Here is a 57,671-nt window from a genome sequence, read left to right as displayed (position 1 = left end):
ATTCCAGACACAGGGTTTCTATTGACATGTACATTGACAGGAGACATAAAAATCGAAACCTGAATTCTACGGTCTTTCAAGTACTCAGTTTCTTCCGTTTCTTCAATAACTACCACTTTTCCATCAGCAGGGCATAATACAACCCCCTCGTCGATTGTTATGGTTTTGTTAGGGCTTCTGAAAAATTGAACAATGGTTATCAGCAAAAATGCTGAAACAATATAAATGATCCATTTCACAGCACTGCCGGCATCATAATAATGTGCAATGGCGTTTATTATAAAAATAAATAATACTACTAATGCTAAACTGGTATAGCCTTCCTTGTGAAATTTCATAAATAAATATTTGTGCAAATATAATTATTCTGTATAAATGTCCTATGGTTCATTCTTCCTACCGATATTCAAGCTATGGAATTGTATCTTTCCGGACTCATCAGACGATACTTTTCCCTTTACAGTGATCTCATCTTCAATATATTCGCCATTTGCAAATGAAGGGATATATCTTTCTACAGAATTCAAGACCATTCTGAAGGGTCTACTTATTTCCTTCGGAACATCATCAATAATCTCCAATTTTGAGGGATTCCCATCCTTGCTCACCTGAATCTTATATTCAAAATTATCTTCAATGGGACTCCTTAATTCAAAAGAATTGAAAGGTTGGGTCAGAAAATCAGATAAATAGCTGTTATAGCCAGCAATCTCATCATAATTACAAGCTTTCGATATGAATTTTTCTGCCCTAAAGAAATTCTCAACGGGGAGCAAACTGAAAATTGGCGAAGAATACTCGGTTTCATTGATTATATCATAGCCAGATTTGAATACCCCTCTATAATAAGCCTCTTCCGCAACCAAATCCGATAGTTTGTCTGCCGTATAATAAATCTGCCATATTCCATCGGGAACGCCATCCCTTAATTTCCCTTTATGTTTCACAAAAGGATAGCCATAAGGATTATAGCCTTGGAAAGGAACATTGAATTCAAACCTTCCATTTCCTTCATCAACAACTTTTCTGCCGCGAGTATCAATGAATTCCTTGATTTTTACATAATCGGAAGCAAATTCAACTACCATCATCAATTCCCCATCGGGATAATAATAGTTCCAATTACCTTGAGGCCTGTCATCTACAAAAGTGGTTTCCCATTTAATGGAGCGATTGGGATGATAAGCCTTGAAATAGCCCGATTTTTTCCCATCCACATAAGATCCTTCAAGAATGGGTCTGCCATCAAGATCAAAATCTGTAAACGAACCGATATACTTACTGCTTGCCGGGTCAAAACTTGCTACCCTTTCAATGCTCTTGAATTCACAGTCCCTATCAACCAGATAATAATTGCTGTCAAAATAAAAGCGCACCAGGTTCTCTCCCGATTTTTCAAAAAAAACAGGGTTCCGGTCCTGACCAAACGTGTTCAGGAAAAATACCATCAAGAAAAAAATACCGCTCAGTACTTTCATTGCGTCTAATGTGCTTCCAACCAATTTTTCCCTTCACCAATCTCTATTTCAATCGGAACCTGCATTTCAATGGCGTTTTTCATCCTGTTTTCGATGATCGCTTTAAATTCATCAATTTCATGGTTAGGGACATCGAACACAAGTTCATCATGCACCTGCATGATCATTTTGCCTTCCAATCCTTTTTCTGCGATATCCTTTTGGATATTGATCATCGCGATTTTGATCAAATCTGCAGCCGATCCTTGGATAGGGGCATTAATGGCATTTCGTTCCGCAAAACCTCTCACGGTCATGTTCGCAGAATTGATGTCTCTTAAATAACGCCTTCTTTTCAATATAGTTTCCACATACCCGTTTTCCTTGGCAAATTCAATCACCTCGCCCATATATTTGCGGATACCGGTATATTGGGTAAAGTACTGATCAATGATTTCCGCAGCTTCTTTACGGCTAATCCCCAAGTTTTGTGACAGTCCAAATGCAGATTGTCCATAGATAATCCCAAAGTTGACCGCCTTTGCATTCCTTCTCATGTCAGAATTAACTTCATCCAACGATACAGAGTACACCCTGGCAGCAGTAGCCTTGTGAATATCGAGTCCTTGTTTAAAGGCCTCCAACATATTTACATCTTGACTTAATTCAGCCATAATCCTGAGCTCAATCTGAGAATAATCGGCAGAAAGCAAGGTCCAGTTCTCATTTCGACTGATAAATGCTTTTCTTACCCCTCTTCCTCTTTCCGTACGGATTGGGATATTCTGCAAATTAGGATTGGTTGAACTTAACCTACCTGTTGCCGCTACAGCCTGATTATAGGAGGTGTGGATTAAACCTGTATTCGGATTGATCAAATTAGGAAGGGCATCGACATATGTAGATTTTAGCTTTTGAAGCTGTCTGAAATCTAAGATATCTTGAACGATATCGGATTTATTTGCCAATGCCAATAATACATCTTCTCCAGTTTTATATTGACCAGTTTTTGTTTTTTTCGCTTTCGGATCCAATTGAAGTTTATCAAATAATACTTCACCTAATTGCTTTGGAGAGGCAATATTAAAGGTAACTCCAGCTTTTTCATAAATCTGTTGTTCCAATACCTTAACATCCCTTTCAATTTCTGTAGAGAACTGATGCAAAGTATCTACATCGATCTTTACCCCATTCCTTTCTACTTCTGCCAATACCTTTAATAAAGGGAATTCAACTTTTTGTGCTAAATCCAGGGTAGAGGTTTCTTCAAGTAATGGAGCAAGCTTATTTTTTAATTGCAAAGTGATGTCTGCATCTTCAGAAGCGTATTCTTTGACCAATTCCACATCCACATCACGCATATTACCTTGGTTTTTACCTTTAGTACCAATCAATTCAGTAATAGAAACCGGCGTATAGTTTAAGTAGGTCTCCGATAGGTAATCCATGTTATGTCTTGTATCGGGATCAATTAGGTAATGAGCGAGCATGGTATCAAAAAACTCACCTTTCACATCCACTCCATACCTAGATAGAAGCAGAATGTCATACTTCAGGTTTTGGCCAATTTTTTTAATGTTTTCATTTTCAAATAATCCTTTGAATATATCAACGGTTTTCTGAGCCTCTGCTTGATCAGCACTAACCGGAATATAATACCCTTCAAATGCCTTTGTGCTAAATGATATCCCAACCAATTCTGCTTGAAGAGCATCTAAACCAGTTGTTTCTGTATCAAAACAGAAAGATTCCTCCTTTGATAATTGCAGAGCCAGTTCTCTTTGTTTTTCTTCGCTATCCAGCAATGTATACTGATGTGCAGTATTTTGAAGATTAGTGAAAACAGGAGCTTCAGCAGTATCCGATGGGAGATTATTCTTTGAGCCCGCTAAGTTGGCATCATCATGAACAGCAAATAGGTCCATCTGTCCGGCTTTCGAATTTGGATTTTCAATCATGCTGAAATCATCTCCAAAAACTCTTTTCCCAAGAGTCCTGAATTCCAACTCCACAAATAAAGGTTCTAAAACTTCTTTATTAGGTTTCTCCAATTCCAATGCTTTTTCATCAAACTCAACCGGAACATCCAGCAATATCGTAGCAAGTTTTTTAGAGATCAAGCCCTGTTCAGCGTGGTTTTCTACATTTTCTTTCAGTTTACCCTTCAGCTTATCCGTATTCTGAATCAGGTTTTCGATGGATCCGAATTCCTGGATTAGCTTTTTCGCAGTTTTCTCTCCGATACCCGGAATACCAGGGATATTATCCACGGCATCCCCCCAAAGACCAAGAATATCGATCACCTCATGGACATTGTTGATTTCCCATTTCTCCAAGATCTCCGCAACGCCTAATGTTTCAGCGCCATTGCCCATCCGGGCAGGTTTATAGATGAAAATGTTTTCAGATACCAATTGACCGAAATCTTTGTCCGGAGTCATACAATAGACCGTATAGTCCATCTTTTCACCTTTTTTTGCCAAGGTTCCAATAATGTCATCCGCCTCAAAACCATCCATGGTAATGATTGGAATGTTAAATCCTTCGATTAGGCGGAAAATATATGGGATGGAAGCTGCAAGATCCTCAGGCATTTTTTCACGTTGAGCCTTATAAGCCTCAAATTCCAAATGTCTGTTGGTAGGTGCTGCTGTATCGAATACAACAGCGATATGACTAGGTTTCTGATTATTTAAAACATCGAGCAAGGTATTGGTAAAACCCATGATTGCTCCTGTATTTAGTCCGTATGATGTAATGCGGGGTGTTTTACTGAGTGCGAAGTATGCACGGTAAATCAATGCCATCCCGTCTAAAAGAAATAACTTTTTCAAATTCTTCGTTTTTTTACCTGTATAACAAAGTTAACAAATTCAAATAGACGCAAAGATTAATTATTTTTTTCCATTTTTGCGGGGATTGCTTGTATTTTTAATAAATATGGAAAATTGATATGCGCGGACTTGTAACAAAATCTACCGGTAGTTGGTACCAAGTTTTGGGTGATGATGGAAATAGATATGAATGTCGGATAAAGGGAATATTCAGAACTCAGGGCATAAAGACAACTAATCCCATTGCTGTGGGGGATAGGGTGGAGTTTGAAATTGAACAAGGCCAACAAAGCGCTGTTATTACTAAGCTTGAACCTAGGAAGAATTATATTATCCGTAGGTCTGTCAACCTTTCCAAGCAAACCCAGATTATTGGTGCAAACCTAGATCTAGCACTTTTAGTTGTTACATTGGCCTCCCCGCCGACGTCGACCGGTTTTATTGATCGATTCCTGGTTACTGCGGAAGCCTATGGTATTCCAGCAGCACTTGTCTTCAATAAATTAGACCTTTTTTCTGAGGAAGGGTTGGAGATCCTTGCAGAATACATCGCCATATATGAAAACCTTGGCTACCCTTGTTTCACTGTTTCAGCCCTAGAAAGGGAGAACATTGAAACCCTGAATGAAGTCCTAAAGGATAAGATTACCCTGATTTCAGGACACTCAGGTGTGGGTAAATCAACTTTGATCAATGCCATTATCCCCGGATCTGACCTCAAAACAGGAAATATCTCGGATTGGTCTGACAAAGGAAAACATACCACAACCTTTGCAGAAATGATCGACCTTCCTTTCAGTGGTAAACTGATCGATACTCCCGGTATTCGTGAGCTAGGAATTGTAGATATCGAACCCCAAGAACTATCCCATTATTTCCCTGAAATGAGGAACCTGCTCAATCAATGTAAATTCCATAATTGTAGACATATCAATGAACCGGGATGCGCCGTTTTGGATGCTCTGGAAAATGGGGAGATTGAACCCTCACGGTATGATAGCTACTTGAGTATCTACAATAATGAAAACAATAGAAATTAATTCCTTCAAAATATTTCAAAAGAATTGTAGTTATTTTGTTCTTTTTCAGTTAGTTGTTTTAATTCTCTTTAAATATTTTGTCCAGTAAATAAACATATTGGCTATATTGTTGTTAGGAATTAACACAAGCTGGGGATAAACCGTTTTTTTGAATTTTATGAAACCTATTTGGAAATGGATTATTGGGATTTTAGCCTTCTTGATTTTGGCTATTTTGGGGATTGGCTGGTATTATAGCCGAAACTGGAAACCTATTGTTGAAACGAAACTGAAAGAAACCGTTTCTAAGGCTACTGACGGTCTGTATTCATTAAAATACGATGATTTAGATCTTAACGTTGCCCTAGGGAATGTCACCCTTAAAAATGCAGAATTGATTCCTGATTCTGCTGTCTATCGCCAAATGGTCCTCTCAAAAGAGGCACCAAATAGCCGCTATCATATTAAACTGGCTGCCTTGAAAGTCCGTAGGTTCAATATCTGGGATGTCATCAAGAACAGAAAACTATACATCAAGGAAATCAATTTTGATTCACCTGATATCCATATGATATCCGAACGCCACGCCTATAATGATACCATTCAGCCAAAACAGTCGAAGACGCTTTATGATAATATCAAAGATGTCTTTAGTTCCATCAATGTTCGTGACATCAACATAGATAACGTAAAATTTAAGTTCTCGAAAATCGAAGAGGGCAAGTCAAGCGATATCCTTCTAGATAGTATCGGGATTAAGGTGCATGATGTTTTGGTGGATCAAGCTTCAATCCATGATACCACCCGCCTGTTCTACACCAAGATGGTTGAAGTAGAGGTGCCAAAGTTCGAGTACGAACTTTCAAACGGTATTTACAAAGCCAAGTTTGACCACCTGATCATGAATACCCGTGACCAAAACGTCTTGTTGACCAAGGTAGAGTATGCTCCAAAAATGAGTAAAGCGGCGTATTTCAAAGCCCGAAATGAGAACATTACCATGGCTGTTATGAAATTTGATACTTTGCGGTTTGAGAAATTAGACTTCAAGGAGCTGATTGATAACCAACAAACCATTTCCCAGCACGTACAGATAAAAAATGGTTCCGTTTCATTATATAATGATAAGAGATATCCCAAGAAAAGCAGTTCAAAGATAGGGAAGTCTCCCCAACAGCAACTGATGAAAGTGAAACAGCTTATCCGGATCGATACCGTTTTCGTGGATAATGTAGATGTGCTGTACGGTGAGCATTCTGCGAAATACAATAAAGAGGGGATAATTACCTTTAACCATGCGAAAGGAACATTGACGAATGTCACCAATGACAGTACATTGTTGGCAAAGGATAAGTTCATGCGTGCGGATTTACAGGCCAGGATCATGAATGCAGGGCTGCTTAAGATCCAGTTTGGATTCGATATGCTTAGCAAGGACGGCTTCCACACCTATAAAGGCTCTTTAGGCAGGATGCAAGCCCCTGCTTTCAATAAAATTTTGACACCATTGCTAAATGCTGAAATAGCATCAGGAAATATCAGAAGCATCAGTTTTAATTTTCAGGCGAACGACTATAGAAACTGGGGAGATTTTAGATTCGATTACGACCATCTAAAATTAAACCTGATGAATGCCATAGATCCAGGGATGAGCAAAACAAAAAAAGGAGTCCTATCCTTTGTTGTCAATAATATCCTGATCAATGATAGTAACCCGGATGCCAATGAAAAATACCATATTGGCAAGGTAAATTATAAACGTGTTCCAGAACACACCTTCTTCAAAACCCTTTGGCAAAGTCTCTTGGATGGTATCAAGCAATGTGCGGGTATCAGCAAAGAAAGAGAGGCAAAACTGCTTGGTGCAGCTGAAAAAGGAAAAGATGTCGTAGATGAAACTAAAGGTGTAATCAAGCGTACAGGTAATTTCTTCAAAGGAATTTTCAAAAAGAAAGACAAAGAAAAAGAAGAAGAGAAAAATTAGTTTCACGTGAAAGCTTTTTTTAATCAGGCGCTCATTAATGAATGATATTGCTATGTTTGTAACTTGATGGATTCGATATTTAGCTTCCTAAAATATATATTTCGTTATAAAAAGAAAACCGTAGATCAGATCGTTTTCTATGTCAGTTTGATCAGTGCCGCAACGATGGTTGTTCATGTGGGTTATATTACCGACCCTGAAGTTGCAAAGTTGACCGATAATGCAGTTGTGGCGTTATACTATGGACTTTTCCTCTTTGAAATCATTCGAACGGCCTCATCCATATTAGTTGCTCGACGGATCAATGTCTCCCATTACACGGGGGTCATGGTCAGCGCCTACTTTCTTCTGATCACCATTTCCCGATTAACAGGAGGGATCTTGTCCACGTTCGCAAAAGATGAATGGCTATATCTTGGAATTGCCATTATCTTCCTCTCAGAACTATCCAAGAACAGTCTTTTCTTTGATAATTTCTATTTCAATCCTACCATATTGTTTGTCATCAGTTTCTTGGGATTGATTATTCTAGGTGCATTTCTACTGATGCTGCCAAGAACTACTTTGGAAGCTCCATTAAGCTTTGTCGATGCCTTTTTTATGGCAACCAGTGCCGTTTGTATCACTGGACTTTCCACCACCGATATTTCTACCAACTTTTCCCTTTTTGGACAATCCGTTATCATGGCATTGATCCAAGTCGGCGGTCTGGGGATTATGACCTTTACGGGGTTCTTCGGTTATTTCTTTTCAGGGGGGTTTTCCTTTAAGAATCAATTGATGTTTGGGGAGATTTTGGGAGAAAACAAACTGAATTCCGTAATCTCCACTTTACTGACCATCATCTTTATAACACTGCTTTTTGAATTGATGGGAGCGGTCATGATTTTTGCGTCCCTAGAGGCTAAATACTTTGATTCCGTGGGAGAGATGATCTTCTTTTCCTGTTTCCATGCTATCTCAGGATTCTGTAATGCCGGTTTTACCATTATTAAAGATGGAGTGACCAGCGATGAATACCGTTTCAATTATAACTTCCAGTTAGCGGTTGCATCCATGTTTATTTTGGGAGGGTTCGGCTTTGGTACCATATTTAATCTATATACCTGGGTCCAAGAGAAAGTGAAATCCATGGTTCGTAGGCTGATACTAAAGAAAAACTATCGATATAAACCACAGGTTTTTTCGTTCAATTCCAGGTTTATTGTAGTCTGTAATGTTACTGTTATCATCCTTGCTACAATATCATTCTTTGTTCTGGAACAAAATCACAGCCTGATGGCTGACAAATCCTCATTTGGAAGATGGGTGACCTCAATTTTCATGGCCAATTCCACCCGATCTGCAGGATTTAATAGTGTGGACCTTAACTTTATCAATATTCCCACTTTGATCATGTTCGTGACCCTGATGTGGATCGGGGTTTCTCCAGGATCAACAGGAGGTGGGGTAAAAGTAACCACCATAGCAATCGCATTGATGAATATTGTTGCTCTTGCCAAGGGTAAGGAATCTATTGAAATATATAAACGGAAAATCGCATCAGAATCTGTCAATAAGGCATTCGCCATTATCTTGCTATCGGTTCTGACCATCACATTGAGTTTTATTCTTTTGAACTTTTCGGATCCAAACCAACAGATGATTCCTCTGTTGTTTGAATCTGTATCTGCATATACCACTTGTGGACTATCATTGGGGATTACCTCATCATTAACTGCAACTAGTAAAATCATTTTAATGTTTACCATGTTTGTAGGTAGGGTAGGGATGTTAACCCTATTGGTGGCATTCATCAAGAATACAAGGAACAAAAGCTATATTTATCCAACTGAAAAAGTATTGTTTTAAGAGTATGAAATATATAGTATTAGGATTAGGGCACTTTGGGAGATCTTTAGCCATCCACCTTACCGAGCTAGGTCATGAAGTCATTGCGGCTGATAAAAACATAAGCATTGTTGAACAGACCAAGGACCGAATTACGCATACTGTGTGTCTGGACAGTACCGACCGCGATGCGGTAAGTTCATTGCCTTTGCGGGAAAGTAATGCCGTGATCGTGGCGATAGGTGAAGAAGAGGGGGCAAGTCTGATGACAGTAGCCTTGTTGAAACAATTGAAAGTAAAAAGAATCATCGGGCGAGTTGTTTCAGACCTTCAGAAAACGGTATTGGAAGCCATGAACATTGATGAATATATCATGCCTGAGGAAGAAGCTGCGGAGCGACTGGCGATGCGCTTGGATAATATTGATATTGTAGACTCCTTCAAGATTTCTGAAAAATACAGCATAATCGAAACTAAAGTGCCCAGCAAATATGTAGGAATGACCCTAAAAGAAGCTGATCTGACCAATAAATACAAGGTCATTGTCCTTACGACGGTCCATGTAGAAAATGAAACCACAAAAGATGGTTCAACCCGGGTAAATAAGGAGGCTTCGGGAATTGCAAAATCCGACACCGTATTAATGGAAAACGATCTTCTCGTCCTGTTCGGAGAGCTGGCAAATATTAAAGATTTGATTCAGAAAGCCTAAATTAAACTTTAGCCTAGATCCTTCCCCTAGACAAAATTAATCAATCTAAGAAGCTGTCCAATCCGATAAGCTTCTCTTGTTTTATTTCAACTTTCTCATTTCTCTTATCTCAAATCTCACTTCTATTCTATATTTTTGGAGCTATATCATTAATAATCCTATTAATTACTAGATGAAAACTTGGTTTAAGGAAAATCAGAATCACTTAATCATTATAGGCATCTTCTTGCTTCTAGTGGTGTTTTATTTTACGCCCGTATGGCAAGGCAAAACCTTATTGCAAAGTGACGTGATGCAAGCTCGTGGTAGTCAGAAAGAAATTTTCGATTATAGAGAAAAAGACGGTACAACTCCATTATGGACGAATTCCATGTTCGGGGGAATGCCAACCTACCAGATTTGGTATGATCATGCCAATAATATCACTACCCATATCGGACCGGCTATCAGGGCAATATTCCCTCCGCCAGCAGATGTCTTGTTGATGTTCCTTTTGGGCGGTTATTTCCTGTTCGCCGTATTGCGAATGAAACCTTGGGTCGCCGCCATTGGTGCCGTCGCCCTTGCGTTTTCATCCTATAATATGATATATGTCGAAGCTGGGCACATCAATAAAGCCTATGCCATCGCCTATTTCGCACCGATCATCGGTTCTGTTATCCTCTGTTACCGCGGCAGTAAGTTTTGGGGCCCCAGTTTACTGGCCCTGTTCTTAGCGCTGGAACTAAGGGCAAACCACATTCAAATGACCTATTACCTCTTCCTTGCCTTATTGGTATTGGTAGGATTTGAATTATATTATGCTATCCGCGACAAAAAACTGAACAATTTCTTAAAAGCTACAGGTTTGCAGCTCGTTGGGGTGGTTGTCGCCATTTTGGTAAACGCCTCGGTGTTGTTCCCGACTTATGAATATAGCAAAGAGACCATCCGTGGCAAGGCCAATATCAGCAAAACAGATGATTCTGGTAAATCTGCTGCAGGTCTGGATAAGGAATATGCCTATGCTTGGAGCCAAGGTATTGGTGAAAATATTACCTTCTTGATTCCAAATGCCTATGGCGGCCGTTCTGGAGGTACATTAACAGCAGAGTCAAATACCATAAAAAGCTTGGAGAAATTTGGTGCTACCAAAGAAGAAGCTCTTCAATATGCAAACAGACTATTCCCTACCTATTGGGGTGAGAAGCAATTTACTTCTGGACCTTGGTATTTTGGTGCAGGAGTGATTTTCTTGTTTGTCCTAGCCCTATTTGTGGTAAGAGACCGATTAAAATGGTGGATTCTGGCAGCAACTGCCCTGACTCTTCTACTTTCTTTTGGTCGTCACTTACCATTTATTTCTGACCTGTTCTTTGACTACTTCCCAATGTACAACAAATTCAGGGCGGTAGAATCAATATTGGTAATTCCATCTGTTTTGATCCCGTTACTTGCAATCATGGGATTGAACGAGATTATTACCCGCGGAAATGAAATCAAAGACCTAGATAAAAAAGTATTGTATTCTGGAGGTGCCGTAGCCTTAATCTGTCTACTTATTGCTTTGATGCCAAGTCTGCTTTCTCTACGTACGTCAAACCATCAGGAATACATTGCTTCTCTGCAACAATTTATCCAGGATCCAAGTTTAGCCAGTGAATTAGCAAATTCATTGCTGAAAGATCGTGCAGATATGGCCTCAAATGATGCTTGGCGTTCTTTCTTTATAGTAGTCTTGACCTTAGCTTTCGTTTGGTTTTTCGTCAAGAAAAAACTTAATGCAGGGATCTTGATCGCTGCAGTAGCTGTTATTACGCTAGTGGATCTTTGGACAGTTGATAAGAGATACTTAAACACAGAATCTTTTGTAGATAAGGGCATCTATGAAAAACCAATTCCTGAAAGAGAAGTCGATCAATTGATCCATTTGGACAAAGACCTTTCTTATAGGGTATTTGATTTGACAACCAGTCCTTTCAATGATGCTAGTGCATCGTACTTCCATAAAAGTATCGGTGGTTATCATGCCGCTAAATTGATGCGTTTCCAAGAATTATTGGAACATCAGTTCAATGGGAACCTAAATGAAGATGTATTGGATATGTTGAATGTCCGTTATATCATTACAAAAGATCAGAGCAACAATTCGGATAGGATCCAACGCAGAAGTTCTGCTTTAGGAAATGCATGGTTTGTGAACAACATTAAATTTGTGAATAGCAACCAAGCGGAGATGGATGCTCTGGGAACCTTCGATCCTAAAAAAGAAGCAATTGTCAATGAAGGATTGAAAGGTCAGTTAGGTGATAAATCTATTGGTCAGCCGAATAACGCTGAAATCAAATTGACATCTTACCATCCAGATACATTGAAATATGAGTACTCAGCAGGGAACAATGTTTTTGCGGTATTCTCGGAGATTTACTATGACAAAGGATGGAAAGCTTACGTTGATGGCGAAGAAGTGCCAATCATCAGAACAGATTACCTGTTGAGAGGTTTATCGCTCCCGGGAGGAAACCACAAAGTGGAATTTGTTTTTGCACCAGATTCTATGCGAATCAGCAATATCATTTCATTGATCGCGTCGATAACCCTGGTTTTAGGTCTAGGATTCGCAATATGGTTGTCCATAAAACATAGAAAAGAAAAAGCTAAATAAATAGGCTTATACGTATAGAAAAAGGAGATTCTTGTCTAGAGAATCTCCTTTTTTATGTGTTTTGGTTGTTGTGCTCGACTACGACGGCTATCGAGCGAAGCCGGGATCCCGCTCAACCATCGGATGCTGTCGTGCTGTTCCATAGATCAAAGCCCAGGGTGATCCCCGAAGTCGACGGGAGAGAAAATACATCCTCCCCTAAAACAAAGTCAACTGTGGTTCAGTAACTCTAAAGGTCTTTCTATGGTGAGGTGTCAATCCCATTTTTAAGACGGCTTGTCTATGTTTTATGGTCGGATAACCTTTATTCTGCATCCAATCATACTCAGGATAATCATTCGCAATGTTTTCCATATACTCATCCCGATAGGTCTTCGCTAAGATAGAAGCTGCTGCAATGGACAGGTACTTGCCATCGCCCTTAACGATGCATGAATGGGGAACATTAGGATAAGGAATAAACTTATTGCCATCAATGATCAGGAAGCCGGGCTTCACGCCCAGCATATCCAAGGCTTTGTGCATGGCTAGGTAAGAAGCTTTATGGATATTGATTTTATCAATCTCTTCAGCCGACACACTCGCAACTGCATAAGCCATGGCTTCATTCTCGATGACAGGCCTTAATTCCATGCGCTTTTTCTCAGATAGCTTCTTTGAATCATTCAATACCGGATTACAGTAATCTGCCGGAAATATCACTGCCGCCGCAAATACCGGCCCCGCCAAACACCCACGCCCAGCCTCATCACATCCCGCCTCTATAAAATCCTGCTGAAAAGTCGATAGTAATGTAATTGAATTCATGCTGTAAAGGTAGTATTTAGTAATTAGTATTTAGTACTTAGATGGGGCCAACGCCGATAGATTAATCGTTTGGAAAACAAGAAAACAATGCCAAAATCATTGAAACCCTGACTGAAGATAGAGTCTAAATACTAAATTCTTTATACTAAATTCTCTCCAATTAAATGTAACAACTCCGTGATTAACCTCGTTTTACACTAATTTACACTTCTTGTGTTTTTCTTTGCTATGTATTCGGGAATATAATTTTTTTTCTTATACTGCTGGTAAATACAAGATTACTTGAATTGTATGAAAAGGAATATCATTATTGCCATTCTAATTTTTGCTAGTTCAACCCTGTTGGCGCAGAAGAAAAAAGACCGATATGCTATTTTACCCACTTTCCAAATCCAGGTCGACGGAGACCTCAAGGAATGGGAAAATCAGCTATCTGTGATAGGTCAAGATTCCAGCTGGAGTTTTGCTGTTACAAACGACGCTAACTATCTGTACACCGCAGTTCAAATCAAGAACCTTGCCTTGCAACAGGAAGCAGCTCGAAATGGTATCATCGTGAATATCAACCCTGAAGGAAAAAAGAAAGATGGGGCTATTTTAGTCTTTCCGATTCCAGACAGCGAGTCAGTCAGAGCCATGGTAAACGACGAAAACCTCCCGAATATGAATGTTCGCGAAGAGTTGATCAAGCGAAGCAGGGGTTATGGTGTGAAGGGTTTTGCTCGGATTGTAGATGGTAGGCTGTCATTCGATAACACGTATGGCGTGCTGGCATTAGCAAAATTGATGGACAATGATGTTTTGGTTTATGAATCAAAAATTCCGATTCAGGCAATTGGTATCAAGGATCTAAAAGGTCCAATTGCTATCCAAATCATGATTAACAATAGATTTACCATATTACAGAAAACTATCAAGAGCAGACCTGACCCCAGGGGATCGATGTACGGTCGATACAGCCCGACGGTTAAAAGTCCGTATAAGACCAATATTGATGCTTGGGTCTTAGGGACGCTGAACTAGAATTAGTTTAATTGATATATGGATAGATTATTGAAAGCCTTGTTATGCTTATGCTTCATGGCGATGGGAATTACCGTGTACGGTCAATCTGGCCGTATTGTATCTGGGATGCTTCGGGATACCGAATCAAGACCCATATCGGGGGCATCAGTGCGGTTGATGACTGCTACTGATACCATAGCAACCAGCTCCACCAATGCCGGTTTCTATACCTTTGAAAATGTTAAAGCCACAAAATTTAAGATCAGGGTGAGCAGCTTAGGTTTCTCTCCTTTTGAAAAGGAAGTGGATTTTCCTGCAGGGCAAGAGGAAATCCAAATCCCTAGTTTTGAATTGGCTGTCAATGAAAACCAAATCGAAGAAGTAGTTATCCAAGGTGTACTGACTGTGCAGGTTAAGGGCGATACGGTAGAATATTCTACCAAAGACCTCAAACTTCGTGAAGGATCGGTTGCTGAAGATGCCCTAAAGAAATTGCAGGGGGTAGAAGTTGACAAGGACGGGAATGTAACTGCACAGGGTGAAACCGTTACCAAAGTGAGGATCAACGGAAAAGACTTCTTCGGTGGAGACGTGAAAACCGCTACACAAAACCTTCCAGCTAATATTATCGAGAAAATTCAAGTCGTTGATGACTATGGTGACATGGCTAATGTGACCGGAAATAAATCAGGCGATTCGGAAAAGATCATCAATATCCAGATCGACCCTAAATACAATAAGGGATTTATGACCACGCTCCGTGCAGGATATGGTACGGACGATCGCTACCAAGCCACGGGTATGTGGATGGGGATGACCAATAAAACCCAAGTCTCCATATTAGGTAACCTTAACAACGTGAATGCTTCCCTGTTTGACTTCCGGACCATCGGTGGTGGAGCAAGGATGCGTCAAGGGGGTGGTGGGCGCCCAGGTGGTGGCGGCGGAATGTTTGGAGGCGCATCTGGTATAACCGATGTTGGGTCAATCGGGGTCAATATCCGTCATGATTTCTCTGAAACCTTGAAAGTATATGGTAGTTACTCTTATGGCAGGGATGACAATACAACCCTGACCAACAGTTTGACGAGCTATAACATGGGTTCAGATGGCGATAATCTGGAACAACGTTCAGACTCTACAGCTAATAATATAGTTTCAAGCCATCGTTTTGAAGCAAATTTAGAATGGAATATTTCGGATAAAGATTATATTAAACTTACTCCACAATTAGGTTTTTCTGGGACGAAATCAAATTCACATTCCGTAGGGAATTGGTTTGATTTTGTGAACGATAGGGAAACCAATGACAATAGGGTAGAAAGCGGAAACTTGGACGCGCCTAGGTTTGGGGTCAGTGGTCTATACAATAGAAAGTTAAGCGATAAAGGAAGGAACTTCTTCATGAACTTCAATTATGATAATGCCGCTACAACCCAAGATTATCAAGGTGTATTGGATCGCTTAATCGAAGATCCGAACAACGCCAATACAGCCATGGTGGAAATCTATGAACAAACTATCCGTGAAGTCAACAATAAAAGCTGGAATGCTGGGGCTAGTGTATCTTATCTAGAACCGATTTCCCAAAATGGAAAAATTGAGATCCAGTACGACTTCAATAAAAATAATTACGACAATAAACAGAATCAGGATGCCTTTGATGAAGAAGGAAACGCTTTGCCTAATTTAGACGATCGAATCCTTAATTATCATTATGATCAGGATTATTCCTTTACCACCCATAGAATCGGAGCAAATTATGCTTTTGAAAACGATAAGGTGAAATACTCCATCGGTGCTGCTGTTCAACCTTCTTTATTAAAAGGTACGACCTCAAGTAGTGATGACAATGCGATTATCGATCGATCTAACCTAAACTGGATGCCGATCGCAAGGTTTGAGTATAAATTCTCCAGACAAAAGAATTTGAGTGTCAATTATTCTGGCTCGTCGACGGAGCCCAATATCAATCAGATTCTTCCTTATGCAGTCGGAAATTCATCAACCAATGTAGTATATGGTAACCCGAACCTGAATCCTGAATTCAGACATAGAATGATGTTGAGGTACCGTGGTGGTGATTTCCAAAAAGGGAATACCTTCTTTGCCATGATTAATGGTAACTTGACTTCAGATAAGATCGTGAGCTTCGTAAAACGTGAAAACAACCCTACAGGTGGTGTGATTTCGGAGACTAGGTACCTGAATGAAGCCGATCCGGTTTATAACTTGAGTTCATTCTACCACTTCGGAAAATCTCTAAAGGAAAAAACCTATAACTTGATGTTGATGGGAAGTGTGAACTTCAACAAGAACATTGCCTATACGGCCAGAGAGTTGAGTGCCACCGAAGGGATGAAGAATATTACGAACAACTGGGTATTTATGCAAGGCCTGTTTTTCCGATACAATCCTTCTGAAAACTTTGAATTGAATCCAGGGGTAAGATATTCATATAACTATAGCAGAAGCTCCTTAGGCAATTTTAACAATAACGTTTCCTCTTGGACACCTACCGTGATCGGTTCGGTGAACATCACGCCAACCACAATTTTCGGTGCAGACCTTTCCAAGACATTCAATAACGGTTATGGACCATTGACAAATGCTAATCCATTTATCATCAACACCTATATTGAACAAAAACTATTGAAAGACCAACGCGGAACCATCCGTTTCCAAGCATTCGATTTATTGAATGAGCAAACCAACCTTTCAAGAACCGTTCAAGAAAACATGACCATCGACAGGCAAACAAACCGCCTTGGTCGTTACTTTATGCTAACATTCACCTTCAAACTCCAAAAATTCTCTGGCATAGCCCCAACCGACAACGACGGCATGCCTCCCGGAATGAGAAGGCCTAGGATGTAGTAAATTAGATTTGAGTATTGAGATATAAGATTTGAGAAAAGGGCTCAAAATCTTGTTTAAAGATTATTTCAAACATATAAGGTCAGTGATTTTCCCTGACCTTTTTTTGAACAAGATATTTATACCTCCTTGATTATTAATATATATTGATTTCCCATCTGCTTTTGCCGCTTTATCGTCCTCTCATATCTCACGTCTCACATCTCAATACTATTCCCTACCTTTGTCATTCAATTTTTCTATATGGATCATAAGATATTCCAACTTGATAACGGGTTGCGAGTTTTGTTTCAGCCCCATTCCTCTTCCATTACGCATATTTGTTTGATTGTGGATGCCGGATCTAGGCATGAGGAGTTCGGTAAGTTTGGAACGGCCCACTTTATTGAGCACTTGTTATTCAAGCGTACGGAACGCAGGAGCACCAATCAGATCTTAAACCGATTGGAATCCGTTGGGGGCGACTTAAACGCCTATACGACCAAGGAATATACTTGTATCCATGCTTCCTTTTTAAATCCTTATCTGGAAAGGGCATTGGACCTATTTGAAGATATCTTATTCCACTCGGTATTTCCGGAGGAGGAAATGGATAAGGAAAAAGAGGTGATCCTAGATGAGATGGCCTCTTACCTAGATAGTCCTGAGGAGTCCATCATGGATGATTTCGAAGATCAGGTTTTCAAGAACACCGGACTTGGTCACAATATCCTAGGTCTGGAAGATGATTTAAAGGCCATTGAGCAAGACGATATCAAACGTTTCATCGACCAACATTATGATGCTTCCAAGATCGTAATTGCCATCTCTGGTAATTATTCAGATAAAAAGGTACTTAAGATAGCGGATAAATGCTTTGGCAATCCAAATAACCATCAGTGGACACATGAAGCCGAAGACCTGGTCAAGCCAGAGGTTGCCATGATAGAAAAAGAAAGGCCCATCAATCAGGCCCATGTGGTTTTAGGCGGACCCGCTTTTGGAATCCATGATGACAGAAAAACAGGACTTTTATTATTGAACAATCTATTAGGGGGCTATGGAATGTCCAATATCCTGAACCTTAATATCCGTGAGAAATACGGCATTGCCTATACCATTGAATCCAACTACAGTCTTTATTCGGACACTGGCCTATTCAGTATCTATTTTGGTACGGATGCTGAAAAAGTGGATAAAACCTTAAAACTGATTTATAAGGAATTGACTAAACTAAAAGAACAGGCATTAAGTGCACAAGCGTTGGAAAAGGCGAAGGATAAATTCAAGGGACAGATAGCACTCGCTGAGGAAAATAGGATGAGCCTGTTGATCGCCGAGGCAAAGAACATCTTAGATTATAATCGTGTGGTTGGTCTTCCAGAAGTTTTCGATAAAATTGATTTGGTAAGCTCCAAAGAGATTTTAGATATAGCAAATGAGGTTTTCAGTAAAGAAAATCTTTCATCTCTTTCTTTTCTACCCGAAGATTAAGTATATTTTTGTTGAATTAAACTAATGCATATGAAAACAGCATATATTTTTCCTGGCCAAGGTGCACAATTTGTGGGCATGGGTAAGGACTTATACGACTCAAACGAAGAATCAAAGGCTTTATTCGAAAAAGCCAATGAAATTTTAGGCTTCCGTATCACCGACATCATGTTCAATGGTACCGAAGAGGACCTGAAACAAACTAAAGTAACCCAACCATCCATCTTTTTGCATTCTGTGATTTTAGCAAAGGCCTTGGGCGATAGCTTTCAGCCAGCGATGGTTGCAGGACACTCCTTAGGTGAATTCTCTGCGTTGGTCTCTGCTGGAGCACTATCTTTTGAAGATGGATTGAAATTGGTTTCTAAACGTGCTAATGCCATGCAAAAAGCTACGGAATTGCAACCGGGAACTATGGCTGCTATCTTAGGATTGGACGATGTAATTGTAGAGGAGGTTTGTGAACAAGTTGATGATATAGTTGTTGCAGCTAATTACAACTGCCCAGGACAATTGGTTATTTCAGGATCTGTTTCTGGCGTTGACAAAGCTTGCGAAAAACTATTGAAAGCCGGTGCTAAACGTGCATTAAAGTTAAATGTAGGTGGTGCATTCCACTCTCCCTTGATGGAGGCAGCAAAACAGGAATTGGAAGCTGCTATCTTGGATGTTGAAATCCAGGTTCCGGTCTGTCCTATTTACCAGAACTACGATGCCTTGCCATATCAAGATCCTACAGCGATAAAAGACAATCTTATAGCCCAATTGACTGGCGCAGTACGTTGGACACAGTCTGTAGAGACCATGCTAGCAGATGGTGCTGAAAGTTTCGTAGAGGTCGGTCCGGGGAACGTACTTCAGGGTTTGGTTAAGAAGGTTGACCGTCAGATTCCGACCTCTTCTGCGACAACAGCACAGTAAAATAACCCCTTATTCTTTAGAGGGGATGGAGCGATGGGCGGACTTCCCACAAATGGGTCCGCCCCGCTGTCCAGCCTGCCTAGGCTTCTGTTTCCGGCTTTTTAAATCTGGGGTAACGCTTAAATCCGTAAGTCCGGCCGTACTTCATCTCAGATGCGCCATAAACAATGGCACGTCGACTCTCCAAAAAGGGCTCATATATGATGCCCAGAAAACCATATTTTCAGCATTCGCCCTTTCAGGTCCTAGAGTTAACAACGGTTCCCCCTAAATAAGATAACCATCATGACAGCTATTATCTCGGTTTCCCATTTATGACGGTTTGGTTCGTTTTTCCGGCCGTCGCCCATGCAACAGGCAAGTATCCATTGCGAAAAACCAGATCTCAACAATCGCAATTTCTCTAAAAAATTTTTATTATTCAGGATGATTAGATAAAAGGAATCAAATAGGAACTTTCACACAACACATCAATTTTCCCGTTTTTTGGCTTTTAATTAGAAAAAGCCTGGCGGACGCACAAAAGTCCTAATAATTCTCTCCCAACCAAATGTCCTTGAAACTGTTCACTACCTATACATGAACCTATATAAGGTTGAAAATTTTAAATATGGAAGAACAAGTTCGAACTAAAAAGGTCTTTCTTACGGGTGGGACATCCGGGATAGGCAGGGCCACAGCCCTGTTGCTGGCCAAAATGGGATATAGGGTGTTTATCGTAGGGAGAGATAGCGCTAAGATGCACGACGTCCTCAGGGATGCAGAACAGAGGGGACTGGGAAGATGGATTACCCCAATTGTCCATGATCTGAGCAGAATGCAGGTAACAAAGGAACTATTGGACGACATTTGGCAGGAACACGGTCCCTTTGAAATATTGGTGAACAACGCTGGCATGGGATTCGGCGGAGTTGTCGGGGTGGAAATCCGGGAAATCAACCACATGATAGAAACAAACCTGGTCGCCTATATGCACCTTTCCGGTTTCTTTGCCCAACGGATGATGGACAATGGACTAGAAGGTGATATCCTTAATATAGGCTCTATGAGCTCTGATACCCGCGATGCCGGGAGTTCAGGGTACGTAGCCAGCAAGGCGGGTATCCAGGGTTTCACTGAAGCGCTCCGAAAGGAGGTGAACCCATACAATATCCGCGTAGCCCTGATCGAGCCCGGATCAGTGAGCACCGATATGCAGCCCCAGACACCCCAGGAGAAAAGAGAGCTCCAAAATAAGGGCGAAATGCTGGATGCCCAAGACATTGCAGACCTGATTGCCTACATCCTGCAAATGGACCGACGGATTTCAGTTGCGGAGGTGAAAATTAAACCGTTAAAGCAATTGATCTAGGAACCTTACCGAATTTAACACCGTATACAACATGAAAAGAAACTTTTGGTATAAAAACAGCCTGTCCATCGTTTTCATAAGCCTGTTCTTTCTTTCATTCGCTGCGCAGGTCTTTTTCGGCTGGAGGGAACTCCTTTCTGAATACCAGGACAAAGGGCAGTCCCTGCCCTTTACGGAGTATCTGAGAAGTGGACACTTTATTTCGGCAACCTTTGAAAATTTCCAGAGTGAATTCCTACAAATGGCCCTATATGTGATCCTCACCATTTTCCTGCGGCAGATCGGTTCGGCCGAATCAAAGAAAATCGAGGGAAAAGAGGAGGTCGACCGGGAACCTGGAAATCGGCCCGGTGCCCCCAACGTGGTCAAAAAGGGTGGCTGGAGATTGGTTGTCTATAAAAATTCACTCTCAATTGCCTTTATTTTACTTTTTCTTTTTTCCTGGGTCCTGCACCTTTATGGCAGCTACAAGGGAAAAATGGAGGAAAATGCCCTTGAGGGAAAGCCAATTATCGGCCTGAACGAATATTTGGGTGAGCCCACGTTCTGGTTTGAGACCTTCCAGAATTGGCAAAGTGAGTTCTTGTCCGTAGCATCTATTGTTATTTTGACCATTTTCCTTAGACAAAAGGGATCCCCAGAGTCCAAACCGGTGGACAGTGCACACCTGGAAACGGGCAAATAATGTGCTGCCTGGGGCCTATGATAGGTTTAAAATTGTTGCTTAGTTTTTTACGGCCCTATCCATATGGCATGGTACCAGTATGCTGGGTCAACTGTAGATGGACGATTGTTCCATCCAGCCCCCTGAAATCTGGCATGCAAATCCTTCTCACATAAAAATGAACTGTTTTGGATTTTACCTGTTCTATGGGTGATATATTTATAACAATTTTAAAAACAAAAATCATGGTACAGAAGAAAGGAAATGGCGAGATGCCCAATGGACATTTACACGAACTTTTTGTAGACGAGCTTAGGGATATACTTGGCGCAGAGCGCCAGTTGTTAAAAGGTCTCAAAAAATTGAAAGATGCTGCCAAGGGGGAAAATCTGCGCAAGGCTTTTCAGGCACATTACGAACAGACAGAAGGTCACATTGACAGGTTGAAAACAGTATTCGAACATGTTGGTCTCACTGCACGAGGTAAGAAATGCAAGGCAATGGAGGGGCTGCTGTCCGAGGCAGAGGAAATCATAGAAGAATTCCAGGACAGCCCCGAAGTATTGGACGCAGCGCTGATTGCGGCCGCCCAGAAGGTCGAGCATTATGAAATCGCCAGTTATGGCTGCCTTGTTACCTATGCGAACCTTATGGGCCACAAGGAGGCAAAGGAAACATTGGGTATGACCCTGGCGGAAGAAAAAGAAACAGATGCCCTGTTGACAGATATTGCAATGAAAGAAGCAAATTCTTAATCATTCTGAGCATACCAAACATGACCGTCTTCTCATCAGTCCCTTTTTGCGGCAGAACCGGGTCCCGTTGTTTTGAGGACCCAATTGATTTAAATATACAATTTGATATCATCGCCATAGGTGCGGGTATTACCAGTGAGAGTACGGCCATGCCCTTTCAGAGAAAAAGGAAAAAAACTTCTTGCTAATTGAAAGCAACCGGGTCGGGTTCGGAACCACCGCTGGTACCACTGCCCATCGAAAATCACCACGGGATTTGACGGCACTGAAAGGAAATCTTGAGGTTGGGGAACGTTTCCTTTTGGACAGGGAAGGGACAAGGAAACTGACTGTGCAGGCCGGCCTAACCCTCGGAGCAGGCGGGGTGGTAGAGTTTTTGGCGAGCGGATCGGTTTTGAAAGAACCATCAAGGGACTTCTTTGGCAGTCAATCCGGTCTGTAGCGGTGCCGGATGCATCGCCAAAGAGCCGTGCGGAGGATGGTTGTGACTCTCTTGCCATGGTGCACAGTACGACGTTCAAGGCGTGGCACAGTACCGAAAAAATCTAGTAAGATGGTGGCACAATATTACGGATTTCCCGAAATAATAATTACCACCGGCCTTCGTGGTGCCACGGCCTGGGGATGTAGAAGGTAGGTGACTGAAAATATACCTCGAGAGCGATGCAAAGGACAATTAGTACATCTACTCATGCCTTCTTGGATTACCTAGCTTCTGTTACCTTGTTAGGAGGTCCATGGATTTTTGGTTTTCAGCATGAACCTATGGCCAAAACCATAAGCCTCCTTTCGGGGGCGACCATAGCTATGGTCTCATTCTTTACGTATTTTGAAGGTGGTGTCGTGAGATTCCTACCTATGCGGATCCATTTGTCCCTAGACGCACTGTTAGGCCTGTCTCTCATAGCGGTTCCCATGATGTTCAATATTTCGGACCCTGGCAGGTCTTTCATCATAACAATGGGGGCATTGAACTTCGCTGGAGCCGTGTCCACTTGGCCAAGTCCACCGAAAGACCTTATCAAGTAATGCACCAAAGGGAAGGTGCTTCTTGGGGCAAGGTTGTCCAGAGGCACAAAACAATGTTTTATGGAATTAATAGAAAATATTTTTGCAGGAGATTTGGAAGGTGGTTTCCTTCTTGAAATTTTCTTGAGAACAATCGTGATGTTCTTGTTGGTCTTAATTGTGCTCCGTTTGTCTGGCAGGCGCGGGGTCCGGCAATTGACCCTCTTTGAGATGGCCATCATTATCAGCCTGGGATCAGCCGCGGGGGATCCGATGTTCCAGGAAGACTTACCAATCTTTTATGCCATTGTTGTCTTTATATGTGTTATATTGGTTTATAAATTGATCATATGGCTGGCATACAGATCTGAGAAGTTAACACATCTATTGGAGGGGAAAGTCCTGCCCGTAGTAAAAAATGGAGAATTCGACATAAAGCACGAAAAAGACAATAATTTTTCACAAATGGAATTTTTTTCAGAACTCAGAAATTTAAATATAGAACATTTGGGTCAGGTTAAGGAAGCCGTTTTAGAAATTGATGGAACTCTTAGCGTTCTGTTTTATCCCGAGGATCAGGTCAGATATGGCCTTCCATTATTCCCTTCCTTATTTAAATCAGTGGATGTGTCTAAAGGACAAGGACCTTTTGCATGTATGTATTGCGGCCATGTCGTATCTGATTTTGCAAATGATTCTGAGTCATGCCAAAGATGTAAAAATAAACAGTGGAGTAAAGCCATTAACACCAAGCGAGTCTGACTTCGGAACAACCTTACTTAGCCGGAATATTCATGCATAACTTCTTCATTTCGATATTTATCTGGCTATGGGTTGCATTCCCAATAGCCGGGCTGTTCCATGAAGTCCCTCTACAGATCCCCAAGTAAAAGACTGGTAATGATGGTCGAGGACCATTCTTATGATTACCGCAATTTTGAGGACATTATTCCTTATGGAAGTTATGGTGGCGGGCCAGTGATCATCGGGATTGGATAATCTAATCAGGTCAGGTTACAAAAAATTAAACTTGAAATGGGAAGGTTGCGAGTTATTAATCTGAAGAAAGCGATAGAACGGTTCATAAAAAATAACTAATGTAGGGTTTAAAACTACCACACGAAGGATCATGGAACTAAATAAAGAAATAATTCAAAGTATCGGTAAGCTCCTCGATAAAAAAACTGTTGCAACTGCCGAAAGCGTAACTGCTGGACTGCTTCAGTTTATGCTTTCGCAGATTTTAAATGCTTCAGATAATTTTAGAGGAGGGATTACAGCCTATACCCTGGAAGAAAAGGTAATTCTGTTAGGAATTGATGAGGGGGAAGCCAGAAAGTGCGATTGTGTTTCTTCACAGATCGCAGAACATATGGCATTGCAAGCATCACGAATCTTCAATACTGATTTTGGCATTGGTGTTACCGGCTATGCAACTCCAGTTAAAGAATCCGATTTTCAGCTATATGCGCACTTTGCTATATCATTTAAGATGCAGATAATAGTTTCCGAAAAAGCAGAGCTGCAGCCAGCTTTCATTGGATCAAGAGCTCAGCAGGAATATAGTGAAATCATTGCTAGGGCCTTCGAAAACGTGCTGGAGTCTAAGAAAGATACCCTTTGAAGAATATAATTAGTACAAGAACATTTGGAAGTGTAAGTCCTAATCGTAATTCTGGACCGATGTATTTCCTTTATGTGCATAAAGTCCGGTTACTATAACTAGACTTTCTTTTTCCGTCCTCAGCAACTGTCGGCAATACATTCCATCATTGGCGACTTTTCCGTAAAACAGAATTTTAAGGTTTCAACACTACCTTTACGCAATCATCCTCTTTTTCGTTAAAAATCCTATAGCCATGCTCAGCTTCAGTAAGAGGGAGCGTATGCGTGATAATATCATCCAAAACTACCTTATCTTCGCTGACTAGATTAATTAGTTTATGTATGTAATTCAAAACAGGTGCTTGCCCCTGCTTTATGGTGATACCTTTATCAAAAATCCTGAAAAGTGGAAAATTATCATATGGCGAACCATAAACTCCCATGATAGAAACGGTGCCCATCCTTCTGACAGCTTCAAAGCACATCTCCAATACTTTAATTGATTCCTTTTCAAAATTGATGGTTGCTTTGACTTTATCCATAAAATTTCGTTCCGGCTCGAACCCTACTGCATCTACACAGACATCAGCACCAATTCCTTCAGTCATTTCACGGATTGCTTGAATGACATCTACTTTGTGAGGATTTAAGGTTTCAACATTATTGGCTACTTTAGCTTTATCTAACCTATAGTCCAGAGGGTCAATCGCTATGACCCGACCGGCACCATTAAGCCAAGCTGCCTTTTGAGCCATCAATCCTACAGGACCCGATCCAAAGATCGCAACAGTTTCGCAAACTTTCAGGCTTGCCCAATCAATTGCGGACCAACCTGTAGGAAAAATATCGGTTAGAAACAGAGCCTGTTCATCGGTGAGGTAATCGAGAATAACCCGCGGGATGATATCGGCATAAGGAACCCTTACGTACTCAGCTTGTCCGCCAGAACTGTTAGACGATAAAAAGTGAGTTTGGACTCAATTAATAAATCTAAAAATGAATTGTTAAGGGAAGCAAGATCCCAGGAGCTTGAAGGCAATACAAACGATGCTATAAAAGGTTACAACCTGGTTATAAGCAAAGACCCATTAAATGCAGCAGCATATAACCGGTTAATGATACTATATCGAAGGCTGAAAGATTATAGAAACGAAAAGGCCATTATAAAACAGGCAATTGGAGCATATGAAAAGGAGATTAGGGACGATCAGCGGTCATGGAAGAAAGCACATAATAAATCTGCCCGGATAAGTTTGAGCCTGGCTCAATCTATGGGTCTTCTCACCGATAAAGGTTTCCCTGTTTATGAAGAACCTCAGATCATCACATGGAGGAAACGTTTGGATATCGTTCAGAAGAAAATCAAGGCTCCAGCAAAGTCACAAAAGAAGGGAGCGAAGGCGGAAAAGTAAGTTTAAAGATTTTAGAGGTGTTTTTTTGTGTATAACTCTTGTCTGGAATTGTTTTTCTTACTGGAAGACTTTCTGTCTTCCGGTATAATAGGTGGTTCGACCTTTAACTTTTGTCTGCAGGATCTTATTTCCATGCTGGTCAGTTTCCAGCTCTTTGTTATGAACCTTCATAAAGTCCCTTACTTCGCCACTGATAATATCTGGATACTCTTTTAAAATATTATGTTCGGCCTAGGAGCACTTGGCTAATTGCCTTTAAGAGATCGGAAATTTGCTTTTCTGGTATTTTATTAGCGATAGAGACCGGCGATATGCCAGCAGCGTGGAGAATTTCGTCAGCATAAGCATTGCCTATACCGCCGATAAGGTTTTGATCCATTAAAAACGTCTTTATTTTGGCCTTACTTTGATGCAGAAGCCGTTGTAATGCTTTTGATGTAAGGTCAGATGAAAGAGCATCAATTGCCTTCCCTGGAGCAGGGTTTATTTCGATGTTGGCCATTTTCTGAAAATCAGTGAGGGAAAGAGTCTTCCCGTTTTCAAATTTTAAAGACAATAAGGCATATTTAGGTATTTGATCTTCTGAATAAACCAGCTTACCATGTAGCATCAGATGCATAGATAAGATAGCATCTTTTCCAAAATCAAAGAATAGCTTTTTCCCTTCTCTGTAAACTCTGATAAGTCTTTTCCCTTCTAATTTTTGAAGGATATTTTCGCTGATCTTTATTTTTTGGTAATTGTGGATAGTAGCGACTTGAAGCGCCTTACCTTTAAGCATCTTTGTCAGGTTTTTACTAAATACCTGTAAGTCTGGCAATTCTGGCATATCTCTTCTATTTAACTTTTCTTTTGTAATAAAAAACGAATTTTCGATCTACCTGTTTTTGGATGCTATCAACTTTCTCTTTTTTCCAAAATATTCTCTTTTTTAGGCCGGTAGTTATGGATATATCCTCTTCAGTGACCTCTTCCAGTAATTCATTTGCGATTTCGATAGCTTTTTCACGTATCCGGACAGGTTGATTTATTTTTATGTTGATGGGTAGTTCCAGTTATATCAAGGCATAAAATGCTCATTTTTATTAGTAAACAACTCATGAGGGGCAATGGTTCTGCTGGATATTCTTTACTCAAGATATCATATCAATTTTGAAAACCTTGACAATACTTTGAAACGAGATTTCATTGGTTTTTCCTATATACAGGATATAATTAAAACAAATTATGGCAACTTCCCATTCCAGATAGTATCAAAACTGTAGAGGTGGTTTAGTACATATATGCCGAAATCCCAATATCGCTAAATGCTTAAAAAATTTTGGCACGAAGCAGTTATCGATAGTGAGTAAGTGGTCTTTAATGCAGAAGTGAACGCTTGAGTGTTTAAGGTTGTAAAAGTAAAAGGCATTGGATGTTTTATTTATTATCGTGGCCTTGACTTGTTGTAATTGGATAGCAGTGATTTGATGTGTTTGTCGATCTTAAGGCCCATGCGCTTTCATGACGGGCGGGGTACACGGCCAGTGACCCTCATTGTGCTGGCCATATTTATCAGTTTAGGGTCTGTAGTGGTCCTATGTTCCAGTTTAGAGACCTTCATGATTTTCCGAACACCCAAGGCCGAAAAGCACCTTCAGGTTGGGGCGATGCAGATTGTGATGGTTGGAATAGTAGGCATAAATAGCGAAAAGACAATACTTTCTTTACAAGGTAATTTTTTCTCGAGCTCAGAAACTTAAATGTGGAGCATATTAGGCAGATGCGACAGGATCATTTAGATGTTGATGTAACGCTAAGTTCTGATTTATGAGGGACCAGGTGTGGTCGGTTCCTCCATTATTTCCCACATAATATGGTTGCGTGAGTATTTATGGAGGCCTAGGGAACGTGAGCTCAAAGCGGTTAGCTGGAGTGTAAACGTGCAAGGGACGGCATACGGTAAAATTGGTTAGCTCCCTCAGGATCTCGTGATGATGCGTCGAAGTCAAGTTTTTTACTAGTGCGCATATTTTTTTACTTGGATTCATTGATCTTTTTTTCTCCATTTAGGGTCCGCGGATCACCGGCTATATCTCCAAGAACCATTAAATCGTCCTTCCATGCTGTCGTTTGGCTTTTGTAGATAGGGTCGACCGGTGCAGGAGATCATGACGTGTTTACCCAGCTGGCTTGCCTGGTATTCTATCAGCAAACTATTTGGCCTCCCGGATTCTCCCGGTCCAGGGCTCAGATTGCTTGGTCACGGTATAATTGGGCCTCTCCGGTGAGAGGATTTGATGGGTAATCTGAGCGCCGGTACTGTTCAAATATCCAATTGGGAAATATATTTCGCAGTCTCTTGCCACTTTTGGCCATCCTGCATCCCCTTGTTGCGCGGAGGTCAGCATTTGGAGGCAGGTTATCTAAATTTTTCTGGTCATCCCGCCGCCGAACTGTAGTTGCAGGCAGGAATCAGACAAATTTCAGATTATGTTACTCGAAGTAGTTCTTTCTGGGGTGGTGAGACAAGGCTGCCAGGGCATGATGCATCAATGGTAGTCTCCAGGTTTTGTCCTATATACCTGTAGTTTCCTCCTCAAGTTCTTACGGATGGTGTGGATCCGGGTCTTTACGGTACCCTCCTTAATGTCAAAATAGGTAGCTATCTCATGATATTTGTAACCTTCAAGGTACATGCTTATCAGTGCATAGTTTTCTTTTGAGAGGGATCTAAGGGTTGTCTGGATATCGTCCATCACGAATTTAGATTCAGCATTATTACGGGAACTGCCATGATCGGCAACACGACTAGTGACTTCGCTTTCAACGTTCCGTCGGATGCCTTTTCTTCGGTATTGATTGTAATAGATGTTCTTCATGATGACGTATAGCCAAGAGATTAATTTCGGAGTGTCGACTAGGTTTTGCAGTGATTTGAGGGAACGAACGAAAGTCTCCTGGACCAGATCGTCTCTCTCTTCCGGGTCCTTTGTAAATTTGCATGCCAGGTTTTTTAAGATGGGGGTGCTTTCTTGAATTGCTGTATCGATGGATGATTTCATACTTCTTTGAGTTTATGATTGTGTGATAATATAACGAGCACCAAAGTAAAAAGTTTGTGACCGTAGGTGTGCTCATTTTGAATTAGGTATTTATTCCACCCGGGGGTATATTTGAAAAAAAGCATTTTTTGAAACTGTGAGGTTACATAATCTATTAATAGTCTACTATCAATATAGATTACTATAGTTGCCATAACAGGTATAAACCGCAATGTCCTGTGAAATTTTATTGGGATGATGCCGAATGTAGATTAAAAGCAGTCGTTGAAACCGGTAAAATGATAAAAAATATTAGGATGAGGTTTGTTTTCTTTACTCTGAGAGCGGAAGGACGCACCTTGATGTTTGCACTGTTTCTAGCCTATCAAAAGATGGGTTAACCTACAGTAATGATTACTGATTTAAATCTCCCAATGTAGTTAGAGCCTTAAAAATCCAGGTGGAGCACCCCGAAGAAAATCTGTAAGATGATTACGGGAATTTAGGCAAAAAAAATACGCCTGAAATATTCAAGCGTATATGTTAATGGCGTTTCGGGGAACGGATCTGCGTCCAATAAGACACCCTATCTGGACAGTGCCCTATAGACCAAAAGCAGCTTTCACTTGTTCTACAAAATCTAGCTTTTCCCAAGTGAAAAGATCGACTTCCATAGTTTTGGTTTCGCCATTCGAGTTTTCGAAGGTTTTGCTCACCGTTTTTGGTGTTCTACCCATGTGTCCATATGCTGCGGTTTCAGCGTAGATTGGGTTACGGAGACCTAATCGTGTTTCAATGCCGTAAGGGGTCATGTCGAACAGTTCAGCAATGATCTTGGCGATTTCCCCATCAGTTTTGTTCAACTTGCTGGTTCCGTAGGTATTCACATAGATACCCATAGGGTCCTTAACGCCGATAGCGTAAGAGATCTGTACCAGGATTTCGTCAGCCACACCAGCTGCCACCAAATTTTTGGCAATATGGCGTGTGGCGTAAGCTGCAGAACGGTCCACTTTGGATGGGTCTTTTCCAGAGAAAGCACCACCACCATGTGCACCTTTACCGCCGTAAGTATCGACGATGATCTTTCTGCCTGTCAAACCAGTGTCGCCATGAGGTCCGCCGATTACGAATTTTCCGGTAGGGTTGATGTGGAATTTGATCTTGTCCGTGAATAGGGCCTGTAACTCAGGTTTCAATTGTGCCTTCACACGAGGAACCAAGATGTTTTCAATATCGAATTGGATTTTCGCCTGCATTTCCTTTTCAGAAGCGAAGTCATCATGTTGCGTTGAGATCACGATGGTGTCGATGCGGACCGGTTTGTGGTTATCATCATATTCCAAGGTTACCTGTGATTTAGCATCAGGGCGAAGGTATTTGATTTCATTGTTTTCGCGTCTTAGAACTGCAAGTTCATATAATAGACGGTGGGAAAGGTCCAATGCCAGCGGCATATAGTTTTCGGTTTCGTTATTGGCGTAACCGAACATAATACCTTGGTCACCAGCGCCTTGTTCTTGTTTTGTGATACGATCCACGCCTTGGTTGATATCGGCGGATTGTTCGTGAATGGCCGAAAGGACTCCACAGGAATTCGCTTCGAACATATATTCGGATTTGGTATACCCGATCTTTTCGATAACCTGGCGAGTGATCTTTTGAACGTCCAAATAGATTTTGGACTTCACTTCACCTGCTAAAACCACCTGTCCAGTTGTAACTAAGGTTTCAATAGCTACGCGGGCATCTTCATCCCAAGCGAGGAAGTTGTCTATTAAAGCGTCCGAAATTTGGTCTGCGACTTTGTCAGGATGTCCTTCAGATACCGATTCGGAGGTAAATAAATATGCCATAAAAATAATAAACGTTTGAAGGGAATAGCAGGCAGTATGTGAAAAATCATTTGTCCCGAATGGTTTTAGCACTTTTTTACTGTGGTTGCAATCTCCCATTTACATTATGATAATGCTAAATGCAAATCAGTCCACATTTTGTGTGGCACAAAGCTACGATACTTTGCAATATTTAAAAAGTATTTCAACCAAATTATTATCTTTAGCGGAATTAAATGACGTAAATGAGAAAGAAGCGCATACTGTTTGTAATCAATCCAGTATCTGGTGGGAAGAAGAAAACAACGTTTAATAAACAGGTACTCGAAGTACTGGATTTAAACAGATTTGACCCGACGTTTAAGATTACCAATCACGCTAATCACGCCTATGAACTTGCTAAATCTGCGATAGATGAGCGGTATGATGCGGTCATTGCCGTAGGTGGCGATGGCACGATCAATGAAATAGGAACGGCCTTGGTCGGCAGTGATATTCCTTTGGGTATTGTGCCTGAAGGCTCGGGTAATGGATTGGCGCTCTATTTGGGTATCCCGATGAATGAGTCGGCTGCATTGCGCAGGATCAATAGATTTGAATCGGTGGGTATCGATTGCGGAAAGATCGGGAATCGCTGTTTCTTCAACATTGCTGGGATCGGTTTCGATGCTTCGGTTAGTGACCGATTTGCCTCCGAAACATTTAGAGGGCCGGTCGGATACCTCCGCACCATTATTAACGTTATTAGTAAATACAAGCCTAAAAAGTATATCCTGGACATTGATGGAAAGGTCTACGAGCGGGAAGCCTTCATGATTTCGGTCGCGAATTCACCGCAATATGGCAACAATGCCTACATTGCGCCGAATGCATCTATTAACGATGGGGTGCTGGATGTATGTATCGTTCATAAATTTCCGTTATATACGTTGCCGATGATGATCTTCCATCTATTCAACAAGACGGCAGATCAATCCGAGTATGTGGAGATCATACCGGGGAAGAAGATCTGCATCGAGCAGGAGGGAAAGGCGCCACTACATCTGGATGGCGAGCCGATGGATTTAGGGAACAAGATTGATATTGAAGTGCAGGGCAATGCCCTCAAGATTATTTGTTAGTTATGGCAAAACAAAAAAAACAAAGATTTGAGGGGATCGTTTATTCGACCTCGGATGATTTTGACTATACGGATTCGAATGAGTTCGAGGAAGCGGATACGCTTCCCAATGAGAAGCAGAAACTGAAGGTAGGCTTGGACAAGAAGCAGCGGAAGGGAAAGGTTGTGACGATGGTGACGGGATTTATAGGATCCAGTTCAGATTTGGAGGATTTAGCCCGTAAATTGAAGCAACGCTGTGGCGTTGGGGGGAGTGCTAGGGATGGGGAAATATTGATACAAGGTGATTTTAAAGAAAAAATTATACAATATTTAAGTTCAGAGAAGTACCAAGTTAAATCCTTTGGTGGCTAAACATTGAATTGTCCTGTAAAGGTTTAAAAAACAAAGAAATAATGGTGATTTGGTTAAAAAAGGTAGGCTTAAAGGCAAGGTGGATTGTAAGTAAACACTCACTTATTTTTATCATTTAACGATTTGATAATTTGCAATTCAAAAAAAAAATGGTTTTCATTGTAAAAAATATGGAATATTCAACCGTTATGTGATACGACAAAAGAAGCATTGATTTGAGAGCTGCTGAAGAACGTCAATGAGTAGGTAACACAGCCTAAAAGTTAAATAATCAGATATCTTCAAATTAATTTTGTTTTTAACAGAAAATGCTATATTTGTTTTGAATTAATGTAAAATAACGGCATTTAGCTTGCATTAAATTGAATTTAACTTAATAATTAAACAACAGTAAAAAATCTAAAAATTAGTAAAAAATGGCAAACGCACCAAAAACTACAACCCCAGCTAAACAAGAGAGTGGCAATGCGGGTAATCTATTTGCAAGTTTAGCAATTATCATTTGTCTAGTAATTGGTTTCTTGGTTTACAAGTTTGTGATGGGTGATCCTTCAAACTTTATCGATGAGAATCCAGCGAACCAACCAAAACCAGGTAACTATTACGGTATGGTTTACCATGCAGGATACGTAGTACCAGTTCTTCTTGGTTTATTCTTAATGGTATGGGTGTTTTCAATCGAGCGTCTTATCGTTATCGGTAAAGCGTCTGGAACAGGAAACGTAGGTAACTTCGTAAGAAAAGTACAAGGCTTATTGAGATCAGGTAACATTGATTCGGCTATCCAAGAGTGTGACAAACAAAAAGGTTCAGTAGCGAACGTTATCAAAGCTGGTCTTTTAAAATATAAAGATGTTGAAGCACATCCGGGATTAGATACAGAGAAGTCAGTATTAGCAATCCAAAAAGAAATTGAAGAGGCTACTACCTTAGAGATGCCAATGTTAGAGAAAAACCTAACGGTTATCGCAACCTTAGTATCTATCGGTACATTGACAGGTCTATTGGGTACAGTAACAGGTATGATTAAAGCGTTCTCGGCCTTAGCTACAGGTGGTGCACCAGATTCAGCAAAATTAGCAAACGGTATTTCTGAGGCCTTGATCAACACGGCTACAGGTATCGGTACATCAACAATCGCGATTATTTTCTACAACATCTTAACTTCTAAGATCGATACGTTAACATACTCTATTGACGAGGCTGGTTTCTCAATCGTACAAACATACGCTGCAAACCACAAATAAGAAGGTTCGAAAAAAAAGTTGAATTTATTTTATGCATTGTTCAACGTTTTCGCATCATTATTAAAAAAGAATTAGAGTGTTCACATTAAAGAAGTAAAGAAATGGGAAAAGCAAAAGTAAAAAGAGCCAGCACATCGATCGACATGACGGCGATGTGTGACGTGTCTTTCTTGCTTCTTACATTCTTCGTTTTGACAGCAACTGCACGTCAGCCAGAAGTAATGCCCGTAGACACCCCTGCATCCACTACGTTGGATAAATTACCGGACGATAACTTAGCCGTTATTACTGTAGGTAACCAAGGGAAAGTATTTTTTGGAGAGAAGAACCCTGAGGTTCGCGTAAAGACTCTTAAAAATATGTCTGCAAAATATGGTGTTGCGTTCTCAGAACAAGACTATGAGAAGTTTAAAGGACTAGATGAGTTTGGAGTACCTTTCAAGCAATTGCGTGCCCTACTTTCATTACCAAATGACAAACGTACTTTAGAGGTTCAGCCAGGTATCCCTGTGGATAGCACCGAAGAACTTTCAAACGAGTTGTATCATTGGGTTCAACAAGCTCGCTTGGCAACGGTGGAATTCAACCGTGACCAAGAGACCAAAGTGAAGAACTGGTCAGATCCAGGAGCGATGAAAGTAGCGATCAAAGCAGATGCTGAAGAAAAGTACGCGGTAATGAATTTGATTATTGAAACACTGAGAAACCAAAAACAAAACAAATTCTTCTTTGTTACGGGTTTACGTCAGGAAAAATAATAAGAGAAAATGGCAGAATTAAATCAAGACTCCGGCGGCGGCAAAAAAGGCGGCAAAGTTAGGTCGAAGAAAAATGGAGGTCGTGTAGATCTAACCGCGATGGTGGATCTAGCTTTCCTTCTGATTACTTTCTTCATGCTAACAACTTCCTTGAACAAGCCACAAGCCATGGATGTTAACATGCCTGATAAGAATAAGGACATGAATGAGAAAAATCCGGAGATTGAGATCGCGGATAACCGTTCCATCACCTTATTGCTGGGATCAGATAACAAGATCGCTTGGTATTACGGTCAATTAGCAAACCCAATCTCGGCACCCGCTGTAGTAGACTATAGCAAAGAGGGAATCAGAAAGATCGTCCTTGAGAAGAAAGCTCAGGTTCCGCAGGTGTCAGGAGGAAAAGACCTAATCGTCGTAATCCGTCCAAGTGACAGATCAGTACAACGTAACCTCGTTGATATACTAGATGAAATGAAAATCACTGATGTTAAACGTTTCATGATTTCGAAAATCAAACCTGAAGAAGTTGAGGTTTTGAAAACAAACGGAATCTATAACGAATAATTCATCAGACAAAAAGGAAAAAAATGATCGGTTCAAAATTAGATTTATTTAAGAAAGAATGGCTAGATGTCGTTTTCGAGAATAGAAATAAAGAGTACGGAGCATATGCACTGCGTAAATACGCGCCAAAAGCTACCAACATCGCTTTATTCTCAGTTTCGGCAGTAGTCCTTGCTTTCACGGCTGTAAAAGCCTTCGATATAAAGCTTTTTCCTGAGAAACCTGTTGAGGAAGTAGTAGAAGTCACTCCAGTTACTTTAGAGGATCTAGAGATCCCTGAACCACCTGAAGAAGAGGAACCACTACCTCAAGAGGAAGAGCCACCTCAACGTATCGCGGAGGAACCACCGGCGGAAGACCTAATCCGTTTCCCAGAGCCTAAGGTTGTTGATGCGAGACAAGTAAAAGAAGAGGTTGTTTCTCAAGAAGAGATCAAAGAGAAAAACGCTACTCCAGCGCGAATTACCCTGAAAGGTACCCCAGGTGCCTCAGGCGTTCCAACTGGGGAGTTCGGTCCGAAGAAAGTGGAAGGTGCTATCACCGGTAGTACAAAAGGAGTTGAGGACGGAGACGCTAACAAAGTCTATGACTTTGAGGCCGTTGAAGTTCCAGCATCTTACCCAGGAGGTATCAACGCATTCCGCCAGTTCGTGTCGACCACCCTCCAATATCCACAAGCTGCAATCGATGCAGGTGTGAAAGGTACAGTCGAGTTATCATTCGTGATCGACAGGACAGGTGCTTTGACGGATATTAAAGTGGTAAAAGACGTTTCTTACGGTACAGGTCAAGCAGCGATCACTGCATTGAAGAAATCAAAGAAATGGCAACCAGCTATCCAAAACGGTCGTCCGGTTCCAGTTCGTTATTCATTGCCAATTCGCTTAGACTTGTCGCAAATGTAATTCGGTATGTCGAATCATTCAACAAGAAATAATTTTAGACAGAAATCGCCCACACAGCGATTTCTGTCCATTTTAGGACTATTCATGTTCCTCTTTTATTTTGTGTTGGGATTATTGATCATCTTTTGGAGCGGGTTTCCAATCGAGATCGATCCAACCTATAAAAAGATCTTCGGGATACTCCTAATCGTCTATTCATTTATGCGTTTTGCCAGACTTTGGCAAAATAATTTCAGGAATTAATTAATCCTTGAGGCATTAAATCATTCTAAGTTAATATGAAGGGTAGATTATTGTATGTAATAGCGATACTCCTTGTCGTGGTTTCTGTAATTTCATGTTCACGAAATCGAAATGCAGGACAGGAAAATGCCGACAGTACGACAGCTGGCGCTGGTACCAATGATATTTTAACAGGAGAGCTTTCGGTCATCGTTGATGAAGCGGTGCTTCCGATCATGTTGGAACAGGTTGAAGTTTTCAAGACCTCTTATGTCAATGCAAACATCAAGTTGATTCCATTGCCGGAGCGTGAAGCCATCAATGCCTTGATCAAGGGCCAGGCTGATATCGCGATCTTGGGCAGGCTCTTGACCAAGGAAGAAAATGCAGGTTTCAGCAGCCGAAAAATTACGCCGCGGACTTTTCCTGCCTTCTATGATGGAGTGGTTTTTTTCAATAATTTGAGCGCTACAGATACTTCAATCAATATTCCGACGTTATCATCTTTATTGAAGGGTGATGCCAATTCCGGAAAACGTTTGGTCTTTGACAATGTGAATTCGAGCACTCTTCGACGAGTGAAAGAAATTGTAAAATTGTATAAAGTCTCAGGGCAATCTGTAAAAGGTATGAAGACCTCCAAGGAGGTTGTAGAAGAGGTATTAGCTGATGCAAACAGTATCGGTGTAATGTCCTATGGCCAATATTTAGATTGCGTTTCCCAATTTGGAGAAGAAAATAAAATTCGTATCTTAAGCCTTCAAAGTTTGAGGGACGGGAAAAACCCAGGTTTTTTTAAGCCTTCCCAGACCACATTTGCTACCGATGAATATGCTCTGAAGACAGAGTTTCATGTGTTGAATTATCAACCAAATTTGGGCTTGGGAATAGGATTTTCTGCTTTCCTGACAGGCGACCGTGGACAGCGGATTGTCCTTAAATATGGATTGTTGCCGGTCACGATGCCAGGACGAGAAATAATCATTCGAGAAGACAACATAAATTAGTTTATAACAAAGAGTAAATAACAGATTATGACAAACAGCAAATTATTTTTAAGCCTTTTGGTCGCGGGAGCTGTTGCTACAGGAACAGCACAAGCTCAAAGTTTAAAAGATGCAAAGGCTGCAATTCAAGCTGAACAATATGACAAAGCTAAAGCTATGTTGCAGAATTTGGTTCAGAAAAAGGCAAAAGATGGTGAAAACTATTTTTACTTAGGTCAAATCCACTTGATCAACGATAAGGTCGATTCGGCACAGGTCGTTTTCCAGGAAGGTGTAACGAACGCTCCTAAGGAAAAATTGAATACTGTAGGTCTAGGTATCGTAGACCTTGAAAAAGGTAATGTGAGTGCTGCTGAAACAAAATTCTCAGAAGCTTCACAGGGTATTGGCAAAAAAGAGTATGAGATCCCTTACTTTATTGGAAGGGCCTACATCGATGCCCCAAAACCTGATTATAAGAAAGCGGTTGAATATTTGACCAAAGCGAAGGAAATGAATGCTAAGGATGCATTAATCCCTACAGCATTAGGTGATGCTTACGCCGGACTGCGCGAAAGTAGCCCTGCATTCGTAGCCTACCGTGACGCTTTGGCAATCGATGACAAGCTATTGGCTCCAAAAATTGGTCAAGCAATCATTTCCAGGAGAGCGCAAGCTTATGACGTAGTATTAGAACAATTGACCACTTTGGCAGGTGAAAACCCAGAATATGGTCCGATCTACCGTGAGTTGGCAGAGACTTATTACTTGTCATCTATCAAAGCTCCAGAAGATCAATACCGTGAAATCAACCAAAAAGCAGTTGAAAATTACAAAAAATACTTGTCATTGACTGGTGATGCTTCAACAGACGCAAAAGTACGTTACGCTGACTTCTTGGTTTATTCCGGTAACTACGATGAATTGAAAACTGTTGCTCAAGAATTATCAACTATAGAAGGTGTGGATGCTAAGGTATATCGTTACTTAGGTTACATCTCTTTCTTGCAAGATAAAGATTATCCAAAATCATTAGAGTACATGACCACTTTATTCAGCAAAGTTGATACCTCCCGTCTGATCGGTCGTGACTACCTGTACGCTGGTTTAGCTAACTTAGTTGCTGGAGATGCCGCAAAAGGCGCTGAACTATTGAAGGTAGCTGAAACTAAACAGACTGAGGATGAGAACTATGATGAAGAGATTTCAGAGACTGCCTTTGAATACTTCAAGAACGGTGAGAACGAAATCGCAGCTAAGATCTTCAGGATCCCTGCCAGTAACGACAGCTCAGATTATTTCTTCGATTCAAACTTCTACCTGGGCCAAATCGAGTACGGTATCGGTTCTAAGCTCGTAACTGTCCCAGAAGGTACTGAACTGACCCCAGAAGAAGTGACTGCCAAGATGAACGAGGCTAGGCCACATTTAGAGGCAGCAGTAAAATCATTGGGTACAGTTGCTGCATCTACGAAGAAAGAAGTTGTTGACAAATACAAGATCCCTGCCCTATACTACAAGGGGCTAACTGAATTAGCTTTGGATAACGTAATGTACGATCCAGAAAACGCTAAAGGTTTGTTCGTAGATTCATTCACTCAATTGCTATCTGCTATCACTGCATCCGGCAAAGCTGAAGAAGAAGCGAACAAAACTTACGCTGCAGATGCCAATAACTATATCGGTTACTTCGCATACTTAAAAGGTGATACAGCTAAAGCTAAACAGCATTTTGGGGAAACATTGAAGTTGAAACCAGATGATGCCTTCGCAACTCAGATGATGGGTGCACTTTAAGGGAGTTCGAACAAGATTTATACAATGGAGGCCGCTTTTTGCGGCCTCCATTGTATATTTAGAAATTTAAGAGGATTGACCGTGGTTGGATTTGAATGGCCAGGCGATGAAATCGGGACTAAATCCAAATACAAATACGTTAACGGTCATCAAGCGTTGATCTCCCTACGCCGTTTTGGTTGAAATCCGTATATTGTTCCATGAAGTCCCCAACTCTATTTATAGTAAGTGTGTTGATTATGCGAAAAGGGGATTTGATACCGGGACTAACCTAATTTAAAATGATTATTGAGGAAAGATGGGTACTTGACCACTTTCTGACCTTTTCATCTTGGTCCGCTTGCCCAATCTTCTACTGTGTATTTCCAAAGATGTGATTTGCCCGGTCCAATGGTCCTTAGTTAGGACCTGCCAGATTTTTTTCAACTACCTAAATTCCCCTGTATGGGATGCACATTCGTTCAAGATCATCAATTTCTTTTTAAGCGCGGGTTGCATATCCTTGCCAGGCCAATCAACTTTTTTCTACTTCACCTTTCCTGATAAGTTAGCGTTTATGCAAAATGGCAAATTGTCCAGATTTTTCCTGTATTTGCCAAAATAATTACCTGTCCCGTGAGTTCTGCAGGAGAATAAAGGCTCAATTGGTAAAGGTTAGGGTTGTTTAACTGCTGTATAGTGGCCAGTCTTGCCCTAAATCTATCGGGCCGGCAGGCACAGCCTTTTTTAGTATATCACAACTGGTCTCATATCCGCTTGTGGGATTTTTGACAATACAGCTTCCCTAAATACTAACAAGCCAGTGGCGAGATAAAGTGGAGTGATTCTCCCAATTAGACCAAAATCATGAAGTGATGGTTCTAGGATTAGGTAATCAGGCCTATCCCTAATTCCTGGACTAAGTTCATGGAGGCTAAAAAATCAATCTTGAACTGCATGGAGCTTCTTTCATTTTTATTTATTTTTGGCATGTGACGATTAATGAACTAAAAAATGAATTGCTCAACAGGCAATATGAAGACAACATACGGATCGCGCCACACATTGTGGTGTGCAATGCAGAGCGGTTCCTTCAAAAACAGTTCAGGGACTGTGCCAATTGGAAAAAGGATCTTGATTCTTGCCCTAGCTACGATCGGTTGATTCTCTTCCATAAAGCTGTTTCAGGACGCTGATTGACCAGAACCAGGTTACCTGACTTAAGACTGCTTGTGTTTTTAAGCTAGTGATCCCATTGATCATGTGGAATTGAGTGATTTAGGACTATCAATTACCGTTATACTTGACGAAATGGAGTTTTGGCTTGCTAGATAGGGACTCCATATCCGGACCCTGATAATTGCTCGGCCAGTGTTACCTCAATTCTTAAAAAATGTAAAAAAACCACTTGACACTTGAATTTAAAGGATTTGATTTTTAGATTAGCCAAAACTTTATAAAAACGGGATTTTCCATTTCATTTGACATTTTTTCCAAAGCTATCAATTTAAAATAGTTTAATAGATTATGTTACGAGAAACCAAATTTTCCAGATTTCAGGCCAAGCCTTTTTTTATCCTTCTAATCTGCATGATAATCCAGTCGGGTTATGTGCATAGCCAAAGCAGCCACATCCAGAACAGTTCCACGCAGGCTCCATTTCGGAGTCGCTTGATGAATGTCGAGGCAGCTCGGAACGAGACATTTAGGTACCATGCAACCTTAGAAAACTTATCCAAGACAACTAAGATTTACATGCTCCAGGCCGAATTGCCCCCGGGGTGGTTAGCTAACTTCATGGTAGAGGGGACCCCCGTGCGCTCCCTAGAGATGACGGCTGGCAAAAGCTATGACATAAACATTGAGGTAAATCCCTCTCTATTGGCCCCTCCGGGGAAAACGTCCTTTCTCATCCTCGCAATTTCCGAAATGGATACCCTTAAACTTCCGCTTGAGGCTGTCGTAAAAGGTTCATTCAATCTAGATCTCTCCACCCCTACCGGCAAGTTGAACGAGGAATTGGTTGCTGGGAGGAAAAAGGAGCTACTGTTTGAACTCAAAAATTCCGGCTCATTGCCTTTAACTGAAATTGAATTGAGCGGTCTCCCACCTAAAAGCTGGACGGTGACCTTCGAGGATGCGCAAGTCAAGGAATTGGCCCCTGGTAAGTCCATTACTGTAAAGGCTCTTATTGAGGTCCCTGAAAAGAGCATTGCGGGTGACTATGTCCTTAAGGTTTCTGCAAAGAACGCCAATGTATCTGCAGAAAGTTCCATTAGGGTCCAAGTTAGGACCTCTGTCTGGACAGGGCTGTGGGGGATTGCCATAATATTGATTTCGATAGCCTCCATTTTCTTTTTGATAAGGAAATTCGGCAGGCGCTAGCAAATTTCCATCAGGTCCTAATTATATAATCCATTATTTTATTGTGGGTAAACTTCCATGAAATGAAAGAACCGATCATTGAATTTGAAAATCTTTGCAAAAATTATGGTAATAAAAAAGCCGTAGACAACTTGAACCTTCAAATATATGAAGGAGAAATCTACGGTTTGCTAGGTCCGAACGGTGCTGGAAAAACAACCACTATCTTAATGATGATGGGACTTACCGAACCAACTTCTGGTATGGCGTCCGTAGATGGCTTGCAATCAAACAGGAACCCGATAGAGGTTAAGAAATTGGTTGGGTACTTACCTGACAGCGTGGGGTTCTACGAAGGAATGTCACCTTTGGACAATTTAAGGCTTATAGGCCGGTTAAATCAAATTCCTGAAAAAGAAATAGAAGAAAGGTCGCATCTTTTACTCCAGCAGGTAGGCCTGCAAGTGGATAAGCAAAAGTTGGTGGGTACGTTCTCTCGGGGAATGAAGCAGCGTTTGGGCCTGGCAGAAGTGCTAATCAAAGATCCTAAAATTATTGTCCTCGACGAACCTACGTTGGGTTTAGACCCCCGCGGCATTAAGGATTTCCTGGCACTTATACAAGACCTTAGCAGGAGAAGGAACATTACTGTATTGTTGTCTTCCCACAATTTGCACCATGTCCAGCAGGTCTGTGACAGGGTGGGGATATTTGTCCAAGGAAAATTGATAGCGAGTGGCAATATTGCCGATCTGGGCCATTCATTGAATAAAAAAGATGGTTTTTTTACCAGTATTCAGACCCAGGTTTCGACCCTGGGGCCTTCTGTTTTGAAAACGCTTTTAAGGGAGCTTCCCGTCATGAGGATTGATTTAATTTCGGAAAACCATGCCGAGATCACTACCTCTGAGGAATGTACTGCCTCCATCGTAAAGATCCTTGTCACAGAAGGATACGATATTACCTCGGTACAAAGGGACAACCTGACCCTTGAACAGATTTACCAACAATATTTCCTTGAAAACCCTAAATTTCTATAAAGATGAATATCGATAGTACCTTACGCACAGCGCAAATTGGTGTAAGTCATTTTAGTAGTCCTTTTTGGATTCTGGCACGGAAAGAAATTGCTGACATGGTTAGAAGTTGGAGGTTCCGAATATTAATTTTGTTAGTTCTGTTAATATTAACGAGTTCCATAACCCACGTCGTGGAACAGGTGCCGGCCTGGATCCAGAACAATGATCTCTTAGAATCGGATTTTCCATTTCTCAAAATATTTACCTCGTCGGGTTCAACCCCTTCGTATTATGTACTCATAAGTTTCGTCGCTCCCCTACTTGGGATAAGCCTAGGGTTTGACAGAGTGAATTCAGAATTTCTAAGCGGGACGATGACACGAATTGTTACCCAGCCAATCTACAGAGACAATATTCTATTGGCAAAATTTTTTGCACCCATATTTGTCCTGAGTGTATTATTTCTTTGTGTAACGGGACTGGTCGTTGGAACCGGAATGATTTGGACTGGATTAAGCGTTCAGCTTGTAGAAATTATTCGGATATTCGCCTTCATCTTTCTGTTGATTGTTTACCTAGGGTTCTGGTTGGCCTTTTCGTTATTGATGTCCATAGTTTTTAGACAGCCCTCGTCTGCGGCCCTCACATCATTGAGTTTATGGTTGTTCCTGACCATATTTTTTCCCATGCTGACATCACTCATTGTCCAGCAGCTGCTGCCCTTGAAACCTTTCATGTCAGTAGAAGAGCAGTTCTCAAGGCAGGAATTGGTGCTGAATATATTGAGAGTCAGTCCAAGCCAATTGTTCATAGACGGGAGTACTTCCATCCTGATGCCAACCGTAAGGAGTTTAGGTCCGCTGAACATTGAGCAGATGGAGGCAGCGATCCCAGCACCATTGCCCATAATTGATAGTTTATTGATAGTTTGGTCCCAGTTAACTGGATTAATAGCGGGAACTTTGGCCCTCTTTGCCATATCCTACTTTCTTTTTATGAGAAGGGAAATTAGAAATTAACCCGTTTCCTTACTGTCCCATGGCAAGGCCCCCACGGTGGCCAAATGTGCATAGCTGAAGCTCCAATGTAGGGGGACGAGCTTTTAGTGCGCAATCTATCTTCTGGCGATAGCATTAGGTTCTATCGAGGAGCTTGATTAGGGCGGACTGTAGTAGATCAAGGTAACCGTAGGCTTTTGGGAAATTTGGCTGTAGGTCCAATAACCAGGTGTCCAGACCACTTTCTTAGGATAAGCTAGGTCTCTGTCCTGCGGAATGGCGAGCGGCACACCAAATTGTGCTCGCTTACCGGTGTGGAAAATCTAGCGGAATCTGAACGGTGCTGGTTCAAGCGTCAGGTATTGTCCATTGGGACTATTTATAATGTTTCAAAATAACAAAAAGCAGAGCTATACGGCTGTCCCTCACTTTTTTTATTGACATAAATTGTTATTTTTGCTAGACTACTAATAGCGATAAACTAAAGATATGGAAGGATTAGCAGGGCAAAGTGCACCTATAGATTATATTCCTATATTGATCCAATTGGCTGTGGCCGTTGGCTTCGGTGTTACGACAATCATCGGTACCCATTTAATTGGTCCTAAAGTGCGCACAGAGAATAAGCTTAGTGCTTTTGAATCTGGGGTTGAGGTTGTCGGGAATGCAAGGCAGCCGTTTTCCATCAAATATTTCCTGGTAGCAATCTTGTTCGTCATCTTTGATATCGAGGTGATCTTTATGTATCCATGGGCAGTTAACTTCCGTGAATTTGGCGTTCAGGGGTTGATAGAGATGTTTGTTTTCATGGGACTATTGCTTTTAGGGTTTATTTATGTCATTAAGAAAAAGGCATTGGATTGGGACTAGCCTTGGGCCTATTCCTTGAAGATCACTTTAATAAACAGAGAGATGAGTAATATTACCTTATCAGATGCGCCTCCTGGTGTAGAGGGAGCAGGATTTTTTGCAACGACTTTGGATAAAGCCATAGGTTTGGCGAGAGCCAATTCCTTATGGCCATTGCCATTTGCGACGTCCTGCTGTGGAATTGAGTTTATGGCAACGATGGGATCTACCTATGATTTAGCGAGGTTTGGTGCCGAGCGTCCGAGCTTTTCACCAAGACAGGCTGATATGTTGCTAGTGATGGGGACCATTGCAAAGAAGATGGCTCCGGTATTGAAGCAGGTTTATGTTCAGATGGCAGAGCCCCGTTGGGTAATTGCTGTTGGTGCATGTGCTTCTAGTGGAGGTATTTTCGATACCTATTCCGTGTTGCAGGGGATTGATGAGATCATTCCGGTGGATGTTTATGTTCCTGGCTGTCCTCCGCGTCCTGAGGCAATCTTAGATGGAGTACTAAGACTTCAAGATATTGTAAAGAACGAGTCTTTGAACCGCAGAAATACGCCTGAGTATAAGGCTTTATTAGAAAAGTACGGAATCGCAACAGATAATGGATAAGTTGACTAATCAAATGGTTATTGATAAACTGAATGCAGAATTCGGGGAATCAGTAAACCATATAACAGAACCTAAAGGACTGCTAACAGTCGAAACCGATAAGGAAAATATCATAAAGCTGTTGACCAGCATCAAGGATGATGAGGCGATGCAGTTTATTTATTTGACTGATATTACTGCGGTCCACTATCCGGAACGTGAAAAGCCTTTCGCTGTTGTGTACCATGTCCATAGTTTAGTTCATAATGTCCGCATTCGGATCAAGGTTTTCCTGGAAAAGGAAAATCCAAGTATTCCAAGTGCCACGGTTCTTTGGAACGGTGCGAATTGGATGGAGCGTGAAACTTATGATTTCTTTGGGGTCAACTTTGAAGGACATCCGGATTTAAGGAGAATTCTTAATATGGATGATCTGGGAGTTTTCCCGATGCGCAAAGAATACCCGCTGGAAGATCCAAACCGTGTGGACAAAAAGGATTTTTATTTTGGACGTTAAGAGAGGATGTCATGAGTAAATCGATTTCAAGAATATCACATAATGCACCAGTCTTTGATGATAATGATCCTCAAGACGATTTGGTGACCCTAAATATTGGTCCTACCCACCCTGCAACGCATGGTGTTTTTCAGAATGTCGTGCAGATCGATGGTGAGCGTATCGTCAGTGGGGTTTCCACCATTGGATATATTCACCGTGCATTCGAAAAAATTGCAGAGCATAGACCTTTTTATCAGATTACCCCTTTAACAGACCGCTTGAACTACTGTTCATCACCAATCAATAATATGGGTTGGCACATGACCGTTGAGAAGCTTTTGGATATAGAGATACCAAAACGCGTTCAATATATGCGCGTGATAGTGATGGAATTGGCGAGGATTGCTGACCACATCATATGTAACGGTATTTTGGGGGTTGATACTGGTGCCTTTTCAGGATTCCTGTATGTGATGCAGGAACGTGAGTTCATCTATGAAATCTACGAAGAGATCTGCGGAGCCCGATTGACGACCAATATTGGACGTATCGGTGGTTTTGAGCGTGATTTCAACGACGTGGCATTTGAAAAGATCAGAGAATTCTTAAAGAGATTCCCGCCAGTTTTGAGGGAATTCCAAGAGTTGTTTGACAGAAACAGAATTTTTATCGAGCGTACCTCCAATGTAGCCGCGGTTACCCCAGAGGAAGCTTTAAGTTATAGCTGGTCAGGTCCAATCTTACGTGCAACAGGCGTGGATTATGATGTGAGAGCGCATTCGCCATACTGTTCATACGAGGAATTTGATTTTGATATTCCAGTAGGCACAAATGGGGATGTTTATGACCGATTTATGGTAAGAAATGAAGAGATGTGGCAATCCCTTCGAATCATTGAGCAAGCTTTGGAAAAAATAGACAAGGAGCCGAAAGGCATTTTCCATGCTGATGTTCCTGATTTTTACCTCCCGCCAAAAGAGCAAGTATATACAAGCATGGAGGCCTTGATCTATCACTTTAAGATCGTGATGGGAGAATGGGACGCTCCAAAGGCTGAGGTTTATCATTCCGTTGAAGGGGCAAATGGTGAATTGGGATTCTATATGGTACATGATGGAGGAAGAACTCCATATCGTCTGCACTTTAGAAGGCCTTCATTCATCAATTATCAGATGTTTGCGCCTATGAGTAGCGGAATGTTGATTTCAGATGCGATTATCAATATGAGTAGTTTAAACGTAATAGCTGGTGAATTAGATGCTTAGTGTTAAAGAAAATATGATTGTCGAGTTTTCGGCAGAGCTTTTGGGGAAATTCTCCGAAGTGGTAAGTCGTTATCCAGAAGGTAAGCAAAAATCAGCATTATTGCCTATCCTTCACCTCGTACAGGAGGAATATGGATGGTTAAGCGTGGATGCCATGGAGAAAGTGGCGGCCTTCTTAAGCATCCAACCTATTGAAGTGTTCGAGGTGGCGACATTCTATACCATGTATTTCCTACAGCCGCAAGGTAAATACGTCCTGGAGGTTTGCCGAACGGGGCCATGTTGCCTGGTTGGTGCAGAGAAGATCATGGCTCATATTGAAGAGAAATTAGGCGTAAAAGAAGGAGAAGTGACTGCTGATGGGATGTTCTCTTGGCGGGGCGTGGAGTGTTTGGCGGCATGTGGATTTGGTCCCGTGCTTCAGATCGGTCCAAGCTATACCTTCTATGAGAATCTTACACCGGAGAGTGTCGATCAATTGATCGGCGATTTAAAGAATAAATCAAAAAGCGAGGCTTAGTAATATGGGACGTAAGTTATTATTAGAACATATCAATGTGCCAGGAATCAACACCTTCGCTGTTTATCGGGAGAAGGGTGGTTACCGTGCTGTAGAGAAAGCCTTGAAAAGCATGTCTCCAGAGGATGTAGTGGAAGAGGTGAAGAAATCGGGTCTTCGTGGCCGTGGTGGAGCAGGATTCCCTACTGGAATGAAATGGAGCTTTTTGGCAAAACCAGAAGGCGTTCCGCGTTATCTAGTTTGTAATGGAGATGAGTCGGAACCGGGAACCTTCAAGGACCGTTTCTTGATGACCTATATTCCGCATGCCTTAATTGAAGGGATGATCGTTTCCAGCTATGCATTAGGAGCACATACCTCCTATATCTATATCCGTGGCGAGATGATGCCTCAAATCCGAATCATGGAAAAGGCCATCGAAGAAGCAAAAGCGGCTGGATTTTTAGGTAAAAATATATTAGGGACTGGTTACGATCTGGAGATCTATGTACAACCGGGAGGGGGTGCCTATATCTGTGGTGAAGAGACTGCCCTGTTGGAATCCCTAGAGGGGAAAAGAGGCAATCCAAGGATTAAACCTCCATTCCCTGCTGTTGCGGGCCTATATGGCTGCCCAACGGTGGTAAACAATGTGGAATCCATTGCTGCGACAGTGCCTATCGTCAATGATGGCGGCGAGGAGTACGCAAAAATTGGAATTGAAAGAAGTACAGGAACTAAATTGATTTCGGCGTCAGGGAATATTGCAAAACCTGGAGTATATGAAATTGAGATGGGTGTCCCAGTGGAAGAATTTATTTTCTCCGATGAATATTGTGGAGGAATGGCAAATGGCAAGCGATTGAAGGCTGTAGTGGCTGGAGGTTCTTCGGTGCCTATCCTTCCTGCCAACCTGATTGTGAAAACGATGAAAGGCGAACCGCGCCTGATGACCTATGAGTCATTGGCAGATGGGGGCTTTATAAGTGGTACAGCAATGGGATCTGGAGGCTTCATCGTTTTTGATGAAGATCAATGTATTGTCAGGAATACCTATAACTATACTCGTTTCTACCGTCATGAGAGCTGTGGGCAATGTTCACCTTGTCGTGAAGGAACGGGTTGGATGGAAAAGATCTTGAACAAGATCGAGACCGGTCATGGTAACATGTCGGACATCGATCTATTGTGGCAAGTGCAACAGAAGATCGAAGGAAATACGATCTGTCCATTAGGAGATGCAGCGGCTTGGCCTGTTGCAGCCGCAATTCGTCATTTCAGGGATGAATTTGAGTGGCATATCCTACATCCGGAAGAAGCCCAAACAAGAAACTACGGTTTAGCACATTATGCAGATCCATTGGTTCCAGTTACGGAATAATAGGGGTCATTTTTAACGAAAAGCAACAATGGCAGAAGAAGTTCAAAATTTAAAAGTAACGATAGACGGAATAACGATTGAAGTTGCTCCGGGTACTACGATATTAAATGCTGCTAGGCAGATTGGTGGAGAGATCGTTCCTCCAGCCATGTGCTATTATTCAAAGCTAGAAGGTACAGGCGGAAAATGCCGTACCTGCTTGGTAAAAGTAAGCAAGGGATCGGAGAAAGATCCAAGACCAATGCCTAAGTTGGTTGCATCATGCCGTACAACGGTCATGGACGGCATGGAAGTGCTGAACATTACCTCTCCAGATGTAGTAGATGCCAGGAAGGCGGTTGTGGAGATGTTATTGATCAACCACCCATTGGATTGTCCGGTCTGTGACCAGGCAGGCGAGTGTAAGCTCCAAGATTTGAGCTACGAGCATGGTGCTGAGAAAACCAGATATGAATTTGAGCGCAGGACATTTGAGCGAATTGATATTGGTGATAAGATCCAGTTGCACATGAACCGATGCATTTTATGCTATCGTTGTGTATATGTGGCCAACCAATTGACCAATAAAAGAGAACATGGCATTCTGTTCCGTGGAGACCATGCTGAAATATCGACTTATATCCATGAGGCACTGGATCATGACTTTATCGGTAATGTGATCGATGTATGTCCAGTTGGAGCATTGACGGACAAGACCTTTAGGTTTAAGAATAGGGTTTGGTTTACTAAACCGGTCGATGCCCACCGTGATTGTCCAAAATGTTCTGGAAAGGTGACATTATGGTACAAAGGTCCAGATGTGATCCGTGTGACGGGAAGAAAAGATGAGTACAATGAGGTTGATGAGTTTATCTGTGATACCTGCAGGTTTGAAACCAAGCGTACAGATGAGTGGATTTTAGATGAGCCGACCAAGATCAGCGATCAATCGGTTATTGCCTCCAACCACTATCATCAATTTGATCCTCCAAGTGTCATCAAGGACAATCCTGTATTGCAGGAAGCCAATGTGGAGCAATTAGCAAGATCTGAAAAATTAAAATAGAAAATAGGGAAGATGGAAACGGCCTTTATTTTAGAGAAATTAATCTTAGTTGTCATCATATTCGTGGTTACCTTGGTCATTGCCATGTATTCCACCTTGGCAGAACGTAAGATTGCTGGTTTTATGCAGGACCGCCACGGTCCGGATAGAGCTGGCGCATTTGGTATCTTACAGCCCCTGTGTGATGGTGGTAAATTCTTTTTCAAAGAAGAAATCATTCCTGCGGGAGCACATAAAACCTTATTTATTTTAGGACCTACCATAGCCATTATTACAGCCTGTATCAGTTCGGCCGTAATTCCTTGGGGGCAAACCTTGACCATTGGTGACAAAGCGATCAGCTTGCAGGTAGCCGATGTGAATATCGGTGTACTTTACATCTTTGGGGTTATTGCACTAGGCGTTTATGGTATCATGCTAGGAGGTTGGGCATCGAACAACAAGTTCTCCTTAATGGGAGCGATTCGTGCGGCATCGCAGAGTATCAGTTATGAAATTGCCATGGGACTTTCCTTGATCGCATTATTAATGGTGACCGGGACTTTATCCATTGGAGAGATCGTAGCACAGCAATCAGGATTTGTAAACTGGAATATCTGGGTTCAGCCTTTGGGATTCCTGATCTTTATGACCTGTGCGTTTGCGGAATGTAACCGTGTACCATTTGACTTGCCAGAATGTGAGACTGAGTTAGTTGGGGGATACCATACGGAATATTCATCCATGAAATTGGGTCTTTATATGTTCTCTGAATACATCAATATGTTCGTGTCCTCATCATTGATGGCAGCGTTGTATTTCGGGGGCTATAATTTTCCATTTATGTATGATCTGGGTCTTTCAGAAAACTGGATCACCATCATTGGGGTATTGGTATTCTTTGCGAAGATATTTGGATTCATCTTCTTCTTTATGTGGGTAAGATGGACCTTGCCGCGTTTCAGATATGACCAGTTGATGAATTTAGGCTGGAAGATGTTGATTCCATTGGCAATTGCCAATATCGTTTTGACAGGAATCATTACCATCGTTAAAGATACTTACTTTTAATCGGGAGAGATATGCAGTCGTTATCAAATAGGAAAAAAGTATTAGAACAAAAGCCGATGAACTTTTGGGAGCGCATTTATTTGCCTGCTATCGCCAAAGGTCTATCGATTACCATAAGACACTTCTTCAAGAAGATCCCTACCATTAAGTATCCGGAGGAGATCAGGCCTTATTCAAAGAACTTTAGGGGACAGCATTCCTTAAAGCGTGATGAACAGGGCAGGGAGCGTTGTACAGCTTGTGGCCTATGTGCTTTGTCTTGTCCTGCAGAAGCCATTACGATGACTGCTGGAGAGCGCAAGAAAGGGGAGGAGAACCTGTACAGGGAAGAGAAATATGCAGTTGTTTATGAAATCAACATGTTGCGATGTATCTTTTGTGGACTATGTGAAGAAGCATGTCCGAAAGAGGCAATTTACCTAGACGGTAAACATGTTACTGCAGATTATTTACGTAAGGATTTCATTTATGGTAAAGACAAGTTGTTGGAACCAAAGTTTGATATCACCAAATTATCTCAAAATCAGCAAGCATAACCTATGACCATATTTTATTTTGTAGCGTTTCTATCGATATTCTTTGCGTTGATGACCATCTTCACGAAGAATCCTGTACATAGTGTACTCTACTTAGTTATCACTTTTTTCACCTTTACCGTGCATTATATTCTATTGAATGCGCAGTTTTTGGCCGTAGTTAATTTTATCGTTTACATGGGGGCGATCATGGTATTATTCCTGTTTGTCCTGATGTTACTGAACCTGAACAAAGATAGCGAGCCTATGAAATCCCATTTAGTGAAATTTATGGGAGCGATAGCTGGAATGTGCCTATTGGCCGTATTCTTAGGTGCTTTTAGGGTATTGGAATCTAACAATGAGTTTGTAAAGGGCCATGAAGATATTGGTTTGGTAAAGAACCTGGGCAAGGTATTGTTCAAGGACTTTTTATTACCATTTGAATTGTCCTCCATCCTGTTGTTAACAGCGATGGTTGGAGCTGTATTATTGGCAAAGAAAGAAACACGAGCGAAACAAAATGGGTAGTTTAATTGAAAATATGCAGGGTATTCCCCTGAATCATTATTTGATATTCTGTAGCATCATCTTCGTGATCGGTGTGATCGGGGTATTGATTCGCCGGAACGTCATTATTATCATGATGTCGATTGAGTTGATGCTTAATTCGGTGAATTTATTGTTGGCTGCGTTCTCCGCTTATCGTGGGGATCCTAGCGGACAGGTTTTTGTGTTTTTTATTATGGCTTTGGCAGCTGCAGAGGTTGCGGTCGGTCTAGCGATAATTATTATGGTTTATAGGAATACCAAATCAGTGGATATTGATTCCCTGAATAAACTGAGGTGGTAAAAATAGATAAGAATTTTAGAGAGAATTGTATATGAAAGAATTCATTTGGATGCTCCCCTTACTTCCTTTATTAGGATTTCTGATGATTGGACTGCTGAGAAAAAGCACGCCAAGACCATTGATTTCAATTATTGGATGCGGAACAATCCTCATTTCATTTTTACTAAGCTGTGGTTTATTCAAGGAGGTTTATGATGCAAGACAAGCTGGGGGTGATGGTGTTATTTTCCAAGAAGTATTCAACTGGTTTACGGCAGGAAGTTTTAGTTTGAACATTAGTTTTTTGGTTGATCCATTGAGTTCAATCATGTTATTGATCATTACGGGAGTTGGATTTTTGATCCATCTGTACTCTGTAGGATATATGGCAAATGATGAAGGTTTTGGTAAATACTTCTCGTATTTGAACCTGTTTATCTTCTTTATGTTGCTTTTGGTATTAGGATCCAACTATTTGGTGATGTTCATCGGTTGGGAAGGCGTAGGCTTATGTTCTTATCTATTGATCGGATTCTGGTTCAAGAACAGCAATTATGCGAAGGCAGCGAAAAAAGCTTTTGTCATGAACCGTATCGGTGATTTAGGGTTCTTGATCGCCATGTTCTTTATCTTGGCCAATTTTGGTTCTTTAGAATTTCAACAGATATTTCCTGCTGCCGGACAACTGGCAATGGGCGATACGTCTTTATTGATCATTACCTTATTGTTATTTGTTGCAGCAACAGGTAAATCGGCCCAGATTCCATTGTTTACTTGGTTGCCAGATGCGATGGCAGGCCCGACGCCAGTTTCGGCCTTGATCCACGCAGCGACTATGGTAACTGCTGGTATCTATATGATCGCCCGTTCAAACATCATGTTTACATTATCTCCGGTTACCATGGAGGTTATTGCGATCATCGGTGTGGCAACGGCTTTGGTTGCTGCATTTATTGCCATTACGCAAAATGACATCAAAAAAGTATTGGCATATTCCACGGTCTCTCAACTGGGATATATGTTTTTAGGTTTAGGTGTTGGAGCCTTTACCGGAGCGTTTTTCCATGTGTTGACCCATGCATTTTTCAAGGCCTTATTGTTCTTGGGTGCGGGTTCCGTAATCCACGCGATGAGCGAGGAGCAGGATATGCGAAAAATGGGAGGCCTGAAAAAGTACTTGCCTATCACCTATGCAACGATGTTGATCGGAACGATAGCTATTTCCGGGATTCCACCATTGTCGGGTTTCTTTTCAAAAGATGAGATATTGGCACATGCCTTTGTTGCCAGTCCGATCTTTTGGGCGTTAGGTTTTATTGGAGCCTTATGTACCGCATTCTATATGTTCAGATTGTTGTATCTGACCTTCTTTGGTAAATTCCGTGGAACGGAGAACCAGAAACATCATTTGCATGAATCACCTAGCTCAATGACTATTCCATTGATCGTATTGGCTATTCTGTCGGTGTTGGGTGGATTAATCAATATTCCTGAGGCATTATTCGGAGGCGCATGGTTGGCTAACTTCCTAAGTCCGGTATTTGCACAAACTAATCAGGTAGTGGAACCATTCCATCTATCACATAGCACAGAGTTTGTTTTAATGGGCGCATCAGCATTAGGTGCCATCATTATGGCTTTCGTTGCTTACAATAAGTACATTAAAAAATCAGATATTCCCGGGGCCGATGGTTCAGCAGAACAAGGCGGACTATATAATCTATCTTACCATAAAATGTACATCGATCAATTGTATGACAGCTTATTTGTTCGTCCATTGAATGGACTGTCCAAATTCTTGCACACTGTTGTTGATAAGACCGGTATCGATGGATTAGTCAATGGAATTGGCGAATTGTTTGTTTCTTCAGGGAAGGGCATTCGTCAGATCCAGAGTGGGAATGTTGGGTTTTATATATTTATGATGGTGATCGGAGTTATTGCTTTCATGCTTTATGGATTATTTACAATCTAGATCAGAATTTAGGAATCAATGGACAACCTTTTTATACTGCTAATTTTACCTGTAATAAGTGCTATTATTTTAGCCTTTATCAAGAACAGCTCTGCTAAATGGGCTGCATTGGTCTTGTCACTTATTCAATTAGGCTTAACAATTCCTTTCATCTGTACGTTTGTGCCTGATGCAAGTATTCAGTTTGCACAATCTTGGAACTGGATATCGAGCTTGGGGATTCAATTCCAGATAGGCTTGGATGGTATTAGCCTTCCTATGTTGATCTTAACAAATGGCTTGGTCCCTTTAATCATCTTGGCAAGTTTTGGCCATGAGCAAAAGGGAGGATTCTATGGTTTAGTTTCCTTTATGCAAGCTGGATTGGTATTGGTATTTATCTCATTGGATGCGTTTTCATTTTATGTAGGTTGGGAAGCAGCTTTGATCCCAATTTACTTTATCTGTGCATTGTGGGGAGATGGAAACCGTATCAAAATAAACTTGAAATTTTTCGTATATACCTTCTTCGGGAGCTTGTTGATGTTGATTGCGATTATCTATCTATATCAACAAACCGGCGGAAAGGATATGTCATGGGCAACCTTGACTCAATTGGACCTGACAGATGCCGCTCAACGTTGGGTATTCTGGGCGTTCTTTATTGCTTTTGCAATTAAGATTCCTTTGTTCCCATTCCATTCATGGCAGCCAGATACCTATACTCATGCATCTACTGCAGGTACCATGCTTTTGTCGGGGATCATGTTGAAAATGGGTCTGTTTGGTCTATTGCGTTGGTTATTGCCATTGGCACCTGAAGCGGTTTCTCGATATGGCAATATTGCATTGATCATGGGAATCATCGGTGTCGTTTATGGAGCGATCATCGCTTTCAAAATGAAAGATGCTAAACGCTTGATTGCTTACTCTTCTATTTCACACGTGGGTCTTATTGCCGCAGGTGTTTTTTCATTGACCCAAGAAGGAATGCAAGGAGCAATCCTGCAAATGATCAATCACGGTATTTCTGTTGTTGGTCTTTTCTTTGTAATCGATGTTATCCAGAGAAGGACAGGAACCAGGGATCTTGCTGAGCTAGGTGGTCTGGCGATTAAAATGCCGATCCTGGCGGTGACTTTCTTGGTGATCATCATGGGTGCAATCGGATTGCCATTGACAAATGGTTTCATTGGAGAGTTCTTGTTGTTAAAGGGACTTTTCGGTAGTGGCGATAGTGGCGTTTGGTATGCTGTTCTTGGTGGTACGACCTTGATTTTTGCTGCCGCTTATATGTTACGTCTGTATCAGAAAACCATGTTAGGTCAGATCAATGACAATCAGACCCAGGTAAAGGATATTTCTGGCCATGAGGTGGTCTTATTATCGATCATTGTCATTCTAGTTATTTTAATAGGTGTCCTTCCGAATGGTTTATTACATCTTTCAGAGGCATCAGTTTCACAGTTATTACAACAAATTAAATAGTACGAGTTTAAAGATATATTATGGGTGCGATTATTACGCTTTCTTTGTTAGGTATTCTGCTTTTGTATTTAGGCTTGTACAAAGCTAAAAATGCATTACTGCCTGTTAGTATATTAGGCTTGTTGGTTGCCTTTGGGTTTGAAACCTATTATTGGAATGTCCAGGCAGAGCCTTTATATAGAGGAATGGTTATTTTTGATCATTTTTCCCTTTCTTTCTCGATGCTATGTATAGCATTGACCATTCTGATCCTGTTATTGTCGAAAGAGTACTTTAAGTCTATTTCGGACAATATCGCAGAATATTATTCCTTAATCTTATTCTCCTTAACGGGTGCTATATTAGTTTGTTCTTACCATAATTTCGCCATGCTGTTTATCGGTCTAGAGATTATGTCGGTAGCCTTGTATATTTTGGCGGGGATCAGAAGGACCGATAAGGCATCCAATGAAGCTTCGTTGAAGTACTTCTTGATGGGGGCTTTTTCTACTGGTTTCTTGCTATTCGGTATCACGCTATTATATGGATCAACTGGTTCATTCGATTTAGCTGTGATCAAACAATATATTATCGATAATCCAACAGGCATTTCACCAATGTTCTATGGAGGTATCTTGTTATTGTTAGTTGGGTTGTGTTTCAAAGTTGGTGCTGCTCCATTCCATTTCTGGACTCCAGATGTATATGATGGTGCTCCTATATTGATCACGATCTTTATGAGTACCGTGGTGAAGATTGCTTCATTCGCTGGCTTCTTAAAATTGTTCAGTACCGTCTTGGTTCCATTGAATGAGTTTTGGACTCCGGTTTTATTGACCGTGGTGATCATTACCTTGTTTATAGGAAACGTGACTGCGCTTATGCAGACCAGTTATAAGCGTATGCTGGCTTATTCTAGTATTTCGCATGCTGGGTATATGCTTTTTGCAATCTTGTCGATCGGTCCAAATTCAACTTCAGGAATCTTAACTTATTCAGCAGCTTACGGGTTGGCTTCGATTATTTCTTTTGGAGCATTGATCTTGGTGAAACGCCAAGCTGGATCGGATAGTTTTGAATCCTTCAATGGTCTAGGTAAAAGAAGTCCTTGGTTGGCATTCTGTATCACGATTTCTATGCTTTCATTAGCAGGTATTCCGTTGACAGCAGGTTTTATCGGTAAGTTTATGATGTTCTCCAATGTTATGAATGATTACCATACCGTACTGTTGGTTTTGGCTGCAATCAATGCTGCAGTTGGTGTGTATTACTACTTAAGGGTAGTGGTTCATATGTACTTCATGGATTCTAAGGAAGAGGTGACCGTTAGCATGCCGATTAATTTCCAGATCGTATTTGTTCTTTCCGTAATTCTGACTTTTGTGTTGGGAGTTTATCCGGATGCGTTGATTTGGTTAGCTAAATAGACATCAGACAATGGACATAAGACCTGGAAAATGGGTTTTGATGTCCGATAGAAGACATAAAGTAAAAAGGTCAGGATATCCTGACCTTTTTGTATTGATGTGTAGTTGTTGAAGATTTTTAGGCTTTGGTATTCCAGAATTCGTCTTCCCAAGCCATTTCGTTTATTGGATGTTCGTGTTTAAGGCTGACATATTCCATTTCTTCATCGGTAGCTATGCTCTGAATGAGAGGGAACAGCTGTCTTTCTTCCATTCTGATATGGGATTCCATTTTTTCTTCAATTCTGTTGAGGGATTTGACGGTATGTGGCTCATTCAATATCAGTCTTTTTATAGCTCTATGTTCAGCAATAGCTTCGTGTGCAAGTTTGTTCTCAGAACCAAGGATTGGAAAAACATATTTCTCTTCAATATTGAAATGATGGGAGATCTGTTGATGCCAAGCATTGATCAAGTAATTCCCGATACGGTCAGGGTCGATATTTAGTTCCAGGCCTCGCCTTATCTTCCAACAAATCAAAAGGGAGAAATGATGTTCCTTACTAAGAGGCCTTAATGCTGGATGTCTTTTCAGAGGTTTAGTTTCCATGATTCCAGTTTTTATGGTGATTCTGTTCTATAGAGGCACCCAGATTAACCGGGTGCCTATTTTCAAGAGCTGAACTCTTGGGCTACAGATTTATTAATTTAAAGACAGGGAAGCTGGTCCGAATTCTTCGAAATGGATCGCTTCTGTGTCAACGCCCGCATCTTTCAGGA

53 protein-coding genes (2 of these 53 only partly in view) are annotated in these 57,671 nt (G+C 41.3%); 42 read left to right on the top strand and 11 right to left on the bottom strand.

What is annotated here, in order from left to right:
• The 3 genes in view from ACK2WI_RS18370 to polA are tightly spaced (at most 42 nt apart) and all read right to left on the bottom strand, a layout consistent with a single transcriptional unit that may run on beyond the window.
• Positions 1–338: the 5' portion of a phosphatidylserine decarboxylase family protein gene (locus ACK2WI_RS18370; RefSeq protein ID WP_409151907.1), read on the bottom strand. It extends 316 nt beyond the left edge of the window; the window shows 338 of its 654 coding nt (coding positions 1–338); its start codon is at positions 336–338; its stop codon lies beyond the left edge, outside the window.
• A gap of 42 nt (positions 339–380) precedes the next feature.
• A complete protein-coding gene (locus ACK2WI_RS18365) occupies positions 381–1,478 on the bottom strand; it encodes a hypothetical protein (protein ID WP_312697256.1) in 1,098 nt (365 codons plus the stop codon).
• 5 nt (positions 1,479–1,483) lie between these two features.
• Positions 1,484–4,291 carry a DNA polymerase I gene (gene polA, locus ACK2WI_RS18360; protein WP_409151906.1) on the bottom strand — a complete coding sequence of 936 codons (2,808 nt, stop codon included), beginning with the start codon at positions 4,289–4,291 and terminating at the stop codon, positions 1,484–1,486.
• Between the two features lie 119 nt (positions 4,292–4,410).
• On the opposite strand from polA, the gene rsgA reads away from it, so the two are divergent.
• The 5 genes from rsgA (at position 4,411) to ACK2WI_RS18335 (ending at position 12,480) form a co-directional block, all read left to right on the top strand.
• A complete protein-coding gene (rsgA, locus tag ACK2WI_RS18355) occupies positions 4,411–5,331 on the top strand; it encodes a ribosome small subunit-dependent GTPase A (RefSeq protein WP_409151905.1) in 921 nt (306 codons plus the stop codon).
• Positions 5,332–5,488: 157 nt separating this feature from the next.
• A complete protein-coding gene (locus ACK2WI_RS18350; RefSeq protein WP_409151904.1) occupies positions 5,489–7,294 on the top strand; it encodes a hypothetical protein in 1,806 nt (601 codons plus the stop codon).
• Between the two features lie 66 nt (positions 7,295–7,360).
• Complete coding sequence (locus ACK2WI_RS18345) at positions 7,361–9,145, top strand: TrkH family potassium uptake protein (RefSeq protein ID WP_409151903.1); 1,785 nt, start codon at positions 7,361–7,363, stop codon at positions 9,143–9,145.
• Positions 9,146–9,149: 4 nt separating this feature from the next.
• Complete coding sequence (locus tag ACK2WI_RS18340; RefSeq protein WP_313366911.1) at positions 9,150–9,836, top strand: TrkA family potassium uptake protein; 687 nt, start codon at positions 9,150–9,152, stop codon at positions 9,834–9,836.
• A gap of 172 nt (positions 9,837–10,008) precedes the next feature.
• A complete protein-coding gene (locus ACK2WI_RS18335) occupies positions 10,009–12,480 on the top strand; it encodes a YfhO family protein (protein ID WP_409151902.1) in 2,472 nt (823 codons plus the stop codon).
• A gap of 198 nt (positions 12,481–12,678) precedes the next feature.
• Here ACK2WI_RS18335 and ACK2WI_RS18330 read toward each other — a convergent pair whose 3' ends face one another.
• Positions 12,679–13,287, bottom strand: a complete 609-nt coding sequence (locus tag ACK2WI_RS18330; protein ID WP_409151901.1) for a ribonuclease HII — start codon at positions 13,285–13,287, stop codon at positions 12,679–12,681.
• Positions 13,288–13,578: 291 nt separating this feature from the next.
• On the opposite strand from ACK2WI_RS18330, the gene ACK2WI_RS18325 reads away from it, so the two are divergent.
• The 10 genes from ACK2WI_RS18325 (at position 13,579) to ACK2WI_RS18280 (ending at position 24,965) form a co-directional block, all read left to right on the top strand.
• Positions 13,579–14,310, top strand: a complete 732-nt coding sequence (locus tag ACK2WI_RS18325) for a hypothetical protein (protein ID WP_409151900.1) — start codon at positions 13,579–13,581, stop codon at positions 14,308–14,310.
• 18 nt (positions 14,311–14,328) lie between these two features.
• Complete coding sequence (locus ACK2WI_RS18320) at positions 14,329–17,169, top strand: outer membrane beta-barrel protein (protein WP_409151899.1); 2,841 nt, start codon at positions 14,329–14,331, stop codon at positions 17,167–17,169.
• Positions 17,170–17,412: 243 nt separating this feature from the next.
• On the top strand, positions 17,413–18,642 hold the full coding sequence (locus ACK2WI_RS18315; RefSeq protein ID WP_409151898.1) for a M16 family metallopeptidase: 1,230 nt from the start codon (positions 17,413–17,415) through the stop codon (positions 18,640–18,642).
• Positions 18,643–18,672: 30 nt separating this feature from the next.
• Entirely contained in the window at positions 18,673–19,563 is an 891-nt protein-coding gene (fabD, locus tag ACK2WI_RS18310; protein ID WP_409151897.1) for an ACP S-malonyltransferase, read from the top strand.
• A 595-nt stretch (positions 19,564–20,158) separates the two neighbouring features.
• Positions 20,159–20,914, top strand: a complete 756-nt coding sequence (locus tag ACK2WI_RS18305; protein ID WP_409151896.1) for an SDR family oxidoreductase — start codon at positions 20,159–20,161, stop codon at positions 20,912–20,914.
• 31 nt (positions 20,915–20,945) lie between these two features.
• The gene (locus ACK2WI_RS18300) at positions 20,946–21,599 is read left to right on the top strand and encodes a DUF6766 family protein (RefSeq protein WP_409151895.1); all 654 of its coding nucleotides are present in this window, start codon (positions 20,946–20,948) and stop codon (positions 21,597–21,599) included.
• Between the two features lie 224 nt (positions 21,600–21,823).
• Complete coding sequence (locus ACK2WI_RS18295) at positions 21,824–22,333, top strand: ferritin-like domain-containing protein (RefSeq protein ID WP_409151894.1); 510 nt, start codon at positions 21,824–21,826, stop codon at positions 22,331–22,333.
• A 663-nt stretch (positions 22,334–22,996) separates the two neighbouring features.
• Positions 22,997–23,362, top strand: coding sequence for a hypothetical protein (locus tag ACK2WI_RS18290; protein WP_409151893.1), 366 nt, complete (start codon positions 22,997–22,999; stop codon positions 23,360–23,362).
• A gap of 60 nt (positions 23,363–23,422) precedes the next feature.
• Positions 23,423–24,103: a DUF421 domain-containing protein gene (locus ACK2WI_RS18285; protein WP_409151892.1), complete on the top strand. Its 681-nt coding sequence runs from the start codon at positions 23,423–23,425 to the stop codon at positions 24,101–24,103.
• A gap of 367 nt (positions 24,104–24,470) precedes the next feature.
• Complete coding sequence (locus tag ACK2WI_RS18280; RefSeq protein WP_409151891.1) at positions 24,471–24,965, top strand: CinA family protein; 495 nt, start codon at positions 24,471–24,473, stop codon at positions 24,963–24,965.
• A 175-nt stretch (positions 24,966–25,140) separates the two neighbouring features.
• Here ACK2WI_RS18280 and ACK2WI_RS18275 read toward each other — a convergent pair whose 3' ends face one another.
• Positions 25,141–25,701 carry a zinc-binding dehydrogenase gene (locus tag ACK2WI_RS18275; RefSeq protein WP_409151890.1) on the bottom strand — a complete coding sequence of 187 codons (561 nt, stop codon included), beginning with the start codon at positions 25,699–25,701 and terminating at the stop codon, positions 25,141–25,143.
• A 216-nt stretch (positions 25,702–25,917) separates the two neighbouring features.
• Here ACK2WI_RS18275 and ACK2WI_RS18270 point away from each other — a divergent pair, with 216 nt between their 5' ends.
• Positions 25,918–26,358, top strand: a complete 441-nt coding sequence (locus ACK2WI_RS18270) for a hypothetical protein (RefSeq protein ID WP_409151889.1) — start codon at positions 25,918–25,920, stop codon at positions 26,356–26,358.
• Positions 26,359–26,578: 220 nt separating this feature from the next.
• Here ACK2WI_RS18270 and ACK2WI_RS18265 read toward each other — a convergent pair whose 3' ends face one another.
• From ACK2WI_RS18265 to metK, 4 genes are all read right to left on the bottom strand, one after another.
• Positions 26,579–27,187, bottom strand: a complete 609-nt coding sequence (locus tag ACK2WI_RS18265; protein WP_409151888.1) for a DNA-formamidopyrimidine glycosylase family protein — start codon at positions 27,185–27,187, stop codon at positions 26,579–26,581.
• Positions 27,188–28,553: 1,366 nt separating this feature from the next.
• Positions 28,554–28,748 (bottom strand): hypothetical protein, encoded by a 195-nt coding sequence (locus ACK2WI_RS18260; protein WP_409151887.1) that lies wholly within the window; start codon positions 28,746–28,748, stop codon positions 28,554–28,556.
• A 141-nt stretch (positions 28,749–28,889) separates the two neighbouring features.
• A complete protein-coding gene (locus tag ACK2WI_RS18255) occupies positions 28,890–29,402 on the bottom strand; it encodes an RNA polymerase sigma factor (protein WP_409151886.1) in 513 nt (170 codons plus the stop codon).
• Between the two features lie 581 nt (positions 29,403–29,983).
• The gene (metK, locus tag ACK2WI_RS18250) at positions 29,984–31,237 is read right to left on the bottom strand and encodes a methionine adenosyltransferase (RefSeq protein ID WP_409151885.1); all 1,254 of its coding nucleotides are present in this window, start codon (positions 31,235–31,237) and stop codon (positions 29,984–29,986) included.
• A 224-nt stretch (positions 31,238–31,461) separates the two neighbouring features.
• Between metK and ACK2WI_RS18245 the strand changes: the two genes are divergently transcribed.
• The 26 genes from ACK2WI_RS18245 to ACK2WI_RS18120 all read left to right on the top strand — a co-directional run bounded on the left by ACK2WI_RS18245 (position 31,462) and on the right by ACK2WI_RS18120 (position 56,912).
• Positions 31,462–32,337, top strand: a complete 876-nt coding sequence (locus ACK2WI_RS18245) for a diacylglycerol/lipid kinase family protein (protein ID WP_409151884.1) — start codon at positions 31,462–31,464, stop codon at positions 32,335–32,337.
• A 2-nt stretch (positions 32,338–32,339) separates the two neighbouring features.
• Positions 32,340–32,690, top strand: a complete 351-nt coding sequence (locus tag ACK2WI_RS18240; RefSeq protein WP_409151883.1) for a translation initiation factor — start codon at positions 32,340–32,342, stop codon at positions 32,688–32,690.
• 416 nt (positions 32,691–33,106) lie between these two features.
• A complete protein-coding gene (locus ACK2WI_RS18235) occupies positions 33,107–33,937 on the top strand; it encodes a MotA/TolQ/ExbB proton channel family protein (protein ID WP_093099604.1) in 831 nt (276 codons plus the stop codon).
• A gap of 101 nt (positions 33,938–34,038) precedes the next feature.
• On the top strand, positions 34,039–34,695 hold the full coding sequence (locus ACK2WI_RS18230) for a biopolymer transporter ExbD (protein WP_093099602.1): 657 nt from the start codon (positions 34,039–34,041) through the stop codon (positions 34,693–34,695).
• A gap of 9 nt (positions 34,696–34,704) precedes the next feature.
• Entirely contained in the window at positions 34,705–35,262 is a 558-nt protein-coding gene (locus tag ACK2WI_RS18225; RefSeq protein WP_093099600.1) for a biopolymer transporter ExbD, read from the top strand.
• Between the two features lie 23 nt (positions 35,263–35,285).
• On the top strand, positions 35,286–36,167 hold the full coding sequence (locus tag ACK2WI_RS18220; protein ID WP_093099598.1) for an energy transducer TonB: 882 nt from the start codon (positions 35,286–35,288) through the stop codon (positions 36,165–36,167).
• A gap of 278 nt (positions 36,168–36,445) precedes the next feature.
• On the top strand, positions 36,446–37,396 hold the full coding sequence (locus ACK2WI_RS18215) for a PstS family phosphate ABC transporter substrate-binding protein (RefSeq protein WP_409151882.1): 951 nt from the start codon (positions 36,446–36,448) through the stop codon (positions 37,394–37,396).
• A 27-nt stretch (positions 37,397–37,423) separates the two neighbouring features.
• On the top strand, positions 37,424–39,172 hold the full coding sequence (locus tag ACK2WI_RS18210; RefSeq protein WP_409151881.1) for a tetratricopeptide repeat protein: 1,749 nt from the start codon (positions 37,424–37,426) through the stop codon (positions 39,170–39,172).
• A gap of 971 nt (positions 39,173–40,143) precedes the next feature.
• Complete coding sequence (locus tag ACK2WI_RS18205; protein ID WP_376780675.1) at positions 40,144–40,347, top strand: DUF6965 family protein; 204 nt, start codon at positions 40,144–40,146, stop codon at positions 40,345–40,347.
• 478 nt (positions 40,348–40,825) lie between these two features.
• The gene (locus ACK2WI_RS18200; protein WP_409151880.1) at positions 40,826–41,536 is read left to right on the top strand and encodes an NEW3 domain-containing protein; all 711 of its coding nucleotides are present in this window, start codon (positions 40,826–40,828) and stop codon (positions 41,534–41,536) included.
• A gap of 62 nt (positions 41,537–41,598) precedes the next feature.
• The gene (locus ACK2WI_RS18195) at positions 41,599–42,555 is read left to right on the top strand and encodes an ABC transporter ATP-binding protein (RefSeq protein ID WP_409151879.1); all 957 of its coding nucleotides are present in this window, start codon (positions 41,599–41,601) and stop codon (positions 42,553–42,555) included.
• Positions 42,556–42,557: 2 nt separating this feature from the next.
• Positions 42,558–43,553: an ABC transporter permease gene (locus tag ACK2WI_RS18190; protein ID WP_185213220.1), complete on the top strand. Its 996-nt coding sequence runs from the start codon at positions 42,558–42,560 to the stop codon at positions 43,551–43,553.
• A gap of 468 nt (positions 43,554–44,021) precedes the next feature.
• Positions 44,022–44,402 (top strand): NADH-quinone oxidoreductase subunit A, encoded by a 381-nt coding sequence (locus ACK2WI_RS18185; RefSeq protein ID WP_093099584.1) that lies wholly within the window; start codon positions 44,022–44,024, stop codon positions 44,400–44,402.
• A 42-nt stretch (positions 44,403–44,444) separates the two neighbouring features.
• Complete coding sequence (locus ACK2WI_RS18180; protein ID WP_093099582.1) at positions 44,445–44,999, top strand: NADH-quinone oxidoreductase subunit B; 555 nt, start codon at positions 44,445–44,447, stop codon at positions 44,997–44,999.
• Complete coding sequence (locus tag ACK2WI_RS18175) at positions 44,992–45,495, top strand: NADH-quinone oxidoreductase subunit C (protein ID WP_093099580.1); 504 nt, start codon at positions 44,992–44,994, stop codon at positions 45,493–45,495. Before ACK2WI_RS18180 ends, ACK2WI_RS18175 begins: the two co-directional genes overlap by 8 nt.
• An 11-nt stretch (positions 45,496–45,506) precedes the next feature.
• A complete protein-coding gene (locus tag ACK2WI_RS18170; RefSeq protein WP_175486330.1) occupies positions 45,507–46,742 on the top strand; it encodes an NADH-quinone oxidoreductase subunit D in 1,236 nt (411 codons plus the stop codon).
• On the top strand, positions 46,735–47,262 hold the full coding sequence (nuoE, locus tag ACK2WI_RS18165; protein ID WP_185213219.1) for an NAD(P)H-dependent oxidoreductase subunit E: 528 nt from the start codon (positions 46,735–46,737) through the stop codon (positions 47,260–47,262). Before ACK2WI_RS18170 ends, nuoE begins: the two co-directional genes overlap by 8 nt.
• Before the next feature lie 4 nt (positions 47,263–47,266).
• The gene (gene nuoF, locus ACK2WI_RS18160; RefSeq protein WP_185218455.1) at positions 47,267–48,622 is read left to right on the top strand and encodes an NADH-quinone oxidoreductase subunit NuoF; all 1,356 of its coding nucleotides are present in this window, start codon (positions 47,267–47,269) and stop codon (positions 48,620–48,622) included.
• A 28-nt stretch (positions 48,623–48,650) separates the two neighbouring features.
• Positions 48,651–49,667: a 2Fe-2S iron-sulfur cluster-binding protein gene (locus ACK2WI_RS18155; protein ID WP_313262001.1), complete on the top strand. Its 1,017-nt coding sequence runs from the start codon at positions 48,651–48,653 to the stop codon at positions 49,665–49,667.
• A 12-nt stretch (positions 49,668–49,679) separates the two neighbouring features.
• Positions 49,680–50,717, top strand: a complete 1,038-nt coding sequence (gene nuoH, locus ACK2WI_RS18150; RefSeq protein ID WP_093099573.1) for an NADH-quinone oxidoreductase subunit NuoH — start codon at positions 49,680–49,682, stop codon at positions 50,715–50,717.
• Positions 50,718–50,728: 11 nt separating this feature from the next.
• Entirely contained in the window at positions 50,729–51,253 is a 525-nt protein-coding gene (locus ACK2WI_RS18145) for an NADH-quinone oxidoreductase subunit I (protein ID WP_093099572.1), read from the top strand.
• A gap of 3 nt (positions 51,254–51,256) precedes the next feature.
• Positions 51,257–51,763 (top strand): NADH-quinone oxidoreductase subunit J, encoded by a 507-nt coding sequence (locus ACK2WI_RS18140; RefSeq protein ID WP_093099570.1) that lies wholly within the window; start codon positions 51,257–51,259, stop codon positions 51,761–51,763.
• Positions 51,756–52,085 (top strand): NADH-quinone oxidoreductase subunit NuoK, encoded by a 330-nt coding sequence (gene nuoK, locus ACK2WI_RS18135; protein WP_185218458.1) that lies wholly within the window; start codon positions 51,756–51,758, stop codon positions 52,083–52,085. Before ACK2WI_RS18140 ends, nuoK begins: the two co-directional genes overlap by 8 nt.
• A gap of 31 nt (positions 52,086–52,116) precedes the next feature.
• Positions 52,117–54,039 (top strand): NADH-quinone oxidoreductase subunit L, encoded by a 1,923-nt coding sequence (nuoL, locus tag ACK2WI_RS18130; RefSeq protein WP_409151878.1) that lies wholly within the window; start codon positions 52,117–52,119, stop codon positions 54,037–54,039.
• 18 nt (positions 54,040–54,057) lie between these two features.
• On the top strand, positions 54,058–55,506 hold the full coding sequence (locus tag ACK2WI_RS18125) for a NuoM family protein (protein WP_409151877.1): 1,449 nt from the start codon (positions 54,058–54,060) through the stop codon (positions 55,504–55,506).
• Positions 55,507–55,526: 20 nt separating this feature from the next.
• Positions 55,527–56,912 (top strand): NADH-quinone oxidoreductase subunit N, encoded by a 1,386-nt coding sequence (locus ACK2WI_RS18120; protein WP_409151876.1) that lies wholly within the window; start codon positions 55,527–55,529, stop codon positions 56,910–56,912.
• Positions 56,913–57,030: 118 nt separating this feature from the next.
• Here the strand turns inward: ACK2WI_RS18120 and ACK2WI_RS18115 are convergent, their stop codons facing one another.
• Both ACK2WI_RS18115 and hmpA read right to left on the bottom strand, forming a co-directional pair.
• Positions 57,031–57,501, bottom strand: a complete 471-nt coding sequence (locus ACK2WI_RS18115; RefSeq protein ID WP_409151875.1) for a hypothetical protein — start codon at positions 57,499–57,501, stop codon at positions 57,031–57,033.
• A 93-nt stretch (positions 57,502–57,594) separates the two neighbouring features.
• Positions 57,595–57,671 carry the 3' end of an NO-inducible flavohemoprotein gene (hmpA, locus tag ACK2WI_RS18110; protein ID WP_409151874.1) on the bottom strand. It continues 1,132 nt past the right edge of the window, so the window shows 77 of its 1,209 coding nt (coding positions 1,133–1,209); its start codon lies beyond the right edge, outside the window; it ends in the stop codon at positions 57,595–57,597.

The sequence above is a fragment of the Sphingobacterium sp. BS-2 genome, from assembly GCF_046161205.1.
Lineage (GTDB): Bacteria > Bacteroidota > Bacteroidia > Sphingobacteriales > Sphingobacteriaceae > Sphingobacterium > Sphingobacterium mizutaii.
This window is presented reverse-complemented; position numbering and strand designations above follow the sequence as displayed.

Excerpts from the sequence above, each read along its gene's own strand:
- rsgA (WP_409151905.1), top strand. The coding sequence starts at position 4,411 with ATGCGCGGACTTGTAACAAAATCTACCGGTAGTTGGTACCAAGTTTTG.
- ACK2WI_RS18155 (WP_313262001.1), top strand. The coding sequence starts at position 48,651 with ATGGCAGAAGAAGTTCAAAATTTAAAAGTAACGATAGACGGAATAACG.
- ACK2WI_RS18210 (WP_409151881.1), top strand. The coding sequence starts at position 37,424 with ATGACAAACAGCAAATTATTTTTAAGCCTTTTGGTCGCGGGAGCTGTT.
- ACK2WI_RS18335 (WP_409151902.1), top strand. The coding sequence starts at position 10,009 with ATGAAAACTTGGTTTAAGGAAAATCAGAATCACTTAATCATTATAGGC.
- ACK2WI_RS18295 (WP_409151894.1), top strand. The coding sequence starts at position 21,824 with ATGGTACAGAAGAAAGGAAATGGCGAGATGCCCAATGGACATTTACAC.
- ACK2WI_RS18365 (WP_312697256.1), bottom strand. The coding sequence starts at position 1,478 with ATGAAAGTACTGAGCGGTATTTTTTTCTTGATGGTATTTTTCCTGAAC.
- ACK2WI_RS18125 (WP_409151877.1), top strand. The coding sequence starts at position 54,058 with ATGGACAACCTTTTTATACTGCTAATTTTACCTGTAATAAGTGCTATT.
- ACK2WI_RS18255 (WP_409151886.1), bottom strand. The coding sequence starts at position 29,402 with ATGAAATCATCCATCGATACAGCAATTCAAGAAAGCACCCCCATCTTA.
- ACK2WI_RS18145 (WP_093099572.1), top strand. The coding sequence starts at position 50,729 with ATGCAGTCGTTATCAAATAGGAAAAAAGTATTAGAACAAAAGCCGATG.
- ACK2WI_RS18170 (WP_175486330.1), top strand. The coding sequence starts at position 45,507 with ATGAGTAAATCGATTTCAAGAATATCACATAATGCACCAGTCTTTGAT.
- ACK2WI_RS18185 (WP_093099584.1), top strand. The coding sequence starts at position 44,022 with ATGGAAGGATTAGCAGGGCAAAGTGCACCTATAGATTATATTCCTATA.
- ACK2WI_RS18235 (WP_093099604.1), top strand. The coding sequence starts at position 33,107 with ATGGCAAACGCACCAAAAACTACAACCCCAGCTAAACAAGAGAGTGGC.
- ACK2WI_RS18120 (WP_409151876.1), top strand. The coding sequence starts at position 55,527 with ATGGGTGCGATTATTACGCTTTCTTTGTTAGGTATTCTGCTTTTGTAT.
- fabD (WP_409151897.1), top strand. The coding sequence starts at position 18,673 with ATGAAAACAGCATATATTTTTCCTGGCCAAGGTGCACAATTTGTGGGC.
- nuoH (WP_093099573.1), top strand. The coding sequence starts at position 49,680 with ATGGAAACGGCCTTTATTTTAGAGAAATTAATCTTAGTTGTCATCATA.
- ACK2WI_RS18290 (WP_409151893.1), top strand. The coding sequence starts at position 22,997 with ATGCAAAGGACAATTAGTACATCTACTCATGCCTTCTTGGATTACCTA.
- ACK2WI_RS18275 (WP_409151890.1), bottom strand. The coding sequence starts at position 25,701 with ATGGCTCAAAAGGCAGCTTGGCTTAATGGTGCCGGTCGGGTCATAGCG.
- ACK2WI_RS18260 (WP_409151887.1), bottom strand. The coding sequence starts at position 28,748 with ATGCTGACCTCCGCGCAACAAGGGGATGCAGGATGGCCAAAAGTGGCA.
- ACK2WI_RS18175 (WP_093099580.1), top strand. The coding sequence starts at position 44,992 with ATGGATAAGTTGACTAATCAAATGGTTATTGATAAACTGAATGCAGAA.
- ACK2WI_RS18215 (WP_409151882.1), top strand. The coding sequence starts at position 36,446 with ATGAAGGGTAGATTATTGTATGTAATAGCGATACTCCTTGTCGTGGTT.
- ACK2WI_RS18195 (WP_409151879.1), top strand. The coding sequence starts at position 41,599 with ATGAAAGAACCGATCATTGAATTTGAAAATCTTTGCAAAAATTATGGT.
- ACK2WI_RS18340 (WP_313366911.1), top strand. The coding sequence starts at position 9,150 with ATGAAATATATAGTATTAGGATTAGGGCACTTTGGGAGATCTTTAGCC.
- nuoL (WP_409151878.1), top strand. The coding sequence starts at position 52,117 with ATGAAAGAATTCATTTGGATGCTCCCCTTACTTCCTTTATTAGGATTT.
- ACK2WI_RS18280 (WP_409151891.1), top strand. The coding sequence starts at position 24,471 with ATGGAACTAAATAAAGAAATAATTCAAAGTATCGGTAAGCTCCTCGAT.
- ACK2WI_RS18230 (WP_093099602.1), top strand. The coding sequence starts at position 34,039 with ATGGGAAAAGCAAAAGTAAAAAGAGCCAGCACATCGATCGACATGACG.
- ACK2WI_RS18240 (WP_409151883.1), top strand. The coding sequence starts at position 32,340 with ATGGCAAAACAAAAAAAACAAAGATTTGAGGGGATCGTTTATTCGACC.
- ACK2WI_RS18190 (WP_185213220.1), top strand. The coding sequence starts at position 42,558 with ATGAATATCGATAGTACCTTACGCACAGCGCAAATTGGTGTAAGTCAT.
- ACK2WI_RS18245 (WP_409151884.1), top strand. The coding sequence starts at position 31,462 with ATGAGAAAGAAGCGCATACTGTTTGTAATCAATCCAGTATCTGGTGGG.
- ACK2WI_RS18350 (WP_409151904.1), top strand. The coding sequence starts at position 5,489 with ATGAAACCTATTTGGAAATGGATTATTGGGATTTTAGCCTTCTTGATT.
- ACK2WI_RS18315 (WP_409151898.1), top strand. The coding sequence starts at position 17,413 with ATGGATCATAAGATATTCCAACTTGATAACGGGTTGCGAGTTTTGTTT.
- nuoF (WP_185218455.1), top strand. The coding sequence starts at position 47,267 with ATGGGACGTAAGTTATTATTAGAACATATCAATGTGCCAGGAATCAAC.
- ACK2WI_RS18300 (WP_409151895.1), top strand. The coding sequence starts at position 20,946 with ATGAAAAGAAACTTTTGGTATAAAAACAGCCTGTCCATCGTTTTCATA.
- ACK2WI_RS18325 (WP_409151900.1), top strand. The coding sequence starts at position 13,579 with ATGAAAAGGAATATCATTATTGCCATTCTAATTTTTGCTAGTTCAACC.
- ACK2WI_RS18285 (WP_409151892.1), top strand. The coding sequence starts at position 23,423 with ATGGAATTAATAGAAAATATTTTTGCAGGAGATTTGGAAGGTGGTTTC.
- ACK2WI_RS18265 (WP_409151888.1), bottom strand. The coding sequence starts at position 27,187 with ATGCCAGAATTGCCAGACTTACAGGTATTTAGTAAAAACCTGACAAAG.
- metK (WP_409151885.1), bottom strand. The coding sequence starts at position 31,237 with ATGGCATATTTATTTACCTCCGAATCGGTATCTGAAGGACATCCTGAC.
- ACK2WI_RS18220 (WP_093099598.1), top strand. The coding sequence starts at position 35,286 with ATGATCGGTTCAAAATTAGATTTATTTAAGAAAGAATGGCTAGATGTC.
- nuoK (WP_185218458.1), top strand. The coding sequence starts at position 51,756 with ATGGGTAGTTTAATTGAAAATATGCAGGGTATTCCCCTGAATCATTAT.
- ACK2WI_RS18345 (WP_409151903.1), top strand. The coding sequence starts at position 7,361 with ATGGATTCGATATTTAGCTTCCTAAAATATATATTTCGTTATAAAAAG.
- ACK2WI_RS18140 (WP_093099570.1), top strand. The coding sequence starts at position 51,257 with ATGACCATATTTTATTTTGTAGCGTTTCTATCGATATTCTTTGCGTTG.
- ACK2WI_RS18330 (WP_409151901.1), bottom strand. The coding sequence starts at position 13,287 with ATGAATTCAATTACATTACTATCGACTTTTCAGCAGGATTTTATAGAG.
- ACK2WI_RS18320 (WP_409151899.1), top strand. The coding sequence starts at position 14,329 with ATGGATAGATTATTGAAAGCCTTGTTATGCTTATGCTTCATGGCGATG.
- ACK2WI_RS18200 (WP_409151880.1), top strand. The coding sequence starts at position 40,826 with ATGAATGTCGAGGCAGCTCGGAACGAGACATTTAGGTACCATGCAACC.
- nuoE (WP_185213219.1), top strand. The coding sequence starts at position 46,735 with ATGCTTAGTGTTAAAGAAAATATGATTGTCGAGTTTTCGGCAGAGCTT.
- ACK2WI_RS18225 (WP_093099600.1), top strand. The coding sequence starts at position 34,705 with ATGGCAGAATTAAATCAAGACTCCGGCGGCGGCAAAAAAGGCGGCAAA.
- ACK2WI_RS18115 (WP_409151875.1), bottom strand. The coding sequence starts at position 57,501 with ATGGAAACTAAACCTCTGAAAAGACATCCAGCATTAAGGCCTCTTAGT.
- ACK2WI_RS18180 (WP_093099582.1), top strand. The coding sequence starts at position 44,445 with ATGAGTAATATTACCTTATCAGATGCGCCTCCTGGTGTAGAGGGAGCA.